Here is a 55,822-nt window from a genome sequence, read left to right on the forward strand (position 1 = left end):
CGCCGCCGGGTTCGCGCCGCCCTTCCACGTCCAGGCCAACGACCACATCACCGCCGCCGCGTTCGTCGCCGCGGGCATGGGCGTGACGGTCCTGCCGGAGCTCGCGGCCCACCGCCTGCCGGACGGCGTCCGCGCCGTGCCCGTCGTCCGTCCCCGGCCTGTCCGCTCCCTCGAGGCCGTCGTGCGGAACTCCGCCGCCTCCTCCGCACCGGTGGCCCTGGTGCTGGAGACACTGAAGGCCCTCGCCGCGCGCCGCTGAGCGCGCCTGCACGGGCGAGCTCGCAGCACACCGGAGCACGATGGGCGCGTGAGCTCCGTCGAACCCGTCACCCGTTCCGCGCCCGCGCTCGGCGGACCGCGCATCCTGAAGCAGCGCTGGACCGAGGCGACGTTCCTGCACTGGCGGGTCGACCCCGCCCTGGTGGCGACCCACCTCCCGGCCGGGACGAGGCCCGACGAGCACGACGGCTCCTCCTGGGTGGGCCTGATCCCGTTCCGGCTCTCGCGGACGGCCTTCCTCGGCGGCCCGCGGGTGCCCTGGCTCGGCACCTTCCCCGAGGTGAACGTCCGGCTCTACTCCGTCGACGAGCAGGGACGACGCGGAGTCGTGTTCGTCTCGCTCGACGCCTCCCACCTCCTTCCCGTGCTCACCGCGCAGGCGGTGTTCGGGCTCCCCTACCGCTGGGCCCGGATGAGCATCGAGCACCGCCACGGCGCGGTGATCTACGACACGATCCGGCACTCGGACTCGGCCGCCCGCTCCCGGATCGTCGTCCGCCCGGGCGAGCCGATCGACGAGGACCCGCTCGCCTCGTTCCTCACCGCACGTTGGGCCTACCACGAGCGCCACCTGGGCTCCACCTGGTACGGCCGCAACCTGCACCGGCCGTGGCCGCTGCGACGCGCGGAGCTGCTCGCGCTCGACGACGGGCTGCTCGACGCCGCGGGCTTCCCCGGGCTGGCGACGCGCGCGCCGGACTCGGTGCTGTACTCGGCCGGAGTGGAGACCGTGTTCACGGTGCCGCGGAAGGTGTGAGGGGGGCGGGAACGCTCCTCCACAGGCGGCTCTTCGCGATGCTGTCCGATGGAACGGCGGTCCCGAGGTCCACGACGAGACTTCGTCCGCTGAGATCAGGGCATGAAGGAATCGGCGACAGCAGACGACGCGCTCACGGAGGCGCTCGCGCTCGCCGGCTCACGGCACGCTGAGCGGTCCGCCGTCGAGGCATCCCGGTACCGGGCAGTCGAGGAGGCACGCCGCCTCGCGATGGCGGCACCGGCGGCGCTCGTCGGCGAGCACGTCCAGGTGCAGGTGGATCGGGCGGAGGCGGCGCACCGGGCGCTGATCGCGGAGCTCGCGACGGGACTCCGGGTCTCGGAGGCGCACGCCTCTGCACTGGTCGACGAGGCACGCCTGCTGGTGAACGACCTCCCGGCGACGTTGCGCGCACTCGCGGACGGAGCGCTCTCCCCCGAGCACGCGCGACTCGTGGTGCGAGGAGCGCTCGACGTCCCCGCCGAGGTCCGTGGGCGCTTCGACGAGGAGGCCGCCACGATCGCGGTAGCCTGCACGCCGCCCCAGCTGCGACGCGCCCTCCGGTCGCTCCGGGAACGGCTGCACCCGCAGACGCTCAGCGAACGTCATCGGGACTGCGCCCGTCGTCGCGCGCTCTGGGTGGAGGGCCTCGACGACGGGATGGCGATCCTGCACCTCTACACCGCAGCTCCCGATGTGCTCGGCGCGATGGACAGGATCGACCGGGCCGCCCGCTCCCTCGCGGATCTGCCGGACGAGGAGCGGACGCTGGGCCAGCTCCGCGCGGACATCGCCGCTGCGCTGCTGGTCGACGGGGAGACATCGGCCGAGGGAGACGGCACGTCGATGCCTGCGGGAGTGCGCGCCGAAGTCGCGGTGACCGTGCCTGCACTGACCCTCCTCGGGCGCTCCGACCAGCCCGCCGTCCTCGACGGATACGGACCCGTCGATCCGGAGACCGCGCGGCGTCTCGCAGCAGGTGCTCCCTCGTTCACGCGGCTGCTCACCCATCCGGAGAGCGGAGCGGTCCTCTCCGTCGGACGCGACTCCTACCGAGTGCCGGCGGACCTGCGTCGCCACCTCCAGCACCGCGACGGGACCTGCCGGTTCCCGGGATGCACCCGCAGCACCCGCCACGCGGACGTCGACCACACGAACGACTGGCAGCACGGAGGCACCACGTCGGCCGACAACCTCGCGCACCTCTGCCGACACCACCACCGGCTCCGCCACACCACGGGGTGGACGCACCGGCAGGAGCCGGACGGCACGCTGCGCTGGACGAGCCCGACGGGACGGCAGCATGTCACCCGGCCCAGGGAGCCGGGGAACGGGACGGAGGGCGGACACGATCCGACCGGGACCGGCGGGGCGTGACAAGGGGCAGGTCGGGTGGCGTGGACGGGCAGGTCAAGGGGCGGGCCCGCTTCGGCGCGCCCGCGTAGCGTGGACGCACGGGCCGATCGGCGTGGAAGCGACAAGAGGGGCAGCGACATGGCAGGAACGAAGGACAGGAAAGACGCGACGACGGGGACCTCGGCGGTGCTCTTCGACATCGACGGGACCCTCGCCGACACGAACTTCCTCCACGTCGAGGCGTGGTCGCGCGCCTTCTGGCAAGCCGACCTCGTCGTCCCCGCCTGGCGCATCCAACGAGCGATCGGCGCAGACTCGTCGGAGCTGCTCGACATGCTCCTCGAGGACGACGTGAAGGAGGAGCAGCGCGCACTGGTGAAGTCGCTGCACACCAAGAACTACGCCGAGACGACAGCACGCATCGTTCCACTCCCGGGAGCTCGCGAGCTCGTCGCGACGCTCGTCGGTCGAGGCGTCCACGTCGTCCTCGCCACCTCGGCACCGCAGAACGAGCTGGACGTGCTTCTCGACGTCCTCGACTTCGGCGGCTCCGTTCACGCTGTCACCAGCGGCGCAGACGTCTCGACTGCCAAGCCAGCACCCGACCTGATCTCGATCGCGCTCGACCGCGCGGGCGTCTCCGCCGACCGCGCCATCATGGTCGGCGACGCGACCTGGGACGTCCTGGCCGCCGAGCGCGCGGGCCTGGCAACAGTCGGAGTCCTCTCCGGCGGAACCTCGGAGCACGAACTCCGCGAGGCCGGAGCCGTCGCCGTCTACGAGGACGCGGCGGCCGTCCTCACCGGTCTCGGTGAAGGGCCCCTCGCGAGCCTCCTGAACTGACCGACCGCCACCCCAGGAGGCTCACGAGCCTCAGTCGCGGGGTCGCCGTCGCAGCACGAGGAGCGTCACTCCGATGGCGGCGGCGACCGCGGCGAGAGCGCCGCCGATCCACAGGACGTCCCCGAGGAGTGCCGGGTCCGATCCGGACGTCGCCTGCGCTTCGTCGGCGGACTCGGCCTGTCCTCCTGAGACCGCGACGGTGCCGTTGCAGTCCGGGACCGAGTCCGACCCCTCGGCGAGCGCGGTCCCGTCGGCCGGCGCCCAGTCGAACGCGTACTGGCCCGACACGGGGTGCCCGTCGGTCGACACGACCTGCCAGGTCACCTCGTACTCCCCCGCCGCGCCGAGCTCGAGCGGCATCGACGCTTCCGGCCCGACGACGCTGACGCAGCCGTCGCCGTAGTAGAGCCCGTCCGGCCCGACGACGCGCAGAGCCGCCGCCGTTCCGTCCGTTCCGAGGACGAGCAGGTCGTCGTTCGTCGTCAGCACCAGCGTTCCCGGCTGCTCCGTCACGGTCGAGTCCGCAGCGGGAGTCGTCGAGACGAGGTAGTTGTGCGCGCTGGCGGGCGCCGCCACCGCGATCGAGCCGAGCAGCCCGATCGCGGTCGCGGCGACGAGGACCTTCCGACGGGTCACGCCGACGCCCGGGGTCCGCGGCGGCGGGAGGCGAGCCCGACGGCCACGCCGACCGCGCCGACGACGAGCCCGCCGACTCCGAGGATGCGGGCGAGCACGTCGTCGCCGCTCGTGGCCGTCGTCGCCGAGGCGGTGGTCGCGACCGCGTCGACACCGTCGCCGTCGTCGTCGTGTCCGCCCCCGTGGCCGGACCCCGCTTCCGCCGCGGTCACCGCGACGGTGGGAGCGGGCAGCTCGGGCTCGTCCTGGCCGTCGACGGTCGGCTGGTCCCAGGCGGTGCTGCCGGTCTCGCACGTCTGCAGCACGGGGAACTCCAGCGTGGAGCCGGCTGCGTCCTCGGGGAGCTGCAGCTGGAGGGCGACGGTGTCGCGGTAGCCGTCGGCGAGGGGCGTCTTCGCCGTGTAGACCACGTCCGAGACCCGCTTGGTCGCGGTGTTCCCGTGGGAGTCGGTGACCGGGTCGGCGATCGCGACCTCGTTCTTCACGACGTCCCAGTTCGGGTTGATCGTCGGGCTGACCGAGTTGATGCCGTCGGGCATCGTGATCGTGAGTCCCGTCGTCGGCGAGCCCTCGCAGCCGTGGGCCAGCGAGAACGTCACCACTGTGTACGAGCCGGCGGCGGTGCTGCTCGCCGCCGCGGTCACGTGGGCGCTGGCCGCAGTGGGCGCGGCGACAGCGAGCGCGATCGATCCGGCGGCGACGAGTGCGCCGCTGCCGACGAGGCGGAGCCGCGAGAAGGAAGAAGAAGAAGAAGAAGAAGAAGAAGAACGGGTCATGACGGTCGTGTCCTCGGGGGAGATCCGGCGCGGGGCCGGGAGTTCTGGACGCAGCGCGGGTTCGCGGTGCATGCGGAGGCGCCGACCGGAGCCGCTCCCGCACGGGAGGGGCGTCAGGCGGCGCGGAGGACCCGCAGCGGCGGCCCGCGGTGCCGGAGGATCGAGAGGACCGCGTCGAGGGATCGGGGCGCCCGCGGCTCGGGGGTGCCCGTCATCGAGACGCCGGGTGCCGACGGGAGCGCGACCGCGGACGCGCGGGCGACGATCCGCACGACGACGCGCTGGAGGCCTTCTCCCAGCGTCCAGAAGAGGCGCTCGCCGTACCGGAACGACGCGATCGTGAAGGCAGCCGCAGCGAGGTGGGCGACGAGCATCACCGGCGCGTGAGCCGCGTGTCCGCCTCCGCCGGCGATCAGCTCGATGGTCGACCCGTCGTGGAAGTGCGCGCCGGTGCCCGTCGTCCCGACCACGCTCACCTCCCCACCACTGCCCGTGATGAGGAAGAGGCCGTGGTACGCGATCTGGCTGAGGAGCACGGAGAGCTTCAGCCGGGGAAGGGACAGACGGCGCCCCGAGAGGAGGACGCAGACGACGACGGCGAACGCCGCGGCGAGGGCGAGCACGGCAGGAGCGGGGGTCTCGGCGCCCGCGAGCGTGTGGGAGGCGGCGGCCGTGGCGGTCGCTGCGAGAGCGGCGGCGACGCCGCGAGCCACTCGTGCACCTCGGGTCTGCACTCGCCCGTCCTCTCGTCGCGTCGACGCGTGCGCGCGACGTCTCCAGGGTAATCGACGCGGCGGAGCAGCCCCCCGCGTTCCGGATCCTTGCCGTTACGAAGCCGTTACCTAGATCACCGAAAGAAATCCAAACCCCCGCAGGGAGGGCTCCGAACACATGTCAACGGCCGCGAAACGGTCCACACAGAACAGGTCCTCCGCATCACGTGGGGGCCGTCTCACGAAGGAGTAATCCCATGCGATCCACCAAGCGTTCCGCCCTCGCCGCATTCGCCCTGCTGGGCACCGCCGCCCTCGGCCTCACCGCCTGCTCGAGCGGAAGCGGCTCGACCACCGCCGCCAGCGACGCGGCGACCGAGATGTCGACCCCGATGGCCACCTCGTCGGCTTCCGCCTCCTCGACCCCCATGGCGACCATGGACCCGGCCGCGAACCTCGTCGGTCCCGGCTGTGCCGCCTACGCCGAGCAGGTCCCGGACGGCGCCGGCTCGGTCGAGGGCATGTCGCTCGACCCCGTCGCGACCGCCGCGTCGAACAACCCGCTGCTCACCACCCTGACCGCTGCGGTCTCCGGTGGCCTCAACCCCGACGTCAACCTCGTCGACACGCTGAACAGCGGCGAGTTCACCGTCTTCGCCCCGGTCGACGACGCGTTCGCCAAGCTCGACGCCGCGACCGTCGACTCCCTCAAGACCCCCGAGGGCGCCGCCACGCTGTCCTCGATCCTGACCTACCACGTCGTCCCCGGCCAGATCGCCCCTGACGCGATCGCCGGCGACCACGCCACCGTCCAGGGTGGCAACCTCACCGTCACCGGTTCCGGCGACGACCTGAAGGTCAACGACGCGTCCGTCATCTGCGGTGGCGTCCAGACCGCCAACGCGACCGTCTACCTCATCGACACCGTGCTGACCCCCCCGGCCAGCTGATTCCCCTCACCGGCTCCGGCCGGTGAACACGCCGAAGGGCGGGCACCTCGCGGTGTCCGCCCTTCGGCGTTCGTGCGTGCAGAAGCCCTCCGCGAAGCCGGGCACTGCAGAGTCGTCCAGCACAGAGCCGTCCAGCAGAGTCGTCCAGCACAGAGTCGCGCAATGCAGCGCCGCCCCACGGGAAGCCGCACAGCGCGGAGCCCTGCGCAGTGCGGAGTCGGAGGGTCACCACGACCCGGCACTCGCCGTCACGCCGCACCACAGCACCCACCACGAAAGACGACGAGGCGCGGACCCCGATGCAGGGGTCCGCGCCTCGTCGTCGTGCGGTCGGCGGCTACTCGGCCGGGGCGCTGATCTCGCGCAGGACGCGGTCGCCGGGGCGGGCCTCGATCATCTCGGCCTCGATCTCGGCCCGGTCGAGCAGCTCCTCCATGCGGCGGCGGCGGTTGCGCGTGATGAGCGTCACGACCGTGCCCGTCTTGCCCGCGCGGCCGGTGCGGCCGGAGCGGTGGAGGTACGTCTTGTACTCGTCGGGAGCGTCGGCCTGGATCACCAGGTCGATGTCGTCGACGTGGATGCCGCGCGCGGCCACGTCGGTCGCGACCAGCACGTCCACGCGCCCGCTGGTGAGCAGTGCGAGGTTGCGGGTGCGGCGCGACTGGTTGAGGTCGCCGTGGAGGCTCGTCGCGGGGATGTCCGCGTGGTCGAGCTGCTCCGCGAGCTGCTCCGCGAACGCGCGGGTACGGGCGAAGATCAGCGTCTTGCCCTGGCGGGCGGCGAGCTGCTCGATGATCTCGGCCTTGTCGCGGTGCTCGATCAGGAGCACGCGGTGGTCGATGGTCGAGGACGCCTGGTCCTCGCCTGCGACCTCGTGGACGCTCGGCTCGACCAGGAACTCGTCGACGAGCGTCGCGACGCCCTTGTCGAGCGTGGCCGAGAACAGCAGCCGCTGGCCGCCGTCGGCGGTCTGGCGGAGGATGCGCTGCACCGGCTCGAGGAAGCCGAGGTCGCACATGTGGTCGGCCTCGTCGAGCACCGTGATGGTGATGTTCGAGAGATCGAGGCGCCCCTGCTCGACGAGGTCCTCGAGGCGGCCCGGCGTCGCGATGACGATGTCGACTCCGCGCTGGAGGGCTCCGACCTGCTTGTACTGGGGGACGCCGCCGTAGATGGTCGTCGTGAACAGGCCGACGGAGCGGGCGATCGGCTGGATCGTCCGGTCGATCTGCATGGCGAGCTCGCGGGTCGGCGCGAGGATGAGCGCGCGCGGAGCGCGGCCCGGCTTGCGGCCCTTCGCTCCGTTGTTCTCCATCAGGCGCTCGACGACGGGGGCGCCGAAGGCGATGGTCTTGCCGGAGCCGGTCTTGCCGCGTCCGAGGACGTCCTTGCCGGCGAGCACCTCGGGGATGGTCGCGGCCTGGATCGGGAACGGCGCGGCCGCTCCGAGCTCGGTCAGCATCCGGACGATGTTCCCGCCCAGGCCGAGGTCGCCGAAGGTGACGCCCTCGACGTCGACGGCGAGAGTGGCCGTCGCCTCGAGGCGCTCGAGCACGACGTCGTCGGCCTGGTGCGGCGCACGGGCGTCGCGGCTGGGGTAGAAGTCCGAGCCGGAGTCGCGGCGCGAGGGCCGGGAGTCGCGGTCGAACGAGCGGGTCGGGCGGTCGCCGCGGTCGTGGCCGCGCGAGGGACGCGCATCCCGGTCGAAGGAGCGGGCCGGGCGGTCGCTGCGGTCGAACGAGCGGGCGGGACGCTCTGTGCGGTCGTAGCCGCGCGAGGGGCGCTCGTCGCGGTCGCCGGTGCGGACCGGTCGGTCGTCGCGTCCGTAGGAGCGGGCCGGACGGTCGTCGCGGTCGTTCGAGCGGGCCGGACGCGCATCGCGGTCGAAGGAACGGGCCGGGCGATCGCTCCGGTCGAAGGAACGCGCCGGACGCTCGTCGCGTCCGTAGGAGCGGGCCGGACGGTCGTCGCGGTCGTTCGAGCGCGCCGGACGCGCGTCACGGTCGAAGGAACGGGCCGGGCGATCGCTCCGGTCGAAGGAACGCGCCGGACGCTCATCGCGCCCGTAGGAACGGGCCGGACGGTCGTCGCGGTCGTTCGAGCGCGCCGGACGCGCATCGCGGTCGAAGGAACGGGCCGGGCGATCGCTCCGGTCGAAGGAACGCGCCGGACGCTCATCGCGCCCGTAGGAACGGGCCGGACGGTCGTCGCGGTCGTTCGAGCGCGCCGGACGCGCGTCGCGGTCGTAGCCGCGCGAGGGCCGCTCGTCGCGGTCGTTCCCGCGGGCGGGCCGATCGGCGCGCTCGGTGGCCCGCTCGGCGCGCTCGTCGGCGTTCCAGCGCGCCTTCTTGGGGGCGTTCTCGTCGACGGCGCGGAAGCCGCGGTGGCCCTCGCTGCGCGAGCCCGGCTTGGCGCCGGGGAAGCGCGAGCGGCCGCCGAGCTGGGACTTGCCGCTCGAGGCGCCGAAGCGGTTGGGCTCGAAGTTCTTGGCCGGACGTCCGCCGGCGGGCTTCTTGTTCTTGGGCATGGCAGTTCTTCCTGGGTTCAGGTCGTGCGCGAGGAGGCGACGCCGGAGGAGCCCCGTCGTGAGGGGCGTCCGTGCGCTGGACTGCTGCGGGGCAGCAGGGGGAGAACCCGGGCGAGTCATTGACCGGGGCCGATTCACACATGTGATTCGTCTCACGACGACTGTCGGAGACTCGGCCCACTTGACTAACAAACCCATCCGCACGAGAACGCACGGTGTCAAGAGCCGACCGAGTGAGTCTACACGCGGCCCCGGAGCCTGGCTAGGGCGGGGAGACGTGCGGCCAGGAGCCGCTCAGTTCGGTAGCCGCTCAGGCCAGGACCCGCTCAGGTCCGGAGCCGCGAAGCCCGGGAGCCGCGCATCTCCGCACCCGGTCCCCCGAGGAGTCGCCCCGCATACAGCCCCCCGGCCCCGAGCCGCAGCACGATCGACGCGCGAGCCCGTGCGCAACTACCGCCCGTCCGCTACTGCGACGCCCGCCGAGCCCGGTACGCGGCCACGTTCGCGCGATTGCCGCAGTTGCCCGTGTCGCAGTAGCGCTTCGAGCGGTTGCGGGAGAAGTCCACGAGCACCGCCTCGCAGTCCTCCGCCGCGCAGACGCGGATCCGCTCGCGCTCGTCGCCGCGGATCACGTCGACGAACGCCATGGCGGCCTCGACCAGGATGCGGGTGGCGAGCGGGCTCTCGTCGCGCGTCGCGTGGAGGTGCCAGCCGTAGGGTCCGTGCCGGACCAGCTGCGGGAGCGCGCGGCCGGAGTCGAGCATCCCGTTGACGACGGGGACGAGGTCCTCCTCGGCCCGCGTGAGCCAGAGGGTGCGGAGGGAGGAGCGGATCGACTGCACGGCCTCCAGCTCCTCGGCCGATCCGTCGCGGCTGCCCGTGTACCGGTTCTCGAGGAGGAAGTCGTCCAGCTGCTCGATCGTCGCCATCTCGTCCTCGCCGGACGGCGACAGCTCGGGGAGCGTGTTGACGAGGGTGGCGGTGGAGGTCAGTGACGCCTCGACGTCATAGGCGAACACCATGTTGACTCCTGACAGTGCGGCTCAGTAGTGTGCGATCAGCTCGCTGTCACGAGTGTAATCCTTTTGACTCCTGAAGGAGCCGACCATGACCGCCGAGAGCACCGCCGCCGTCACCCTCCCCGCCGCGAGCGCGCCCGCGCCTGCACGGCGCCTCGGCTCGGGCCTCGTCGCGGCGCTGGCCGCGTCGGCGGCGTTCGGTCTGGGCGGGCCGTTCGTGAAGCCGCTCCTCGAGGCGGGCTGGACGCCGGCGTCCGCGGTCCTCTGGCGCGCGGGCGGCGCCGCCCTGATCCTCGCGATCCCGGCGGTCCTGTCCCTCCGCGGCCGCTGGCCCGTGCTCCGCCGCAACCTCGGCACGATCGCCCTCTACGGAGTCTTCGCCGTGATCGCCGCGCAGCTCTGCTTCTACAGCGCGATCGAGCACATGTCGGTCGGCGTCGCCCTGCTGATCGAGTACCTCGCGCCGGTGTTCCTCGTCCTCTTCGCCTGGGCGCGCACGCGCCGGCACCCCGGCCGCTTCACCCTCGCCGGCTCCGCGCTCGCGCTCGGCGGCCTGGTGCTCGTGCTCGACCTGTCCGGCGAGTCGACCCCCGAGCTGGTCGGCATCGCCTGGGCGCTGACCGCCTCGCTCGGCCTGTGCGTCTACTACGTCATCGCCGGCCGGGTGGATCCGGAGCTGCCGCCGATCGCGCTCACGGCGGGGGCGATGACGGTCGGCGCCGCGATCCTGCTGGCACTCGGGGCGCTCGGCGTCACACCGCTGCGCGCGACGTTCGGAGAGGTGGTGTTCGTCGGAGCGGAGGTCAGCTGGCTCCTCCCCGCGGGCGTGATCCTCGGCATGTCGACCGTGCTGGCGTATCTGCTCGGGATCGAGGGCGGCCGCCGCCTCGGCACGCGGATCGCCTCCTTCGTCGGGCTGACGGAGGTGCTGTTCTCGATCGCGGCCGCATGGCTGATCCTCGGCGAGCTGCCCGCGCCGATCCAGTTCGGCGGCGGCGCGCTGATCCTCGCGGGGGTCGTCCTGGTCCGGCTGCAGCGCGAGCCCGGCACCCCCTGATCGCCGGGGTGCCGCATCCGGGGCGCCGGGCACCCCGTACGCTGATCGCACTCATGCGCGAGCCCACCCGATCCCCGCGACGCGTCGCCGCGGTCCTGGCCGCCCTCGCACTGCTCCTCTCGGGCTGCGCGAGCACCACTCCCGTCTCGGAGCCGGTGGCGCAGGCGCTCGGAGCGGCACCCGCACCCGACTGGTCCGGCGTGAGCGTGACGGCCGACGTCGTCTACGACGCGAGCACTGGGCAGAGCGCCGACGTCTGCTCCTCCCCTGCCCCGTCGGCGGAGCCGCGGCCCGCCGTCCTCGTCGTGCACGGCGGCAGCTGGGCCCGTGGAGGCAAGGCCGACGCGAACTGGCGTCCGATCTGCCAGTGGCTCGGATCGGAGGGGTTCGTCGCCGTCTCGGTCGACTACCGCCTCGCGCCCGCCGCCGTGTTCCCCGCGCAGCTCGACGATGTGACGGCCGCCCTCGACTGGCTGCTCGAGCCGGAGCAGACCGCGCGCTTCGGCATCGATCCGGAGCGGGTGGCGGCCTTCGGCGGCTCGGCCGGCGGCAACCTCGCCTCTCTGCTCGGCACGCTGCCGGCAACCTCGTCGCACCTGGCCGCCGTGGTCGACCTGAGCGGCCCCTCCGATCTCAGCGCCGCCGGCCTCGCCGACGACGACCCGGTGGTCGGAGTCGCGGCCGCCGTGCGCAGCTACCTCGACTGCGCGGACCTGGCCTCCTGCCCCTCCGCGACCGCCGCCTCGCCCCTCGCGCAGGTGGACGGCTCCGAGCCGCCGTTCCTCATCGCGCACGCGGCGCACGAACGGGTCGCGCTCAGCCAGTCGACCCGCTTCGCCGAGGCGCTGCGCGGAGCGGGGTCGAGCGTCGACCTCCTCGTCCTCCCCGGCTCGCTGCACTCGATCGCGCTGCTCGACGACGCTCTGCGTGCTCGGGTCGTCGAGTTCCTCCGCGCCCACCTGGGCTCGTGAGCGGAGTCGTCGTCCGCCTCGAGGACGCAGCCGCAGCGGAGGGCCTCCTCGCCGCGGTCCCACCCCCGCACGCCCGCGTCCTGATCGCCCGGATCGACGGGGCGGCGGCCGGCGTGCTGGTGCTCGCTCCCGGCCCGGACGACTTCGCCGAGGTGCTGGAGCTCGTGGTCGCGTCCGTCCACCGGCGCACGGGAGTCGCCCGACGGCTCGTCGCGGCGGTGGAGTCGTGGGCGCGGGTGCAGCGGATCCGCACGCTGCGCCTGGCCGCCGCTCCGGAGCTCGCCCCGGCGGCCGGGGCGCTCGGCTTCACGGCGATCGACGCCTTCGGAGCCCACGTCGGCGACGACGCGGTGCTCTGCTTCGCGCGTCCGGTCTGAGCAGCGCCCGCTCCGAGGCCTGTGCCGCTCCCGAGAGGCGGGCCCGCCTCGTCCGGCGCGCACCCCCGCCGTCAGTCGATCGAGCAGCCCGGCTCGTCCGACAGTGCCCGCTGGATCCGGGCGCGGTGCTCGTCCGACATCGGCGGCAGCGCGTCGGGCGCGAACCAGCCGACCTCGGTCGACTCGTCGTCCGCGACGTAGGCCTCCCCCGAGATCCAGCGGCAGCGCACCACGTGGTCGAGGTACTGCGAGCGGTCCCCGTTGGGGTACTGCATCGGCGGGAGGGTGTGCACCTGCACGAGGCGCTCGACCTCGATCTCGATGCCCGCCTCCTCCTGTGCCTCGCGGCGGGCGGTGCCGGCGACGGTCTCGCCCGGGTCGATGATCCCGGTCACGGCCGTCCAGGCGCCGGTGTCGGCGCGCCGGACGAGCAGGACCTCGAGCGCCGGCTCCTCGCGGAGGATCACCGCGGTCACGCCGGTGAGCCAGAGCAGCTCGGTCCCGATCCGCTCGCGCAGCCGCAGCACGAAGTCGGGAGTCGCCATCAGTGCTCTTCGGGTCGGAAGTCGAACGCGACGATGCCGGCCGTGTCGACGAATGGCCCGACGAACTCCTTGAACGCGTCGTGCGCCGGATCCCAGTGCGCGGGGTCCTCGACGGCCGGCCGGCCCAGGTAGTAGTGCAGGTCGCCCTCGGAGGAGAAGGTCAGCAGGAACGCGCGGTCGAAGCCCTCGCCCGCCCCCTCGATGCTCAGCTGCGGCCCGGTCTCGATGGACTCGATGTAGGGCCGTCCGTCGCGGACGCACTCGTCGGCCAGGGCGAGGAAGCGGCGGGTGACCTCGTCCGCCTCGGCGACCAGCGCTGTCGGGCGGAAGCGGATCAGCACGAGGTGCCGGAGCGTGCCCGGGCGGAAGTCGCGGGCGACGAAGCGCTCCGGACCGATCTCGTCGAGGACCGCGGTGGCGCGCTCCGGGCCGCTGCGCCAGCGCGAGCCGACCGTCTCGGCCGCATCCCTGATGTCCGTCATGCCGGCGCCTTCCCGGCGCGGGCGGCACGCCGCCGCTCACGATACCCCTCGACCAGGTTGTAGACGACGGGCAGGACCACGAGGGTCAGCACCGTCGAGGACACCAGGCCGCCGATCACGACGATCGCCAGCGGCTGCGAGATGAAGCCGCCGTGGCCCGTGATCCCCAGCGCCATCGGCAGCAGAGCGAAGATCGTCGCGAGCGCGGTCATCAGGATGGGCCGGAGCCGCCGCTCGGTGCCGTGCAGCAACGCCTCCCGCACCGGCATCCCGCGGTCGCGGTACTGGTTCACCAGGTCCACGAGCACGATCGCGTTCGTGACGACGATGCCGATCAGCATCAGCACGCCGATCAGGGACGGCACGCCCAGCGGCACGCCGGTGATCACCTGCAGGAGGATCGCGCCGGTCGCCGCGAACGGCACCGACACGAGCAGGAGCAGCGGCTGCAGGAGCGAGCGGAACGTCGCCACCATCACGACGTAGACGATCAGGATCGCGACCAGCAGCGCGATGCCCAGCTGCGAGAACGCGTCGGCCTGGTCGGCGGTCACTCCGCCGAGGGAGGCGTCGACACCGGCCGGAAGCGCCGTCGCGTCGATCGCGTTCTGCACGGCGACGTTGGCCGAGGCGAGGTCGTCGCCCTCGGGGGTGACGGTGATGGTCGCGGTGCGCTGCCCGCGCTCGGTGGTGATGCTCGCCGGACCGTCCGTCTGCTCGACCGCCGCAAGGGTGGAGAGCGCGACGGCGCCGGTGAGGGTCGGCACCTCGAGGTTCCGCAGTTCGTCCACGGTGGCCGGCGGCTGCCCGTCGGCCAGGTAGATCGAGAGGGTGCGATCGTCGATCACGACGCTGCCGACCTGGCTGGGCTGGAGCGCCTGGCTGACGATCGTGCCCACGGCGACCTCGCTGAGACCCGCCCGAGCCGCGGCGTCGCGGTCGACCCGCACCGCGATGTAGGGCAGCGAGGAGGAGAGGTTGCTCTCGGCCTGGCTGATCCCGTCGGTCCCGCGCAGGGCCTCGAGGAGCTGGTCGCTCGCGCTCTGGAGGTCGCTCTGCGAGGCGGTCGAGAGGTCGACCTCGATGTCCGAGGAGGCGCCGAAGCCGGAGGAGGCGGCGACGCTGATGTCCTCGGCCGAGGCGACGCCCGACAGCGCGTCGCGGACGTCCGCCTGCACGGCCTCCTGGTCGGCCGACTCGTCGGTGGTGACGGAGTAGCGGATCGAGGTGCCGCCGCCGCCTCCCCCGCCGAACGCGCTCTGCAGGCCGCCGGAGGAGCCGACGGTGAGCTGGACGGTCTCGACGCCGTCGACGCCGAGGATCGCCGTGCTCGCCTGCTGCGCCGTCGCGTCCTGCGCGTCGAGGCTCTGGCCGACGGGGACCGTCTGGGTGACGGTGAAGGTGTCCTGCCCGCTGGAGCCGAGGAAGTTCGTCTTCATCAGCGGGTACAGCGCACCGGTCCCGACGAGCACGAGCAGCGCGAGGAGGACGGTGACGACCGAGTGCTTCAGCGTCCAGTGGATGATCGGGCCGTACACCGACTGCAGCCCGCGCGCCCGCCGGGGAGCGGCGTGGGCGCCGTGGTGCGGGGCCTCCTCGACCGGCGCGGCGGTGTCGGCCGGGACCCCCGAGGCGGGTGCCCCTCCGGCCGCCGCGCGCTCCTCCGCGAGCGCCGCCTGCGCGGCCTGGCGCACCGCCGGCCGCTTCGAGGGGCGGAGGAACCAGTAGGCCAGCACCGGCACGATCGTCAGCGCCACCACGAGGGAGGCGAGCAGGGCGATCGACACGGTCAGCGCGAAGGGCCGGAACAGCTCGCCCGTGGTGCCGCCGACGAACGAGATCGGCAGGAACACCGCGACCGTGGTGATCGTGGAGGCGGTGATCGCGCCGGCGACCTCGCGGACGGCGACCGCGATGGTCCGGGCCCGGTCCTCGCCCGCGTCGAGGTGCCGCTTGATGTTCTCGATCACGACGATGGAGTCGTCGACCACACGGCCGATCGCGATGGTGAGCGCGCCGAGGGTCAGGATGTTGAGGGTGTAGCCGGCCGTCTGCAGGCCGATGAAGGTGATCAGCACCGAGGTCGGGATCGAGATGGCCGTGACCAGGGTCGAGCGCACCGACAGCAGGAACAGCAGGATCACCAGCACGGCGAAGACGAGGCCGAGCGCCCCCTCCTGCGCGAGCGACGCGATCGACTCCTGGATGTAGGGCGCCTGGTCGAAGACCGGGGTGAAGGCGGCGTTGTCGCCGATCGACTCCTCGAGGTCCGGGAGCAGCGCGGCCACGCCGGTCGACACGTCGACGGTGTTCGCCGCGGGGAGCTTGGTGATCGAGAGGGTCAGGGCGGGCTGGCCGTTGACGCGCGAGATCGAGGTGACGGGGGCGTCGGTGACGGCGACGGTCGCGACGGAGCCGAGGGTGGTGACCGTCGGCTCCGCGGTCACGGCCGCGCCTCCCGCCGCCGCTCCGACGTCGGAGCCGCCGACCGAAGCGCCGGAGCCCGCGGAGGCACCCGCGCCCGCTGACGCACCGGCGCCGCCCGCACCCGCGGAGGCACCTGCGGACGGCAGCAGCGGCAGCGCCGCGATCGCGTCGGTCGAGTCGAGCTTGACGCCCGACTGCACCGAGAAGGTCGAGCCGTCCTGGGTGATCTGTCCGCCCGCGACGAGCACGCCGTTCTGCTGCAGGGCGGAGCGGATGTCGCCGGTCGAGAGGCCGGCCGCGGCGAGCGCCGCGTCGTCCGGGGTGATCGTGACGCGCTGGGCGGTCTCGCCGACGAGCGCCGCCTCGCGCACGCCCTCGACCTTCTCCAGGTCCGGGATGACCGTGGTGCGCAGGCGCTCGGCCAGCGCGTCCGCGTCGCCGTCGCTCGACACGGCGAGCTGCAGCACCGGCAGGTCGTCGAGGGAGCCGGTGACCACCTGCGGGTCGACGCCGTCCGGGAGCGTGCTCTTGATCCGGTTGATCGCCTGCAGGATCTTCTGCTCGGCGGTGGCGAGGTCGGTGCCGTAGGTGAAGGACGCCGAGATGAGGGAGGAGTCCGTGGAGGACGTCGCGCTGGTCGTCTCGAGCCCCGGCACCCCCTGGATGGCGGTCTCGATCGGCGTCGAGACGTCGTCGTTGACCACCTCCGGAGCGGCGCCCGGGTAGGACGTGACGACGGCGAGCTGCGGGAAGGAGATCGACGGCGCGAGCTCCTGCTTGAGCCCGGTCAAGGCGACTCCGCCGAAGACGGCGATGACGACGGTGACGAGCGCGATGAGCGCCCGGTTCTTCATGCTGAGGACCGCGAGGAGATGCACCCTCCGAGTCTTCCATCAGCCGACTGAGTGTTGGGAGGGACGCGGCGTTCCGGGGCGCGCGACGGGGCGACCCGCGCCACCGGCCGGCCCGGACGCCCTCAGCCCAGGCGGACCTCCGCCGTCGACGACCCGACAGTGAGGCTCACTGCAGCGCCCGCCCCCGCGCTCGAGAGCGCGAAGTCCCCGGCGAAGGCCCGGACTCCGACGCGCCCCTCGGCGTCCGTCCGGAGCACCGTCGGCTCGAGCCACCAGTCCCCGCGGATCCGCGAGCGCAGCGCCTCGTAGGCCGGCTTCGGGCTCCCGTCGCGGCGGAGGAACCCGCCCGGCGCTCCGAGCCAGGCTCCGGCGTCGTCGAAGCCCCAGTAGGTGATCGCCTCGACCGCCGGATGCGCGACCAGCGTCTCGTAGTGCCGCACCATCTCGTCCGCCTGCCGTGCCTCCCCCTCCGGAGTGGTCGGCCAGTCCTCGACCACGTGGTCGTTGAGGTCCTCGATCTCGGCGGGCATCAGCTCGCCCGAGACGAGGGTGGTCTCGGTCCAGTGCAGCGGCAGACCGAAGCGCGCGAACCTGTCGCAGATCGCCGCGATCTGCTCCTTCCCGCGGAACCCCTGGTGCATGTGCGACTGCAGGCCGATCGCATCGGGCCGGATCCCGGCCTCGAGCACGTCCTCGATCAGCCGCTCGTACTCGGGCCCGAGGTCGAAGTCGTTCAGCACGAGCACCGGTCCGGTGCCGAGGCTGCGCGCCTCCGAGAAGGCCAGCTCGACCATGCCGACGCGTCCCTTCTCGCGGGCGAGGCGGGTGACGGCGTTCGTCACGCCGTCCGGCTCGTTCGCGAAGCGCGGCATGATGACGACCTCGTTGATCGCGTCCCAGGTGTCGATCAGCCCGGCGAAGGCGCCCACCTCCCGGCGGATGCGCGCGCGGAGGAGCTGCTCGGCCTCGTCCAGCGACAGCGCGTCGAGCCACTCCGGCTTCACGTAGTGCCAGACCAGCGGGTGCCCCTTCAGCCGGACGCCGTCCGCGGCGAGCGCGCGCGCCTCGGCGAGCACCTCCTCCGTCGCGGTGCGGCCGCGCTCCGGCTCGAAGCGGCCCCAGTAGACGGGGAGCGTCGCCGTGTCGAACAGGTCGAGCCAGAGCCGGCGCTCCTCGGCGCGCGCGGGGTCGGTGCTCGGAGGGGTGCAGCCGAAGCCGAAGGCGTGGCGGCGCTGCTCGACCGTCACGTCGGCGTGGGCGAGCGGAGCGCCGTCGGCACCGAGGACGGTGACGAGGGCGTCGGCGAGACGGGGGCTGAAGTCGGTCATGCGGGGCCTCTCAGGCGGGGTGGCGCTCGTCGAGCGCCGTGTACTCGGATCGGGTGAGCGGGAGGACCGCTCCGTGCTTGGTGTCCTCGGGCAGGTCGAACTCCTCCGCGAGCTCCCAGCGGCCCGAGGCCGGGACGGTGCTCGTGTAGGCGCGGTAGCCGTAGGGGCGGAGGGCGTACTGGTCGACCCAGAGCGACCAGCGCTCCTCGCGGTGGTGCCGGAAGACCAGCGGCCCCTCGATGCTCGGGCCGAGCTCCTGCCCGATCCCCCGGGCGACGGTGGTGAAGTCGTCCGCGAGGAGAGAGGAGCCGACCTGCTGGAACACCTGCATCGTGTCGGGGGCCTCGTCGTGCTGCTTGGCGAAGCGGTGGACGGCCGTGCCCTCGATCAGCAGCGTCATGTCGATCACTCCGCCGGGCAGCCGCAGGTAGGTCTCGGGCTCGGTGAACGTGCGGAAGTCGCGCGTGCGGGACATCAGGATGCGGCTGTCGCCCGTCTCGCCGGTGGCGGGGTCGCCGTCCTCGGCCAGGCCGGAGGACCAGTGCACGAGGAAGTCGCCCGAGACCGGGTCGTAGACCGACTCCGGCGCCCAGGCCATGCCCGCGCCCTCGGGAGCGACGGCGACCGCGCGCGGCTCGGACCACTCGAGGAGGTCCGGGGAGTCCCAGACCACGAGGTCGCGGCTCCCCCGGTGCCGGTAGAGGTCCCAGTCCGGGCCCTCGGGCCGCCAGACGCGGAGGTCGGTGGCGACGAGGTGGAAGCCCCGCGGCCCGCGGACGATGTGGGGGTCGCGGACGCCGCCCGTGCCGCCGGTCCACTCCAGCACCGGCCCGAGCGCTCGCCAGCGCAGCGGATCGTCGCCCCGGCTGAGCGAGAGGAAGATCTTCTCGCTGTGGCCGGTCCGGTCCTCCACGAAGTGGACCAGCAGGTAGCCGTACCCGTCGCTCATGAGAGAACGATCTCACACGCTCGGCGGGCGCTCCACCTCAGACCACGTCGGCGAGGTACCCCGGGTCGGCCGTCGGGTGCCGGGCGACCTGCGCCCACGCCGTCGCGAGCGCCTCCACGGCCCGGTCGGTCGCCTCGGGCGAGTAGCCGATCGGGATGCGGAGGAAGCGCTCGAAGGCGCCGTCGATCCCGAAGCGCGGGCCCGCGGTGATCAGCAGGCCCGCCGTCCGGGCGGCGAGCGCGAGCTGCGAGCTCGCCGGCCGGCCCAGGCCCACCCAGGTGGAGAGGCCGCCCGAGACCCGCGGCACGCTCCACTCCGGGATCGCGCGCGCCAGGGCCGCCTCGAGGTGGTCGCGGCCGGCGCGCAGCTGCGAGCGCCGCAGCTCCAGCACGCCGTCCATACGGCCGAGCATGTCCGCGACCAGGAGCTGCTCCAGGATCGGCGTGCCGAGGTCGCTCGCCGAGCGCGCCAGCGCCAGCTTGCGGATCACCGCCCGCTCGGCGCGGATCCAGCCGATCCGGATGCCGCCCCACAGCGTCTTGCCGACGGAGCCGATCGAGAGCACCGTCCCCTCGGGCCCGTAGGCGGCGAACGGCAGCGGCGTCATCCGCCGGTCGATGTCGAGCTCGGCCGTCGTCTCGTCGGCGATGATCAGGGTCCCCTGCCGGGCCGCGGCGGCGATCGCCCGCTCCCGCAGCTCGGGGGCCATGGAGCGGCCGGTCGGGTTGTGGAAGTCGGGCATCAGGTAGGCCAGGCTCGGGCTCGTGCCGCGCAGCGCGGCGATCAGGCCCTCTCCGTCCCAGCCGTCCGCCCCGTCGACGTTCACCGGCACGAGCCGCGCGCCGGCCAGCCGGAGGGCCTCGTAGGCGTGCGGGTAGGTCGGGGCCTCGATCAGCGCCCGGTCACCCCGCGCGAGCAGGGTGCGGGCGACGAGCGCGATCGCGTGCTGCGCGCCGATGGTCACCATGATCTGGCCGGGCTCGGTGCGCAGACCCCGCGCGGTGTAGCGCTCGGCGATCGCGCGGCGCAGCACCGGCAGGCCGACGGTGTCGTAGGAGCCGGAGTCGAAGTGCTCGGGGGCCGCCTGCGCCGCGCGGGTGTACGCCTCGGCCAGCTCGGGGACGGCGGGCAGGGCCGCCCTGGTGAAGTCGAGGAAGTCCGGCGCGAGCGAGGGCACCGCGTGCACGGCCGCTCCCGGCAGGCGGGTGACGCTGCCGGAGCCGCGCACGCTGACGAGGTAGCCGCTGTCGCGCAGCTCGCGGTACGCGGCGGCCACGGTCGTGCGGCTGACGCCGAGGCGGGCCGAGAGCTCGCGCTCGGCGGGCAGGCGGCTGCCCGCGGGGATGCGGCCGTCGATCCCGAGGAGGCGGATCCGGTCGGCCAGCGCGAGGTAGGCGGGCCGGGTGCCGCGCTGCTCGCGCCAGTCGCCGAGGAGGGTCTGCAGGGCGCGCGCGCCGAAGTGGACATCAGCCATGCGTCCAAGGTAGCCGGATTGGACCGCGCGAAGAAGGCCAATGTCGCGCTGTGATGAGTCCATGACGCTCACCGCTCCCGTTGCCGCCGCCGCTCCCCCGGCGGGCCAGTGGCGCCTCCGACCCGTGCCGCGCCTGCTGGTGGGCCTGATCCTCTACGGATTCGCCGACGCGATGATGATCCGCGCGGCGATCGGCGTGGACCCGTGGACCGTCTTCGCCCAGGGGGTCGCGCACCAGACCGGGCGCGGGATCGGACTGCTCACGAACGTGATCGGCCTGCTCGTCCTGCTGCTGTGGATCCCCCTCCGACAGCGGCCCGGTCTCGGCACCGTGCTGAACGTGCTCGTGGTCGGCACGATGATCGATGTCGGGCTGCGCGTGCTGGCGACGCCGGACGAGTGGTGGGCCCGCGGCCTGCTCTTCGCCGGAGGCCTCGTGCTTCTGGCGGTCGCGAGCGGGATCTACATCGGCGCCCACCTCGGTCCGGGGCCCCGCGACGGACTGATGCTGGGCCTGCACACCCGCACGGGCCTGCCGATCTGGGTGGCGCGCTCGGGCGTCGAGCTCACGGTGCTGCTCATCGGCTGGGCCCTCGGCGGCGACGCCGGCCTCGGCACCCTCCTCTTCGCGGTGCTGATCGGGCCGCTCTGCTCGGTGACCCTGCCTCTGCTCGGGGTGCGGAGGCACTGACCCGCGTACGACGGAGGCCCCGCCTCCCGGACCGGTTCCGGGAGGCGGGGCCGTCGCGATCGGATCGGCTAGCGCTTGGCCGCGATCTCCGCACGCATCCGCGACGCCTCGTCGGAGTCCTGGATCGAGGCGATCCCCTCGGTGATCGAGGTGCCCGACGCGGGGGCCTCGTGCTCGTCCGCTCCGAGCGTGGTCTCGTCGAACGGCGAGCGTCCGCCGAGGACCTCGCGGACCTGCACCATGTCGATCTGCTTGGTCCAGGTGCCCACGAGCAGGGTGGCGACCGCGTTGCCGGTGAAGTTGGTGACCGCGCGGGCCTCGGACATGAAGCGGTCGATGCCGACGATCACGCCGACGCCGTTGACCAGGTCGGGGCGGAAGGACTGGAGGCCGCCGGCCAGCGTGGCCAGGCCCGCTCCGGTGACGCCCGCGGCGCCCTTCGAGGCGATCATCATGAAGAGGAGGAGGCCGATCTGCTCCGGGATCGACATCGGCGCTCCGGTGGCCGAGGCGATGAACAGCGACGCCATCGTGAGGTAGATCGCCGTGCCGTCGAGGTTGAAGGAGTAGCCGGTGGGCACGGTGATGCCGACGACGGGCTTGGAGACGCCGAGGTGCTCCATCTTCGCGATCAGGCGGGGCAGCGCCGCCTCCGAGGAGGAGGTGCCGACGATCAGCAGGTACTCGCGGGCCAGGTACTTCATCAGCGAGAAGATGCTGACGCCGGTCACCAGGCGCAGCAGCAGGCCGAGGACGACGACCACGAAGATCGCGCAGGTGATGTAGAAGCCGATCATCAGGGTGGCGAGAGCGACGACCGCTCCCCAGCCGGTCTTGCCGACGACCGCGGCGATGGCGCCGAACGCGCCGATCGGGGCGACCCAGAGCACCATCGAGAGGATGCGGAAGACCAGGACCTGGAGCTGCTTGATCGCTCCGAGGATCGGCTGGCCCTTGGCGCCCATCTTCTGCAGCGCGAAGCCGACGAGCAGCGCGACGAAGAGGGTCTGCAGGATGCTGCCGTCCACGAGCGAGGAGAACAGCGAGACGGGGATGATCCCGAGGACGAAGTCGCTGGTGCTCTCGGCCTTGAGGTCGCTGGTGTCGTAGGTGGCGCTCGAGATGTCGAGGCCCTCGCCCGGGTGCAGGATGTTGCCGACGACGAGGCCGATCGCCAGGGCGAAGGTCGACATCACGATGAAGTAGCCCAGCGCGAGTCCGCCGACCTTGCCGACCGTGGCGGCCTTCGCGATGGAGCCGATGCCGATGACGATGGTGCAGAAGATGATCGGCGCGATCATCATCTTGATCAGTCCGACGAAGGCCTTGCCGACGGGCTCGAGCGTCGCCGCGAAGGCGGGAGCGACGAGTCCGACCACGACGCCGGCGACCACGGCGATGATGACGGCGATGTAGAGCCAGTGGTTCCGGTCGATGCGCCGCCGGATCTTCGGAGGGGTGACCGCGGGGATCAGCCGGTCGGACGGCGTCTGAGGCGTCTTCGCCATGGGGGTGTCCTTCTCTTCGTCGAGGTGAGGGGGTAGGACGATGGTGGCCCCGCCTCCGGAGCCCGGCACGGTTGCGTTCATACTGTTCACGGCGGGGCGCCCCGAGCGCTCGCTCACGAGGGAGTGGCATGGTCAGGACGCCGAGCGCACGCGGACCGCGCGGCAGCATCGCCGCGCGCCTGTTCGCCGTGCAGCTGCTGAGCATCCTGCTGATCGCCGCAGCGGCCGTCGCGGTGCTGGCCCTCGACGCGCGGAGCCGGGCGGGCGACGAGGCCGCCCAGCGGAGCCTCGTCGTGGCGCGGACGGTGGCCGACAATCCGTTCGTCCTCGAGTCGACGGCCGGCGCGGACCCCTCCGCGAGCCTGCAGCCGTACGCCGAGGAGGTCATGCGGGACACCGGCGTCGACTTCCTCACGATCATGGCCCCCGACCGCACCCGGTACACCCACCGCGACCGCGACCGGATCGGCCTGCCGTTCCAGGGCACGATCGAGCCCGCGCTGGAGGGGCGGACCTTCACCGAGACGTACGCCGGCACGCTCGGGCCCTCCGTCCGCGCCGTCGCACCGATCGAGGACGCCGACGGCGCGGTCGTCGCGCTCGTGTCGGCGGGCGTCACGCTCTCGGCCGTGGACGCCTCCTTCGCCGCCCGCGTGCAGGTCGTCGCGTGGGGCGCGCTCGGTGCGGTCGCGCTCGGCGCACTCGGCTCGTGGCTCCTCGCCCGCTACCTGCGGCGGGTCACGGGCGGGCGGGGCCCGGAGCAGATGAGCCAGGTCTTCGCCTACTACGAGTCCGTCCTGCACTCGGTGCGGGAGGGGCTGCTGCTGGTCGACGACCGCGGCCGACTGGTGCTCGCCAACGACCACGCGCTGGAGCTGCTCGGGCTCGAGGGCGTGCGGACGCCGGTGCCGGTCGCCGAGCTCGACCTCCCCGTCGCCCTGCGCGAGCTGCTGCAGGACGACGAGCCCGTCTCGGACCGCCTGGTCGTGGCCCGCGAGCGGATCCTCGTGGTGAACGAGCGGCCCGCCGCCTCCCCCGGCGCCCGCCCCTTGGGCACGGTCGTCACGCTCCGTGACCGCACCGAGCTGCAGCGGGTGAGCGGCGAGCTGGAGTCGCTGCGCACCCTCTCGGACGCGCTGCGCTCGCAGACCCACGAGTTCTCGAACCGCCTGCACACCATCGCGTCGCTGATCGAGCTCGGCCGCCCCGACGAGGCGCTCGCGTTCGCCGCCGGCGAGCTGAACCTCAGCCAGCGCCTGGCCGACCGGGTCCTCGGCTCCGTGCAGGAGCCGGTGATCGCCGCCCTGCTGCTGGGCAAGGCCGCGCAGGCCCGCGAGCGCGGCGTCGAGCTGCACTTCGAGACGCACCTCGAGCCCGGCACGCAGGGGCAGGAGCCCGGGGACCTCGTGACGGTGCTGGGCAATCTGATCGACAACGCCCTCGACGCGGCCGCCTCCTCCGCTCCGGACCGCGAGCCGTGGGTGGAGGTCTACCTCGGCCTCGCGGAGGGCGAGCTGGTGGTGCAGGTGTCGGACAGCGGCCCCGGAGTCGCGAGCGCCGCCGACGTCTTCGCGCGCGGCTACTCGACGAAGGAGTCGGACGGCTTCGGCCGCGGCATCGGCCTGGCGCTGGTGCAGCAGGTGGTGGAGCGGCTCGGCGGCTCGATCGAGGTCTCGCGCCACGTCGGCGCGGTGTTCACGGTGCAGCTGCCGCTGCCCGCGCGGGTGGCGTCGTGATCCGGGTGCTCGTCGTCGAGGACGAGCCTCTGACCGCGAGCGCCCACGCCGACTACGTCCGGCGGGTCGACGGCTTCGAGGTGGCCGCGGTCGCCGGCAGCGGCGCGGAGGCGATCCGGGCGCTGCGCGCGGACCCGGGCATCGCGCTGATCCTGCTCGACATGAACCTGCCGGACATGGGCGGCCTCGACCTCTGCCGGGCCGTCCGGGCGGCGGGCCTGGACGTCGACGTCATCGCGATCACCGCTGTCCGCGACGCCGCGAACGTGCGCGCCTCCGTCGCCGCCGGCATCGTGCAGTACCTGATCAAGCCGTTCGTCTTCAGCGCGTTCGCCGCCAAGCTCGCCAGCTACCGGTCGTACCGCGAGCGGATGCACGGCGCCGACGTCGCCAGCCAGCACGAGGTGGACGGGGCCTTCGCGGCGCTCCGCACCTCCAACGCCCCGGGTCTGGCCAAGGGGCTCTCGGCCCAGACCCTCGAGGCCGTCACCGCACTGCTGGGCCCCGTCGGCCTCTCGGCGGCCGAGCTCGCCACCCGCCTCGACATCTCGCGGGTGACGGCCCGCCGCTACCTCGAGCATCTCGCCGACTCCGGAGTGGCGGACCGCGCGCCCCGCTACGGCTCCCCCGGCCGCCCGGAGCTGGAGTACCGCCGCCGCTGAGCGCGCGTCAGGCGGCCCGCAGTGCGGCGGCGATCTCGTCCTCGATCAGGTCGTGGTTGATCGCCGCGCCCACGCGCAGCCCGTCGGCGGACGAGGCGACGACCTGCGCCATCGGCTCGACCAGCGAGCCCGCGGCGAAGACCCCGGCGACGCCGGCCCGGCCCATCGGATCGACGGCGAGGTGCCGCGCGACTCCCGACGGGTGGTCGGCGAGCTCGAGGCCGAGCCCCTCGGGGAGCCGCCCCTCGACCCGCGGGCCGACGACGAGCGCGTCGAGCTCGTGCCGCCGACCGTCGATCACCACGCCGACCAGGCGGTCGTCCTCGACGAGGACCTTCTCGACGCGGCCCGGCACGAGTGCGATCCCGCGGGCGGCAAGCGCCGCCGCCTCGTCGCCGGCGGGCACGGGTGCGCCGTGGAGCAGGATCGACGTCCGGTCGCTGAGCTGCCGGAACATCTGCGCCTGGTGCCCGGCGAACGAGCTGCCGAGCACGCCGATCCGCCGGCCGCGCACCTCGAAGCCGTGGCAGTAGGGGCAGTGCAGGACGTCCCGTCCCCAGCGGGCGCCGAGCCCGGGGATCTCCGGCAGCAGGTCGCGGACGCCGGTCGCGAGCAGGAGGCGGCGCGCGCGGAGGACCGTGCCGTCGGCGAGGGTCGCGGTCACGCCCTCGGCACCCGCGGAGGCGCGGACCGCCTCGCCCTCGACCACCCGGGCACCGTAGCCCTCGGCCTCGGCGCGCGCCAGGCGCACCAGCTCCGTGGGCGGGACGCCGTCGCGGGTCAGCACGTTGTGGGCACCGGGCGAGGGTGCGTTGCGCGGAGGTCCGCCGTCGACGACGAGGACGTCGCGGAGACTGCGGCCGAGGGCGGTGGCAGCGGCGAGGCCGGCGAAGGAGGCGCCGAGGATCAGGACGTCGGCGGGGGCGGGGACGGACGGGCCGGTGGGGGCGTCGGTGGAGGTCATGGGTCGATGGTCCGCCGCCCCGGGGCGGGCCGCGAGGATCCGTGCCGTTCCGGCATGCGGCGCGACCGCACGTGCCAGGATGGCGTCGTGCCCGAGACCCCGCCCGCCCCGTCCGACGACGAGATCGTCGCCGCCGTCGGGCCACGGCTCCGGCGCCTGCGCACCCGCCGCGACCGCACGCTCGCGTCCCTCGCGGCCGAGACCGGCATCTCGGCGAGCACCCTCTCGCGCCTCGAGAGCGGAGGCCGTCGCGCGACGCTGGAGCTGCTCCTCCCGATCGCCCGCGCCCTCGGGGTGCCGCTCGACGAGCTCGTCGGCGCCGCGCCGGAGGATCCCCGCGTGCACGGCCGGCCGGTGCGCCGGAACGGCATGCTCATCCAGCCGCTCAGCCGCGACGCGGGTGCGCTCCAGGCGTTCAAGCACACGCTCCCGGCCGGGCCGGTGACGGAGCCGGCGGAGCAACGCGCGCACGAGGGCTTCGAGTGGCTCTACGTGCTGAGCGGGCGGCTCCGCCTGCGGCTCGGCGAGCACGATCTGGTGCTGCCGGCCGGCGAGGCCGCCGAGTTCGACACCCGGGTGCCGCACTGGTTCGGCCGCGCCGACGAGCAGCAGGTCGAGTTCCTCAGCCTCTTCGGCCGCCAGGGCGAGCGGATGCACGTGCGCGCGTCCACGCGCCGCTGAGCGCGGTCACGCCTCGCCGAGCACCTCGCGCGCGAAGCCCTCGGTGCGCGCCCGCAGAGTCGCGATCCGCTGCGCTCGCGCCGCCTCGAGGTCGAACCCGATGTAGGCCACCGACGGGCGCCGCCGCACGTTCACCGAGCACTCGAAGCGGGAGCAGACGAGCGTGCCGAGCGAGTCCCCCGCCCGCCCGGCCGCTCCGGCCTTCCGCGCCCCGAAGAAGACGACGTCGTTCGGGAGCTGCACGTCGCGGCACCACGAGCACTGCGCCCGCGAGCGCGGCAGGGCGTCGGCCTGGGTGAGCAGGACCCCGACGAGGCGCTCCTCCAGCGGCACGACGACGTAGGCGCGGCGGCCCATCCTCCGGTCGCGCCACCCGAGATGGTCGATGACCGACCAGTCCAGCGCGTCGAAGTCCTTCGGCAGCGCGAGATCGGCGACCTCCTTGCGGGAGGCGTTGACGAAGGACTCGCGGATCTCGGTCTCGGTCAGTGGCTGCATAGCGCTTCCGAGCCTAGGCCGGGATCAGCCCAGGTGGGCGACGGCCTCCTTCGGAGCATGGGCGAGGAACTCCTCCTTCCTCACCCGGATCATCGCGACGGCGACGACGGAGGCGACGACCAGCCCGATCGCGGCCGCGACGAAGACCGCGGAGTAGCCGTCGACGAAGGCGACCGGCGACTGCTGCTCACCCGCGACTCCCGCGTAGAGGGTCGTGAAGATCGACAGCCCGATCGAGCCGCCGATCTGCATGGCGGCGTTGGCGGTCGCTCCGGCGGCACCGGCGTCGTGGGCCGCGACTCCTGTGAGCGCGAGGTTCTGCAGCGGCACGAAGACCATCGCCATGCCGACGCCCAGGAGGATCAGCGCGGGCAGCACCTCGAGGAGGTAGCCGCCGTCGGGGGTGATGCGGCTCAGGTAGAGGAGCCCGGCCGCCGCGATCAGCGGGCCGACGATCATCAGCACGCGCGGGCCGGTGCGCGGCAGCAGCTTGGCGGCGACTCCCGCGACGATCATGATCGTCACCGTCATCGGCAGATTGGCCAGGCCCGCCTCGAGCGGCGGCAGGCCCAGGACCAGCTGCAGGTGCAGGGTCAGGTAGAGGGTGGAGCCGATCATCACGCTGCCGACGATCGCCTGGACCAGGAAGGCTCCGCCGCGGACGCGGTCGGCGACGATGCGCAGCGGCAGCGACGGGTGGTCCGAGCGGGCCTGGATCCGCACGAAGAGGGCCAGCAGCAGCACGCCGACGAGGAGGAAGCCGAGGGTGTCGACGCGGAGCCAGCCCTGCTCGGCGAGGGTGAAGCCGTAGACGACGCTCGCGAGCCCGAGCGCGACGGTGATCGTCCCGGCGACGTCGAAGCGGTTGCGCCCCTCCGCGCGGCTCTCGGTGACGAGCAGCTGGCCGGCGATCGCGCCGACCACGACGACGGGGACGTTGACGAGGAGGCACCAGCGCCAGTCGGCGAACTCGGTGAGCAGCCCGCCCAGCACGAGGCCGACGGCGGCGCCCGCTCCGGCGACCGCTCCGAAGACGGCGAAGGCCGTGCCCCGCTCGCGGCCGGAGGGGAAGGAGACGGTGAGGAGGGCCAGAGCGGCCGGAGCGAGCAGCGCGGCGAAGGCGCCCTGCAGCCCGCGGGCGGCGATCAGCTCGGTGCCGGAGGTGGCGAGGCCGCCCCAGGCGGAGGCGGCGCCGAAGCCGATCATCCCGATCAGGTAGGTGCGCTTGCGGCCGGTGTAGTCGGCGATGCGGCCGCCCAGGAGCAGGAGCGCGCCGAACGCGAGGGCGTAGGCGGTGACGACCCACTGGCGCTCGACGTCGGTGAGGCCGAGATCGGCCTGCGCGGCGGGGAGGGCGATCGTGACGATGGTGCCGTCGAGCACGACGACGAGCTGCGTGAGCGCGAGGATCACGAGCACCCACCAGCGGCGGGCGGAGGAGGGAGCGGACGGGGAGGGCATGGCGGCCTTTCACACGGAGCGGAGCGGGACCGGCGGGTCCGGATCCGAGCCGCGTCATCGGGGCCGAACCACCCCAACCAGTTGGTTGGGCGAAGAAGAGTGTATCGTTCGAGCGCCCGGAGGTGAACCATGGAGCCGACATCCGATGCGGCGCTGCCCGCGCGCGAGCGGATCCTCCGCGCGGCCTCCGTCGAGTTCGCCGCCCACGGCTTCGCGGGCGCCCGGGTCGACCGTGTGGCCGCGGCGGCGGGTCTGAACAAGGAGCGGCTCTACGCCTACTACGGCGGCAAGCGCGGCCTGTTCGTCGCGACCGTCGTCGAGGCGCTCGGCGCTCTCGACGAGACGCTCCTCGCCGAGGCGGCGGATCTCCCCGACCTCGCGGGCCGCATGTTCGACCACGTGTGGGAGCACCCGGAGTTCCTGCGCCTGCTCACCTGGGCGCGCCTGGAGGGAGCCGGCGTCTGGGAGGAGGCCGGCGAGCAGCTCGGCGGGGTCCCCGCCCCCGAGGCCCGGGTCCTCGAGTGGCAGCGCACCGGCGTCGTCGACGCGAGCTGGTCCGCCGACGACCTCTTCATCGCCCTCCTCGGCCTCTGCGAGATCTGGCACCTCACCCCCTTCGCCTCCCGGGGCGGGGAGGAGACGCGCGACCGCCGCCGCGCCTTCGTCGTGCACGTCGCGCAGCTGGTGGGCGCACCGCGCTGAGGCCGACCCCTCCCCCGGCAACGGAAGCGACGTCGGCATCGTCCGATCCGGACGCGGTGGACGGGGCGGCTCATCCCTCCGAGCCGGAACCCGACGGATCGGAGGGGAGTGGGAGGTCCCACGGATCCGGCTTCGGGACGACCCCTTCATCACCCGGAAGGACCGCGCCCGCCGCGCGCTGAGCCTCGTCCTCGAGGAGGAGTGATTCGAAATCGCCGGGCGCACACGGCATCTCCGCCCCGATCATGTACATCTCCTCGACAGCGCCGGTGACGAAGCTCGCCCGCAGCACCGGTCCGCCCTGCCCGTAGACCGTCGGGCGCGGAGTCGAATCGGTCACTCTCACCGTCATCCCCAGCGACTCCCAGTAGTCCGCGACCTTCCGCGCATCCCCCTCGACATCGGTGCCCGCCGGAGCCCACCAGTCGTAGCTGTAGCTCGCACCGCTCACCCGGTCGCCGGGGCCGCACACATCGGGCCTGGCCGCGCCGCTCCGCGGCCACCACCCCTCCACATCGAGCCGCCCCGCGGAGTCCCGCACGAACTCCACCACCCGGTCCCGACCCTCCCGAGGACTCATCGTGCTCACCGGTCTCGTCTCCTTCCCAGTTGCACAAGCGGTCATCGACATCACGAGCAGAGCGGCGAGGGTCAGCGAGACGCCCGTCCGCTGAGGAGAGCCTCTACCCGCCATGGGAGGCTCCCACGACCGCCTTCTGGAAGGCGGTCGGTCCGAGCGGCCGGTTCTCGGTCAGCAGGTCGAGTCGCCGGGAGACGGCCCACGCCGCGTTCTGCAGGGACTCGGTGTTCGTGTCGAGGTACCCCGCGAGATCGCCGTCGTCGCTCTTCAGCGCAGCGTGATCCGTCACGATCCTCCCGGCGTCGCCTCCGGTCTCCACACCGAAGACGCGCGCGCCGAAGTCCTCGTCAGCGGGATCCGTGTGGTGGTTCCAGCTGAAGGCGCGGCCCATCCACGCGGCCTCGTCGCCGCTCTCGGTCTCGCCGAGGTACTTGTCCCGCGCCTGCCCCGCGAAGACGGATTCCGCGTGCAGGTCGCTCGCCTCGTCGACGCTGTCCGGGAGGCCGGCCGAGCCCAGCGTCACGACGACCCCGAGCTCGACGTCCGAGCGCGAGGCGGCGACGGCCATGACGGTGCTGCCGTAGGAGTGGGCGACGACGTTCGGCTTCGGCAGGTCGTCGCCCCGGACCGCGGAGAGCCCCTGGACAGCCGAGGCGAGTGCGGCGCCGCCGGCGACCGCCTGGTTCGAGGTGAGGACGTCCATGCCGTTCCCGCCGAGCCGCGCCATCGGCGGGGTCTCGTAGCCGATCCAGGAGACGACGGCGCTGCCGGGCGGGAGGAGCGACTGCAGATTCTGCGACGCCTTCGTCCATCGGGTCATGCTCTCCGTCGTCTGTCCCATCCCGGGGACGGCGTAGGTGACGTTCGTGGCGGTGTCGGGATCGCCGATCGAGACGGCGGCGAGCAGAGGCTCGTCGGCGGTCAGGGAGATGAGGAAGCGCGGGTCCTGACCGAGACCGCGCCGGAGCGATGCCCGCACGTCCCTCAGCGCCACCAGCTGCGACTCCACCGCCGCGAGTCGCTCCCCGTCGCCCGCCTTCCCGCGCAGGCCCGCCGCCTCGCTCCTCAGCGCCACGATCCGCGCCCTCAGCGCCCTCTCGTTCGCCCTCACCCGGGCGCGGTAGGGAACACCCTCCAGATTCCCGATCACCCCGGGCAGACCGGCGACCAGCGCCTCCTGCTGCGGCGAGAAGCGCGCGCCGTCCGTGGAGTCGAGGCTCCGCCACCAGTCGTTCACGAGGGTCGGAGCCAGTCGCCCGAGGCGCGCCGCGAGGTCGGGCGACGCCGCCAGGAGTGTCGCGAGATCGTCGGACGAGAGCGCCGCGAGGGAGTCGAGCAGGCTCCGGCCGCCCCGGGGCCGCGCCAGGGTGCCGACGGCGTCGAGGACGGGAACGGAGAGCGCCGCTCCCCCGGCGGCGGTGAAGGCCAGGGAGATCTGCTCGACCCAGGTCGCGTCGGCCGCACCGATCGACAGCAGCTCGCGGAAGCCCCGGAGCACCGAGAAGGACTCGACCGGCGCCCACGAGCAGCGGTTGCCGAAGGCTCCCCAGGCGGCCATCAGATCCTGGAGCCGGGAGCGCATCGCCTCGTCCGCCTGCCGGGTCTGCGAGACGAAGACGTCGAGGCGCTCGGGGTCGGCGGAGGTCGTGCCTCCCGCGGCGGGGCCGCCCGGGGACGTGCGGGGCACCGACCGGGGGGAGAACAGCGCACGGATCGGCGGAGGCACGACCGGCCGATCGGACGGCGGCCGGTCGACGACCTCCTCGACTCCCGCCGCGAGGGCCGCGACCGGATCGAGGCGGCGCTGCCGCTCGCGCTCGTCCGCCCGCCGCTCCCAGGCCGCGTACTCCTCCCGGCGCCGACGCTCCTCCTCGGCCTTCCTCGCCACGAGCCGCACCGTGTCGGCGAGCTCGTGCAGCTCGGCGCTCAGCCGACCGCGGTTCTCCCTGTCGCAGAGGCGGACCCGGCGGAACAGCTCGGCGTACGCGCCGCGGAACTCGCCCAGTGCGTACTCGGCAGCGACGGACCTCAGCAGCTCCTGGGAGGCGAGCGCCTCCGCCGCCTCGTCCGAGGTGCGGACCAGCTCCGCCGCTGCTGCATGATCGAAAGAGAACAGGGTCATCGCCTCCTGAGTGAGAACATCTCAGGAAATGTAGAACGACCACGACGGCGTCGGCCCCGGGTGGCGCGAGACGGCGCGCGGTCAGCGCGCCCGCGCCGCGTCCGGCGGCACGCAGAAGTGGCGCGGACCGCATCGGTCCGCGCCACTCGTTCAGATCACGCGGCTCACTCCGCCGCGGTCAGCCGCTCCAGGTACCCCGCGAACGCGCGCAGGTCCTCCTCGGGCCATGCGCTCAGCGCCTCCTGCATCCGCTGCCGCTGACGGCCGCCGAGGTCGCGCATCCGCTCGCATCCGGCCGCGCTGAGCGAGAGGAACCGCGCTCGGCCGTCGGCGGGATCGGAGGTCATCTCGACCAGGCCCAGCTCGGCGAGCTGGCGGGCCTGGCGGCTGATCGCGCTGCGGTCGACCCCGAGCCGCTCCGCCGCGGCACCGGAGTGGACCGGACCGCAGCGCTCGAGGATCCGCAGCAGCCGCAGTCCGAAGGGCGGCAGCGCCGGGTCGATCGACGCCGCCGCGTCCCGGACGGCGAGGCGCACCTGGACGGCGAGCACGGTGATCTGCTCCTCGACCTCGTGCAGCGCCTCGGCCGAGGGCGCGGCGGCGGGCATCAGGAGCGCTCGATCACGTCGACGGAGCCGGTGGGAGCAGCGTGCCGGGCGTGCCCGACCGGCTCCTCCTGCCGCTCCTCGTCGGCGTGGCGGCCGTGTCCGACGGGAGTGGCCTCGCGACCCTCCCGGGCGTGCGTCGCGTCGTCCGTCCGCCGGGCCTGGCCGACGGGGCGGAGCGCCGCCTGGCCGTCCGAGGCGGCGATGAGGGCGTCCTCCGCGGCCTGCAACGGAGTGGTCGGCTCCGCCTTGAGCTGCACCGCGTTCTTCGAGCCGAGGCTCACGTTGGGCAGGAGGACGACGGCGATCAGCGTGACCACGGCGAGCGGGATGCTGTAGAGGAACACGTCGCCGACGCCGATCCCGTAGGCGCTCTCGACCACGACGCGCACGGCGTCGGGCAGGGTCGCCGGCTGCGGGATCGTGCCGCTGCCCAGCGCCTGCGCGGCGAGAGCCTGGTCGGCGGGAGCGAGCCCCGCGATGCCGGTCTTGATGCGGTCGGCGATCACGGTGCCGAGCATCGAGCCCAGGACCGAGACTCCGACGGTGCCGCCGAGGCTGCGGAAGAACGTGACCGCGCTGGTCGCGACGCCGAGGTTCTTCACCTCGATCGAGTTCTGCACCACCAGGACGAGGTTCTGCATCAGCATGCCCAGGCCGGCGCCGAGGACGGCCATGTAGATCCCGACGAGGACCAGGTTCGTGTCGTAGCGGAGGGTGCTGAGGAGGGAGGTTCCGATCACGGCGAGCACGCCGCCGCTGATCATGATCGCCTTCCACTTGCCGGTGCGGGAGATGATCCCGCCGAAGATCGTCGAGGCGATCAGCAGGCCGGCCATCATCGGGATGGTGAGCAGGCCCGACTGGGTCGGCGTGGCTCCGCGGGCCAGCTGCATGTACTGCGCGAGGAAGACGGCGACGCCGAACATCGAGACGCCGACCGAGATGCTCGCCACGACGGCGAGGCTGAAGGTGCGGTTCTTGAACATCCCCATCGGGATGATCGGCTCGGCCACGGTGAGCTCGGTGATCACGGCGGCGATGAGCAGCACGACGGCGCCGCCGACCATGACCGCGGTCTCCCACGAGGCCCAGTCGAAGTTCTTGCCGGCGAGGGAGACCCAGATCAGCAGGAGCGAGACTCCGCCCGCGATGAGCACGGCGCCGAGGTAGTCGATCCGCACCTTGCGCTTCGGGTGCGCGGGGAGGCGGAGGGTCATCTGGAGGAGGACGATCGCGACGATCGCGACGGGCATCGCGATGAAGAAGTTCCAGCGCCAGCCGAACGCGTCGGTCACGACGCCGCCCAGGAGCGGGCCGCCGACGGTGCCGATCGCCATCACGCCGCCGAAGAGGCCGGCGTACTTGCCGCGCTCACGGGGGCTGATGATGTCGGCCATGATGATCTGGCTCAGCGCGGCGAGTCCGCCGGCGCCCAGGCCCTGGAACACGCGGAAGACGATCAGCATGTTCGTGTCCTGCGAGAAGCCGGCCAGAGCGGAGCCGACGACGAACAGCCCGAGGGCGAGCTGGATCAGCAGCTTGCGGTTGAACAGGTCGGCGAACTTGCCCCAGAGCGGGGTGGAGACCGTGGTCGCGAGCAGGGTCGCGGTGACGACCCAGGTGTAGGCGTTCTGGTCGCCCTTGAGGTCGGAGATGATCCGGGGCAGCGAGGTCGACACGACCGTGCCCGCGAGGATCGAGACGAACATGCCCAGCAGCAGGCCGCTGAGCGATTCGAGCACCTGGCGGTGCGACATGGCGCCGTCCGGCCCGGCGGGGGCGTGCGGCGCGGTGGTTCCGCGCGATGCGGCGCGGTGTTCGGGGTGTGACATGGGCTCCTCTTCAGCACGGCGGCGTTTCTAGTTGACCGCGATCAACTATTGACCGAGAGCAACTATATAGCCGGGCGTCACGAATCTCCAGTGGCACTCTGCTGCCGTCCAGGCGCCGCTCCGGCCGCGCCTATCCTCGGAGCATGGACAACATCGATCGGAAGATCCTCGATCTGCTGCGCCAGAACTCCCGCGCGGGCTACGGCGACATCGGCGGCGTGGTCGGGCTCTCCGCCTCCGCGGTGAAGCGCCGCGTCGACCGACTCGTGGCCGACGGCGTGATCCGCGGCTTCACGATCAAGGTCGACCCCGCGGTCGACGGCATGGCCACCGAGGCCTACGTCGAGCTCTTCTGCCGCGGCACCGTCGCTCCGGACGAGCTCCGCCGCATCCTCTCCGCGGTCCCCGAGGTCGTCGACGCGGGCACGGTCACCGGCTCCGCCGACGCGATCGTCCACATCCGCTCGCGCGACATCCCCAGCCTCGAGCTCGCCCTCGAGAAGGTCCGCATCGCGCCCAACGTCGACCACACGCGCTCCGCGATCGTCCTCTCCCGCCTCATCCAGCGCAGCGAGGCCTGACGGATCGCGCCACCTCCTCGACGCGCGTCGCGACCGCCTGGTACTCCATACCTGTATGGTGAATCCATGAGGGCGAGCATGAGCGACAGGGAACAGGCCGGTACGGCGGCACGACGGAGACGGCGCATCTGGCTGATGCTGCCGGCACTGTTCGTCGGCGTCCTGGCCGGGCACCTCGTCGCGACCGCGGTGGGCGCCGAGGATCCGTGGGACGTCGTGGTCACCGCCGCCGTCGCGGCAGCGGTGGCGTCCGTCGTCCTCGCCCTCGTCGACCGGCGGCGCTGAGCCCTCCCTCCTGGATCGGAATCCGAGGGAGGGAACGACGATGGAACGACAGAGGACGAGCACGGCACTGGTCGCGGCGGCGGCCGCTCTGCTGGCGGTGCCGCTGTTCACAGCGCAGGCCGCGCACGCCGAGCCGGCGAGGCAGGAGACGAGCAGCCGGGTGCACCTCGAGGCACGGGGCGGATCGGCGTCGACGGTGACCTTCGACGTCACCGACGGCACGCGGATCGTCGAGCTGGCGGGCGGCGGGGTCGGCTTCACGGACGGCGCCGAGACGTCCGACGCACTCCCGGAGAGGATCGACGTCGGACGCGGCCGCACCGTGTCGGGCCACTGGTCGATCGACGACTCCGACACGCTCACCTTCCACTTCGCCCCGGACTCGGCGTCCCGCTCCGCGGTACGCGGCCTGCACCTGAACAGCGACTGGAGCTCGCCCGAGTGGGGCCACTGCGTCGCCGGGAGCGGCGTCAGCGGTGCCGCGACCGGCGGGGTGATCGGTGCGATCTCCGGTCCCGGCGCGATCGCCTCCGCGACCGGCGGGCTGCTCGCGGGGATCATCGGCGGAGCGATCACCTGCTGAGCGCCGCCTCCTGAACGACCCGGATCAGGCGGGCGCGTCCGCTGCGGTGTGGACGCGCTCCCCGCCGATCCAGGTGCCCAGCACCCGGGTGTCCCCGATCGCCCCGGGGTCGCCGGCGAAGGGGTCCCGGTCCAGCAGGGCGAAGTCCGCCGCGAGTCCCACGGCGATCGAGCCCGACTCGCCCTCCAGGCCGTTCACCCACGCCGAGCCGGCCGTGGAGGCGGAGAGGGCGGTGGCGAGGTCGAGGCGCTGCTCCGGGAGGAACACCTCCTCGCTCCACCCCGGCTCGCGCTCGGACGGCGCCGAGAGCCGGTTCACCGCGACGTGGATCGCGGCGAGCGGGTCGGGCGTCGACACCGGCCAGTCGCTCCCCGACGCGAGCACCGCGCCCGAGCGGAGCAGATCGCCGAACGGGTACTGCCACGAGCCGCGCCGCTCACCGAGGAACGGCAGCGTCAGCTCCACCATCTGCGGCTCCGCCGAGGCCCACAGCATCTGCAGGTTCGCCGCGACGTCGAGCGCACGGAAGCGCGGCAGGTCGTCCGGATGCACGACCTGCAGGTGCGCGAGGTGGTGGCGGTTGCCGCGGCGCCCGTTCGCCTCGATCGCCCGCTCGACGGCGTCCAGGCACTCGCGCACGGCGCGATCGCCGATCGCGTGGAAGTGCACCTGGAACCCGGCCGCGTCCAGGAGCGGCACGGCCTCGTTCAGGAGGCGCGGGTCGACCATCGAGAGGCCGTCGCCGTGACCGTGGCCGCCGTGCCCGTCGAGGTAGGGCTCGAGCATCGCCGCCGTGAAGTTCTCGGCGACCCCGTCCTGCATGATCTTGACGGTCGTCGGCGCGAAGCCGTCGGCGGCGAGCGCCGCGCGCCGCTCGACGAGCTCCGGGATCTGCTCGACGCCGCGGCCCCGGTCCCACCACAGCGCACCGCGGACGCGCCCGGTCAGCTCGCCGCTCAGCGCCGCGCGGCGGTACACCGGACCGGGGTCGCCCACATCGCCGTAGGAGCCGATGATCGCGTCCTGCCACGCCGTCACTCCGAACGAGTGCAGGGTCTCCTGCCCGAGGAGCAGCGCGCGGTGGAGCTCGTCCGCGCTCGCGGGCGGGAGGTGGCGGCGGACCGCGTCCATCGCCCCCTCGTGCAGGGTGCCGGAGGGGGTGCCGTCGGCCAGGCGCTCGATGCGGCCGTCGGCGGGGTCCGGCGTCGTGCGGTCGATCCCCGCGAGGCGCAGTGCGGCGGAGTTGACCCAGGCACCGTGCCCGTCGGCGTTGGTGAGGAAGGCGGGCCGGTCAGGGACGACCGTGTCGAGCTCGCGGGCGGTCGGGGTGCCTCCGGGGAAGTCGGGCAGGTTCCACCCGCCGCCGAGGATCCACTCCGCTCCGCTCTCCCGAGCCGCGTACTCGGCGACCGTCGCCAGGTGCTCGGCGGGCGACCCTCCCGCTCCGAGCCAGCAGCGCAGCAGCGCGGCGCCGCCCCAGACCGGGTGCACGTGGGCGTCCTGGAAGCCGGGGACGAGCATCCGGCCCTCGAGGTCGACCACCTCGGTGCGCGGCCCGATCAGGTCGGAGGCGTCGGCGCCGACCGCGACGATCCGCCCTCCGACGACAGCGACGCCGTGCGCTCGGGAGCGCACGGCGTCGGCGGTGAAGACGGCGCCGCCGGTCAGGACGAGATCGGCGGCGCGCACGGGTTCAGAAGCCCGCGGGAGCGAAGGCCTGCGTCATCTGGGAGAAGAGGGACACCGTCCAGCCGATCGCGATGAGGAACGACACGACCACGACGCCGAGGAAGACCCAGAGCGGGAGGAGTCCGCCGCCGGTCACGCGCTTCACGACCACGCTTCGGCCGATCACGTAGACGTAGGGAGCGGCGAGGAAGGCCCACGCCCAGTGGAACGGACGCTGCAGGCCGGCTCGCTTCAGCTGGCGCCAGTCGAGGAAGGCGAAGACGACCTCCGCCGCGTAGATCAGGAAGCCGACGACCTGGAGCACGCCGAGGCCGACGAGGTAGGCGGTCGACATCCCCATCGAGGAGCTCGGCCCGTAGGTCGAGGCCATCGACGAGTCGACGATCGCGCTCGGCGGGAGGAGGAAGATCGACAGCGCCGAGAGCAGCGGCAGGAGGACCACCACCCAGATCCACGGGGTGGACGTGACGATGCTCGTGTCGCGCTGCTGCACGGGTGCTCCGGGAGCCGCGGCGTAGGCCGGGTACTGCGGCTGCTGCTGGCCGTAGGGCTGTTGCTGCTGCTGGCCGTAGGGCTGCTGGCCGTACCCCTGCTGGCCGTACTGCTGGGGAGCCTGCTGGCCGTAGCCCTGCTGCGGCTGCTGCTGGCCGGAGGGCTGCTGCGGCTGCGGCTGCTGACCGGCGCCCTGCTGGCCGTAGCCCTGCTGCCCGTAGCTCTGCTGCGGGTCGGCGGACGACGGCTGCTGCGGATACCGACCCGAGGCCGACTGCCCATAGCTCGTCGCCGCTCCGCTCGACGTCTCCCCGTAGGCGGGACGCTCGGCGGGCGGCGCGGGCGGAGTCGGTGCGGTCGGCGGAACGGGAGTCGCGGCGGCCTGCGCCGACCCGCTCTCGGCCGGGGCGGTGGGAGTGGCCGCCGGCGCGTCGCGGAGCGACTCCGTCCAGCCGGTCCCGTCCCACCAGCGCTGACGGGACGAGCCCGCCGGGTCCGGGTACCACCCGGCGCGGGGTCCGGAGGCCTCGCCGCCCGTGCTCGCGCCCTGGTCCGTGCCGGTTCCGTTGTCGTCCGTCATGGCGTCCTCCACTCCCCTCCGGGCGTCTGCCCGCGATCTCGGACCACCGTAGCGCCGCGACACGATGCATGGCCTGAGGGCGGGCTGATCGCGCGCTGTCCGAGCGCTGTCCGCTCCGGCAGACGCCGGAGGCCGCCGACCGCCAGGATGGACGCATGCCCCACCTCCTCCGAGCCCGCGCCGCCCTCTTCGACATGGACGGGACGCTCGTCGACTCGACGGCCGTCGTCGAGACCATCTGGGGCGCCTTCGCCGAGCGCTTCGCTCTCGACCACGACGCGGTGCTCGGCGCCGTTCACGGTGTCCGCGCCGCCGACAGCGTCCGCCGCTTCGCTCCGGCCGGCAGCGACGTCGGCGCGATCGTCGCGGAGCTCGACGCGTACGAGCTCGAGCACACCGAGGGCACCGTCGAGATCCCCGGCGCGACGGCGTTCCTCGCCTCACTCCCCCGCGAGCGCGTCGCCCTGGTCACGTCCGCGAGCCCGGCACTGGCGGCCGCCCGTCTGGCCGCGGCGGGCGTGCCCTCCCCCGACACCGTCGTCACCGCGCACGACGTCGCGAACGGCAAGCCTGCTCCCGACGGCTACCTCGCCGCCGCGGCCCTGCTCGGCGTCTCCCCCGAGGACGCGCTGGTGTTCGAAGACGCCGAGGCCGGCATCCGGGCGGGTCTGGACGCCGGCATGCGCGTCATCGTCGTCGGGAGCCACGAGAGTGCGAGCACCCGGGGGCTGCCCCGGATCGCGCACTACTCCGACGCGCACGCCGCGCTCGAGGGCGACGAGCTCGTCGTCACCCTCGGCGGGCCTCAGTAGCGGATCGCGTCGATCACCTTCACCCGCACGGCGACGATCGCCGGCACCAGGCCCGCGAGCGCGCCGACGAGGGTCGCCGCCCCGAGCCCGAGCAGCGCCGCCTCGGCCGGGAAAGGCGGGATGTCGGCGATCCCGTTGTCCTGCACGAAGGCCACCGTCCACGGGTTGGTGACGAGGATGACCGCGATCGTCACGCCGACCACTCCGGCGACCACGGTCGCCACGACGCTCTCCATCATGATCGAGAAGAAGATGCGGCCGGAGGAGGCGCCGAAGCTGCGCCGGATGCCGATCTCGCGGATCCGCTGCCGGACGGTGACCAGGGCGATGTTGAGCAGTCCGAGCGCGCCGAGCGCCAGCACCAGGCCCGCCACGCCGCCGATCACCCAGGTCAGCACGCCGAAGGGGTCGGAGTCGTAGACCAGGTAGTCCTGCCGGTCGACCGACACCTCGAAGTCGGATCCCAGGGCGCCGGCCACGTCGCGCTCCACCGCCGCGGCGAGGGGCTCGGCCAGGTCGAGCGGCACCCACATCTCGTAGTTCGGCACGCCCTGCCCGCCGTACTGCGGGTCGGCGTCGCGGGCGACCGCCGGGTAGGCGTCCGCGAGCATCATCATCGACGGATCCGTCTCGAACTGCGAGGAGGGAGTCACGCCGACCACCACGCCCGTGACGTCGCGCTCGGAGCCGAGCAGGGTGACCACCGGGTGGGTGCGCAGATCCGGGCTCCCGATCCGCTCCCAGAAGCGCTCGTTGACGACGAGTGCGGGAGCGAGGCGCTGGGAGTCGCGGGCGGTGAACCAGGAGCCGTCCACGATCTTCAGCCGGTGCATCTCGGCGAAGGGCTGGTCGACCGCCTGCACCGCGACGTCGACGGCGCCGTCGGCGAACTGGACGCGCGCGCTGCCGTAGGTCGAGCGGCTCGCGTAGGTGATGGAGTACCGCTCCAGCGCACCGGTCCACGCGGCCTGGAGTGCGTCGGCATCCACCTCGGCGGTGCCGGTGCCGGAGGTGTAGGCGGAGAGGAAGAGGCTCGCCGGGCGCCCGCTGGAACGCTCGGCCTGCTCGATGCTGGCCTGGCGGGCGATGCCGCCGGCGGCGACGACCGCGGTCAGGGCGGCGACGGCCACCGCGACTCCGACCAGCGAGAGCAGCACGCGGCCGCGGTGGATCCGCAGCTCGGTCCACGCCTCGACGATCGCGCCGGCGATCCCGACGAGCACGCGCATCAGACGACCACCGCCTCGGCGACGGGGCCCGCATCCGCGGTCGAGCCCAGTCGGCCGTGGTCGAGCCGGTAGTGGCGCTCGGCCCGCGCCGCGATGGCCGGGTCGTGGGTGATGGTGACCAGCGCGGAGCCGGACTCGCGGGCGATCTCGTCGAGCAGGCCCATCACGCTCTCGCCGGTGTCGGTGTCGAGGGCGCCCGTCGGCTCGTCGGCGAGGATCAGCCGCGGTCGGCGCACCAGGGCGCGGGCGATCGCGATCCGCTGCTGCTCGCCGCCGGACATGCGCCCGGGCATCGAGTCCACGCGGTGCCCGAGGCCGACGCGCTCCAGCATCTCGGCCGCGAGGTCGCGGCGGCGCCAGAACTCCGATCCGGTCGCGTAGAGCAGCGGCGTCATCACGTTCTCGCGGGCGGTCCGCCCCTCCAGCAGGTTGAACTGCTGGAAGATGAAGCCGATGCTGCCGCCGCGGATGCGCGCGCGGGCCCGCGAGGACAGGGTCTCGGTGGGAGCACCCTCGAGCAGCATCCGACCCTCGGTCGGCTCGTCGATCAGTCCGAGGATGTTGAGCAGCGTCGACTTGCCGGAGCCGCTGCGCCCCACGACCGAGACGTGGTCGCCCTCGCCCACCTCGAGATCGACGCCGTCGAGGATCGTCAGCGGCGGCGCATCGGGCAGCGGGACGACCTTGCGGATCCCCTCGAGCCGGAGGATCGTCACGAGCAGAAGACCGAGCCGTCGGGCTGCGCGATGCAGTCGCCGCCCAGCTGGACGTCGGGAGCAGCCTCCTCCGCGCCCGGCACGAACTGCAGGAGCTCGGCGCCCTCCTCCACTCCGCCGGTGATCTCGACGGAGCTGCCGTCGGTGAGTCCCAGCGTCACCGGGACCTCCTCGGTGCTGCCGTCGTCCGCCCGGCGGAACACGACGCCGGACTGGGCGGTGCCCTCGACCGCGGTGGTCGGCACGACGAGGACGTCCTCCGCCTTGCCTCCCGCGAGCGTCACCGAGGCGGCGAGCCCGGGGAACACGGTGACCTCCGTCGGCACCTGGCAGGTGAAGCTCGTGCCGGAGCCGCCGGTGGAGGTTCCACCGCCGCCGCCGTCCGTCGCTCCGCCGGTCGTGCCGCCCTCGCCGGCTCCGGCGAGAGGGGTGCTGATGGTGAGGTCGGTGCAGGTGAAGCCGGCGGGCCCGCCGGTGATCGCGACCTGTGCCTCCGTCGGCCGGTTCTGGATGCGGTAGAGCTGCTGCGCGTCGATCGTGCCGGTGACGGCGTAGCTCGGCGGCGCGACCTGTCCGGTCACCTCGCCGACCGTGACGGCCTGGTCGTGGATGACGCCGAGCGCGCTGAGGGTGCCGCCGGTCGCGGCGTAGACCCGCTCGAAGCGCACGGAGGGCTCCTGCTGGGTGAGGGTGACGGCGCCGTCCGGGCCGGTCGTCTCGACCGGGTCGCGCTGAGTCTCGACGCGGATGTCGTAGATGAGATCGCCCGACGCGACGGCCGCGCCCTGCTGCACGTAGACGTCGTCGACCGTTCCGGCCGCCGTCGCCTTCAGCGGCACGGCGGGGTCGGCGGCGACGGTGCCCTGGAGGGTGAGGTCGTTGGTGACCGTGCCGCGGGCGACCGTGACGGTCGGCTCGGTGATCTCACCGGTCGGCTGCGTCGGATCGGCCTCGGCCGCGCCGTCCGGGAAGAACGCGATCTTCACCAGGGCGATGCTCGCCGCTCCGATGATGACCATCCACACGATCGGGAACACCCAACGCCGAACCGCACCCATCAAGTCCCCCGACTCCGCTTCCAGAGCGCTCCGCCGTGGGGCGCCGGAGGCAGCCTATCCGGCGGGGAGGTCGCGGTCCGGACCGTGGCGCGCCCGTCAGCCGGCGAGCGCCGCGACGATCGAGGCGACGCGGCGCGCCCTCGTCTCGGCGGCCTTCGCGCCCTCGACCGACGTGACGTGGGCCTTCCGCGCGCTGGGCGAGAGCGCGGCGAAGCGCTCCACAGCGCCCGCTGAGGCCAGCGCGGACGCCAGGTCCTCCGGCACGACGACCTCGCGCCGCGCGGTGTCGAGCTCGATCACGACGTCGATCGCGTCACCGCCGGCGAGCTGCGTCTCGCGGCGCTTCTCGGCCGAGAACGGGATGAGCGCGCGTCCGCCCATCGCTCCGACCGTGCTGGTGAAGCGGTAGCCGTTCACCGTCACCGCGACGGCGGGACGCTTGCCGCCGCCGAGTGCCTCGAGGACCTCGGGCGGCACCTCGATGCCGGTGTTGTTGCCGATCCGGAAGAGCGTCGTGGTGAACTGCACGAGGCGATGATGGCACGGACTCCGCGTGTCGCGCGGCCGATCGCCGTACGGATGCGGAGGGCCGTCGACTCGATCCTCGTCGACCTCCCGTTCACGGATCCGGAGCGCTCGAGGGCGTTCTCCCCGGCGCTCGGCCGGACCCTGGATCCTCTGTTCAGCGATGACGCCGCCTGCTCCGTCGCCTCCGAGCACGTGTCCGCGATGGTCGTCCCGCACCTCTCCTTCTCGACCTCCAGGTCGAAGGAGATCATCGACGCGCGCTCCCGGGTGCAGGGCCTCTTCGCGGTGAGCGTCGGCAGCCGGGAGGAGGTCGGCGAGGTGCTCGGGAACGGGCCGGCCTCCGGCGGCGCCGAGCCGGTCGCGGTGCAGGACCTCGGCTCCATGCGGGCGCGCGGCCTCGAGGACCCTGACAGCCACGTCCGGGAGTCCCTGTACACGGATCCGGCCGCGGCCGAGGCCGGTCCGCCCCGGGAGTGAGGGGTCGGCGCGCTCAGCAGGAGCGGGTGTCGGGGTCTCCGAGCGAGGAGCGCACGGCGTCGACCGTCATCCTGCCCTCGGGGTCGAGCCGGGCGAGCATGCGCGACATGATGTCGGCCAGCTGCGGGATCTGCTCGGCGTCGAGCGGATCGATGACGTCGGCCAGCACGGTCGCGACGTGACCGGGCGCCGTGTCGACGATCTTCTGGAGGCCGGCGTCGGTGAGCACCGCGTTCGTGGCGCGGCCGTCGGAGGCGCAGGGGCGGCGCTCGAGGTAGCCGCGGGCGACGAGGCGGGTCACCACGTGCGAGAGCCGGGGCAGGGTCGCGTTGGTGCGGGCGGCGAGCGTGGTCATCCGGAGGGCGCGGTCGGGCGCCTCGGACAGCATCGCCAGCGTCAGGTACTCGAAGTGCGTGAGTCCCGCGTCGCGCTGCAGCTGAGTGTCGAGGGCGCCCGGCAGCAGTTCCACGACCGCGATGAAGCGCAGCCAGGCGTCGAGCTGATCGGGCGTCAGCCAGCGTGTCTCGGGCGCACTCATCCCCCCACCCTACCCACTACTTGCCGCGACAAGTAAGTCCCCCGCGCCTCGTCGAGCCGCGTCCCGGGGCTCCGTCGGGAGGCCGACCCGCGCCAGCCTGATCCCACCATCGTCGCGAGCACCGCCCCCGAGGCCAACCAGCGATCCGCGTACCAGCGGATCGCTGCAGCCGTAGGCACCCCGCCCTGCAGAACGCACCCCGTCAAGAAGCCGACCGCACTACACACGATCCCCACGACCCCCGCGAGCACCGCCCCCCGAGGCGAACCAGCGATCCGCGTACCAGCGGATCGCTGCAGCCGAACGCACCCCGCCCTGCAGAAACCACCCCGTCGAGAAGCCGACCGCGCCACACTCGATCCACACCATCCCCGCGAGCACCGCCCCCGAGGCGACCCAGCGATCCGCGTACCAGCGGATCGCTGTAGCCGAACGCCCCCCGCTCCTCAGAACGCACCCCGTCGCCAAGCCGACCGCGCCACGCCCGTCAGGGACGGGCGTGGAATCGACTACAGCACGTCGTCGCTCAGATCGATCGGGTTGCCGAAGCGGTGGTTCGTGATCGAGATCGCCTGCTCGCGGAGGAAGGGCAGCAGTTCGACGCGGCCGGCGGGGGTGACCGGGTCGGCGTAGACGGCGGTGTCGAGGGCGCCGCCGAGGGCTTCGGCGAGGGCGGTCGCGAGGGGGACGCGGGATCCGTCGGCGCGGGTGAGCGGGACCGGCGTGCCCGTGCTGCCGCGGGTCATGCCGGCGACGACGTCGGTGAAGGAGCCGGTCGAGTCGTACGATCGGCGGACGACGGCCTGCTGTCCGTGCGTCGGGCTGCCGGGGGCCTGCGGGCCCGCGTAACCGTCGACGCGGTCGGAGACGATGTCGCCGATGATGCGGATGCGCGGCGCCGTGATGCGGCCGGCCGCGGCGCGCTCGAGCCACTGGGCGTCGGTCTCGACGACGATGCGCGGGACGAGGCCCGCCATCTCGGCGAGCTCGTCGCCGCCGAGCATCTCCTGGACCCGCGGCGGGAGCGGGAGGGACGTGGAGATGTCCATCCGGGAGCGGGTCAGCAGGCCGGCGGCGATGACGCGGAGGAGCTCTCCGAGGTCGCCGCCGTCGGCCAGGCGCAGCGCGATCGGCACGCGGAGGTAGCGGAACAGGTTGCGCTCGACGCCGACCTTCGAGATGTCGGTGACGACTCCGAACTCGGTCGCCCAGGCGAGCTGGTCGGAGAGTGCGGAGCGGCGGAGCAGGTCGAACTGCTCGAACCGGAGCGAGGACTGGGCCGCCTCGATGAACTGGCGCGCGCGGTCGTCGAGGCCGCGCAGGTGCAGCGTCGAGGAGGAGCGCGCGGGTGAGGGCTTCCAGGAGCCGAGGCCGATGAGGTGGTTGGGTCCGCCCGCCTTCGCGCCGCCGCCGACGGACGAGCGCTTCCAGCCGCCGAAGGGCTGGCGCCGGACGATCGCTCCGGTGATGCCCCGGTTGACGTAGAGGTTGCCCGCCTCGACCGAGTCGATCCAGAGGGCGAGCTCGTCGGCGTGCAGGGAGTGGAGCCCGGCCGTGAGCCCGTACTCGGTGCCGTTCTGCATCCGGACGGCGTCCTCGAGGGTCGCCGCGTGCATGATCCCGAGCACCGGGCCGAAGAACTCGGTGAGGTGGACGTAGCTGTCCTCGGTGACGCCCTCGCGGATCCCCGGCGACCAGAGCGTGCCGCTCTCGTCGAGGCGCTGCGGCTCGACGAGCCACGACTCGCCTCCGCCCAGCGTGGTGAGCGCGTGCAGGAGCTTGCCGGTGGGCTCCTCGATGAGCGGCCCCATCACCGCCGACGGGTCGTCGGGCCGGCCGACGCGGAGCGACGTGACGGCGTCGACCAGCTGGGCGCGGAAGCGCTTGGAGCGGGCGACCGAGCCGACCAGGATCACCAGGGAGGCGGCGGAGCACTTCTGGCCGGCGTGCCCGAAGGCGCTGCGGACGATGTCGGCGACGGCGAGGTCGTAGTCGGCGTGGGGAGTGACGATGATCGCGTTCTTGCCGCTGGTCTCGGCCTGCAGCGCGAGGCCGGGCCGCCAGGAGCGGAAGAGGCGGGCGGTCTCGTAGGAGCCGGTGAGCAGCACGCGGTCCACGAGGGGGTCGGTGATCAGCGCCCGTCCCAGCTCCTCCTCGTCGAGGTCGACCAGGGCGAGGAGCTCCTGCGGGACGCCCGCGTCCCAGAGCGCCTCGACGAGCACAGCCGCCGAGCGGCGGGCCTGGGGCGCCGGCTTCACCACGACTCCGGAGCCGGCGGCGAGCGCCGCGAGGATCGATCCGGCCGGGATGGCGACCGGGAAGTTCCACGGCGGAGCGACGACGGTGACCCGCGCGGGGACGAAGGTGGCCCCGGTGACGGCGTCGAGCTCGCGGGCGCGGGTGGCGTAGTAGTGGGCGAAGTCGATGGCCTCGGAGACCTCGGGGTCGGCCTCGGCGATCGTCTTGCCGGTCTCGGAGGCCATCACCTCGATCAGGCGGTCGCGGTTCGCGGCGAGGACGAGGCCGGCGCGGTCGAGCACGGCCGCTCGGTCGTAGCCCAGGCGCTCGCCCCAGCGCTCCGCGCGGCGGGACACCGTGCGCAGCACCTCCTGGAGCTCCGCCTCGGTGCTCACGCGTGCGGCGTCGGCCGTGCCCGCTCCGATGGTCGACCCGGCGATGCGCTCGGTGATCAGGCGCGCCCAGCGTCGGTTGCCGGGGAGGGCGGGGTCGGTGTCGGGCTCGTTGTGGAAGCCCGCGGTCGCGGCGGCCGCACCGGAGCCGCGGCTGAGGCCGAGGACGGCCTGCGTCAGGCCCGCGGCGGCCGGGTCCTGCGCCCGCTCGCCGGCGCGGGCGTGCTCCTGCACGAGGCGGCGGCCGGAGCCGGAGGACCACTCCCGCAGGCGGTCCTGCGTGCGGTTCGGCGGCGGGACGGAGTCGTCGAGGGCCTCGAGCGAGGCGCGGAAGCGGCCGAGCTCCCGCTGCAGCACCTCCTCGTCGTCGAGGCGGAACGCGGCCGACAGGAAGTTCTCGGGGCTGCTGTTCTCCTCGAGCCGGCGGATGAGGTACGAGATGGCCACGTCGAACTCGTGCGGGTGCACGACGGGCGTGTAGAGGAGGAGGCGTCCCACGTCCTCGCGGACGGCGCGCGCCTGCCCGGTCGCCATCCCGAGCAGCATCTCGATCTCGACCGCGCCGGTCACCCCGCGCTCGGTCGCCGTGAGCCACGCCCAGGCGAGGTCGAAGAGGTTGTGCCCGGCGACGCCCACGCGCACCGCGTCGACGCGCTCCGGCCGCAGCGCCCGGTCGAGCAGGCGCTTGTAGTTCGTGTCGGCCTCCACCTTGCTGCCGACGGTCGCGAGCGGCCAGTCGTGCAGGGCCGCGTCGACCCGCTCCATCGCGAGGTTCGCGCCCTTCACGACGCGCACCTTGATCGGGGCTCCGCCGCGGGCCCGGCGCTCCTGCGCCCACTCGGTCAGCTCGTCGAGCACGCGGACGGAGTCGGGCAGGTAGGCCTGCAGGACGATGCCCGCCTCGAGGTCGAGCATGCCCGGCTGCTCGAGGAGGCGCCGGAACACGGCGACCGTCAGGTCGAGGTCGCGGTACTCCTCCATGTCGAGGTTGACGAAGGTGGGGTCGGCTCCGGACGCGGCGGCCTGGTAGAGCGGGGTGAGACGCTCCACGACGCGGTCGACCTCCTCCTCGAAGGCCCACATCGACAGCTGGCTGACGACGCTCGAGACCTTGACGCTGACGTAGTCGACGTCCGGCCGCTCGAGCAGGCGGAGGGTCCCCTCGAGGCGGCGGCGGGCCTCGCGCTCGCCGAGCACGGCCTCGCCGAGGAGGTTGAGGTTGAGCCGGTCGCCGCCCTCGCGCAGCGCGGCGACGGCCGCACCGAGACGCGCCTCCGAGGCGTCGACCACGAGGTGCCCGACGAGGCGGCGGAGGACCCGGCGGGCCGCGGGCACGACCACCCAGGGCAGCACGGGGCCGACGGCGCCGCCGGTGCTGATCGCCGCGCGCAGGTAGGAGGGGAGGAAGGCGGGCGTCTTCGCGGTGAGCGCCGCGAGGTTCTCGGCCGCGACCGAGAGGTCCTCGGGCCGGGCGACGCCGTCGACGAACCCGACGGTGAAGTCGAGTCCGTTCGGGTCCTGGAGCACGCCCGCGAGCCGCTGGGCGGCGGGCTCGACCGGGAACTCGCCGCTGCGCGCGATCCAGCGGCGGACCAGGGACTCGACGCGCTCGATCATCGGGCGGTCGTCGACCTCGGGCTCGGCGGCGGCGGGCGCGGCGTGCTCCGACTCCGACGCGGCGTCGGGCCCGCGCACGACCTCGTCCTCAGCATCGCGCACGACCTCGTCGTCGGCATCGGGCTCGCTCACGGCCGCGTCCTGAGCGTCGCGCACGACCTCGTCCTCCTCCTGAACACCGGGCTCGCGCAGGTCCTCGTCCTCAGCGTCGGACTCCTGCTCGTCCTGAGGCTCGGCCACGTCCTCGGACGCGGACTCCGGCGCCGGCACGACCTCGGCCCCGCTCACGGAGTCGCGCGCCTCACCGGCCTCGACCTCGTCGTCCGACCCCGTGCCGCCCTCCGGCGTCCGACCACCGATCGTCGCGTCGACCCCGCTCCGCACGGCCGCGTCGTCGGGCTCGCGCTCCGGGTCGCTGCCGGGCACACCTGGGGTCGTCGACTGCTGCATCCTCCGAGGCTAAGCCCGACCCGCCGCCCGGACGCGGCGTGACGCGGTGGTCGCGCCGACTCGCCCGCGAGCCGCCCCTGAGGAGGAGCGGATCAGTGCCGGCGGTGGTCCTGGATGGTCATCCGCGGGCCGTGCCGCGGCTTCCTCGCTCCGCTGCAGCCGATCAGCCGGATGACCCGCTGCCGGTGCCCGCGCCACGGCTCGAGGAGCTCGAGCATGCCGTCGTCGTCGACCCCGAGCCGGCCCGTGAGCGCGAAGCCGACGGCCGCGGCCAGGTGGTAGTCGCCCACGCTGACCGCGTCGGGATCTCCGTGGGCGCGCATCATCACCTCGGACGCCGTCCACGGCCCGATCCCCGGCACCGACTGCAGCCGGCGGGCGACCTCGTCGCCGCCCCGCCCGAGCGCGAGGGTCCGCTCGAGGCCGGAGGCGACGAGCGCGGCGGTGAGGACGGTCCGCGAGCGCCGCGGATCCACTCCCGCGCGGTGCCAGTCCCACGAGGGCACGCGCCGCCACTGCTGCGCGCTCGGAGCCACGTGCAGAGCGACCGGCCCCGGGGCGGGCTCCCCGTGGAGGCGCACCAGCACCCGGTAGGCGCGCCACGCCTCCGTGCTCGTGACCTTCTGCTCGAGGACCGACGGCGCGAGCATCTCGAACACCAGGTTCGCGCGCGTGAGGCGCAGGCCCGACGAGCGGCGGAGCACCTCGGCGAGCGGCGCGTGGGCCGACAGGTCGAGCCCGCTCCAGTCGTCGCCGTGGCCGAGGAGCTCGGGGACCGCGTCGATCAGCCACTCCGCTCCCCCGCCCCAGGCGCGCGCGTGGACCGCGCCGTCCGCCGCCTGCCGCAGATGCAGCGTGCCCGGGCCGAGCGGCGTGCGGAACGCCCGCCAGAAGCCGGACGCGTCGAGGAGCATGGTCGGGTCGCCCGAGCCCCGCAGCAGCGTGCGGAGGGTGAGCGCGAGGCTCACGGGCTCCGACGGCGCGTAGACCGTCGCCCAGAAGGGCTCGGGAGCGGGGGCGGGGATCGACACGCAGTGATGCTAACCGGCGGCTCCGACACCGGATCGGACACTCCTCCGCAGAACCCCCATCCACGACGTGTTCGGAGCGACACGCCCGGCGGATTGGTTCAGTCGGCGTGAACACATGCGCGGATCCGATCGCCCGTTTCCACTGGTCAGCAGGTCGGTCCCGGGCGTAGCTTCGCGCTGTCGCGGCGGCGCTCCAGCTGCCCGGCACCCGCCTAACACTGGAGATGCGCACATGTTCGACACGACCTTCATCCGCAACGCGATCGTCAAGAGCTCTGAGACCGCTCTCGACCGTCGCCGCTTCTTCGAGGCCACCGGCGTCGCCGGCCTCGGCATCGGAGCCGCGGCCCTCGCCGCGCCCACCGCCTCCGCCGAGGAGGTCGCTGCCAGCGGCCCCAGCGACGCCTCGATCCTCAACTTCGCCCTCAACCTCGAGTACCTCGAGGCCGAGTTCTACCTCCGCGCCGTCTACGGCACCGGCCTCGGCGGCTCGGACGTGACCGGCAAGGGCACGCCCGGCGGCGTCATCGGCGGCCGCCCCGTCGACTTCAAGACCCCGTGGCTGAAGAGCTTCGCCACCGAGGTCGCGAACGACGAGAAGGCCCACGTGCAGTTCCTGCGGGCCGCGCTGGGCACCGCGAAGGTGGCCCGCCCGGCGATCAACCTGAAGGACAGCTTCAACTCCGCCGCCGTTGCGGCGGGGCTGATCAAGGCCGGTCAGTCGTTCGACCCGTTCGCGAGCGAGTCGAACTTCCTGCTCGGCGCCTTCGTCTTCGAGGACGTGGGAGTGACCGCCTACAAGGGCGCCGCCCCGCTCATCCAGTCGAAGACCTACCTCGACGCGGCCGCCGGCATCCTCGCGGTGGAGGCGTACCACGCGGGCGCGATCCGCTCGGCGATCTACGCCGCCGACCTGTCCGACTCGGCGAACAAGCTCTCCGACGCGCGCGACAGCCTCGACGGCAAGACCGACCTCGACCAGGGCGTCAAGGTCAACGGCCAGGCGAACATCGTCCCGACCGACGGCAGCTCCATCGCGTTCAGCCGCACCCCGGGCCAGGTCCTCAACATCGTGTACCTGAACCCCGCGGCCGGCACGCGCACCGGCGGATTCTTCCCCCGCGGCGTCAACGGCGAGCTCGTCACGACCTAGTCCCACCAGCACAGAGCACGACGACGGGCCCTTCCTCGAGGCGGCGAGGAGGGGCCCGTCGTCGTCCGCGTGCACATCCGTTCACCGGGTCCTCTAACCTGAGCGGGTGAAGATCGGGATCCTGACCTCCGGTGGCGACTGCCCCGGCCTCAACGCCGTCATCCGCGGTGCCGTCTACAAGGGCATCAAGGTCTACGACCAGGAGTTCGTGGGCTTCCGGAACGGCTGGCGCGGAGTGGTCGACGGCGACCTCCTGCCCCTGGGCCGCCCCGAGATCCAGGGCATCGCCAAGCAGGGCGGCACGATCATCGGCACCAGCCGGACGAACCCCTTCGAGGGCGAGAACGGCGGCCCCGAGAAGATCGCCGAGATGATGGACCGCAACGGCATCGACTCGATCATCGCGATCGGCGGCGAGGGCACCCTGGCCGCGGCCAAGCGCCTCACGGACGCGGGCCTCAAGATCGTCGGCGTCCCGAAGACCATCGACAACGACCTCGGCGCCACCGACTACACCTTCGGCTTCGACACCGCCGTCGGCATCGCGACCGACGCGATGGACCGCCTCCGCACCACCGGCGACTCGCACGGCCGCTGCATGGTCGCCGAGGTCATGGGCCGCCACGTCGGCTGGATCGCCCTGCACTCCGGCATGGCCGCGGGCGCCCACGTCATCCTCATCCCGGAGAAGCGCACCTCCCTCGACCGGATCGTCGAGTGGGTGCAGAGCGCGCAGGACCGCGGGCGCGCACCGCTCGTCGTGGTCGCCGAGGGCTTCTCGCTCGACACGATGGACGACGCCCACTCCGAGCGCGGCCTCGACGCCTTCGGTCGGCCCCGCCTCGGCGGCATCGGCGAGCTGCTGGCTCCGCTCATCGAGGAGCGCACCGGCATCGAGACCCGCGCCACCACGCTCGGCCACATCCAGCGCGGAGGCACGCCCACCGCGTTCGACCGCGTCCTCGCGACCCGCCTGGGCATGGCCGCCATCGACTCCGTCGTCGCCGAGCACTGGGGCCGCATGGTCGCCCTGCGCGGCACCGACATCTACCACGTGGACTTCGCCGAGGCGCTCGGCACCCTCAAGACGGTGCCGGACGCCCGCTACGAGGAGGCGCGCACCCTCTTCGGGTAGCGCGCGCTCCCCGCGGAGCGGTCAGTCCTTCGCGCCGTCCGGCGTCGCCGTGGCGACGATCTGCGCCCGCGCGAGGGTGTGGAAGTGCGCGTTGAAGCCGAGGATCGCCGGCGTCGACTCCGGGTCGAGGTCGAGCGACTCGACATCGAGGGCGTGCACCACGAAGAAGTAGCGGTGCTCGCGGTCCGGCGGCGCCGCTCCGACGAACTGGCGCAGCCGCATCTCGTTGGGCAGCGTCTGCGCGCCCGCCGGGAGCAGCTCGAAGCCGGCGGCTCCGGCTCCCGTGGGGAGCTCCGTGGTGTCGGCCGGGAGGTTGTAGACGGCCCAGTGCCAGAAGCCGGAGCCGGTGGGCGCGTCGGGGTCGAACACCGTCACGGCGAAGCTCTTCGTCTCGGCGGGGGCTCCCGACCAGCGCAGGTGCGGCGAGACGTCCTCCCCGCCGGAGCCCTCGCCGTAGTGGCGGGCGGACAGGGGCGCACCGTCGGCGATGTCGTCGCTCTCGAGCGCGAAGGTCGGCACCTCGCCGAGGCGGGCGTAGGGGTCGTAGGTCCAGTCGGACATCCGGTTTCTCCGTTCGGGAAGGGCGGGCGGGGGCCCGCGCCCTCAGCCTAGGAACCCGGCGGTGCGCGCCGAAGGGCTTGCGGAGGGGGTCAGGACCCGAGATAGCGCCCGGGCCGGTGGTTGAACGCCAGAACCAGGTTGAGCACCACCACTCCCGCCGCCGAGATCAGCACGTTCAGCGGAGGCACCACCAGCAGCGCGGCCGCGACCACGCACGCGTCGAGCGCCATCATCACGTAGCCCGCCCGCCAGCCGAGCCGCTCCTGCGCGATCAGGGCGACGATGCTGAATCCGCCCAGGCTCGACCCGTGCCGGAAGAGGATCAGGAGGCCGATCCCCGCGAGCACGTCGCCCGTGAGGACGCCGTAGACGGGCTCGATCCGCAGCTCGCCGAACGCCAGCGGGTGCAGCCCCGCCAGGACCGAGACCAGCACGATCGAGAACATGGTCCGCAGCGTGAACCGCCAGCCCTTCTTCCACAGCGAGAGGGCGAGGAACGGCACGTTGACCGTGACGAGGATCACGCCGAACGGGATGTCGAGCGGGTACCCCAGCAGCAGCGCGAGACCCGCGGTGCCGCCCGTGACCGCCTGGCTCGCGCGCAGCAGGTAGAGGCCGAGCGACACGACGAACGCACCGGTGACGAGACCGAAGACGTCCTCGAGGCGGGAGTGCGGCACGGGGGCGGAGGCGTCGGGCACCCGACGATGCTGCCACACGCCGCGCCCCGGTCCGGACGTCCTCGTAAGATGTGCCGGTGCTGCCGAAGATCCTGCTGTTCTACCGCTTCGTGCCGCTGGCCGACCCCGAGTCCGTGCGGCTCTGGCAGCGCGAGCTGTGCGAGTCGCTGGGCCTGCGCGGGCGCCTGCTGATCTCGGAGCACGGGGTGAACGGCACGCTGGGCGGCGGAATGGACGCCCTGAAGCGCTACGTCCGCCGCACCCGCGAGTACTCGGCCTTCCGCGGGCTCGAGGTGAAGTGGAGCGACGGCTCCGGCCTCGACGACGCTGGCCGCAGCCTCGACTTCCCCGGTCTCTCGGTGAAGGTGCGCGACGAGATCGTCTCGTTCGGCGCGCCCGACGAGCTGCGGGTGGACGCCGACGGGGTCGTCGGGACGGCTCCGCGGCTCGACCCGGACCAGCTGGACGCCCTGGTCGCCGAGCGCGACGACGTGGTGCTCTTCGACGGCCGCAACGCCTTCGAAGCCGAGATCGGCAGGTTCGAGGGGGCGATCGTGCCGGGGGTCTCCAGCACCCGCGAGTTCGTCGAGCAGCTCGACGCCGGCGTCTACGACCACCTCAAGGGCCGGCCCGTGGTCACGTACTGCACCGGCGGCATCCGCTGCGAGGTGCTGTCGAGCCTGATGACGGCGCGCGGCTTCGGCGAGGTGTACCAGCTCGACGGAGGCGTCGTCCGCTACGCCGAGGCGCGGCGCGACCGCGGTCTGTGGAAGGGGGCCCTGTACGTCTTCGACGGCCGCGGCTCCGTCTCCTTCTCCCCCGACGCCGAGGTGCTGGGCCGCTGCACCTCGTGCGCCGCGCCGACCAGCCGGATGCGCAACTGCACCGACCTCTCCTGCCGCGCCCAGCTCGTCGTGTGCGCGGACTGCGATGCGGCGGCCTGCGCCGCGCACGCGGGCCCTACGCTCGTGCCATGAGCATCGAAGCGCGCGGACGCACCCTCGTCGACCTCCACACCGCCCCCGAGCTGCTGCAGGTGGTGAACGTCTGGGACGTGATCAGCGCGACCACGATCGCCGCGCTCCCGGAGACCCGGGCGCTCGCGACCGCCAGCCACTCCATCGCGGCGGCGTTCGGCTACGAGGACGGCGAGCGGATCCCGCTGGAGCTGCACCTGGGCATGATCGAGCGCATCGTCGCCGCCGTCGAGGTCCCGGTCTCGGCCGACCTCGAGGCGGGCTACGGCGACGCGGGCGAGACGGTCCGGCGCGCGATCGGGATCGGAGTCGTGGGCGCGAACCTCGAGGACCAGGCGAAGCCGCTCCCGGAGGCGCTACGGGCGGTCGAGAAGGCCGTCGCCGCGGCCGAGGAGGAGGCGGTGCCCTTCGCGCTCAACGCCCGCACGGACGTGTTCCTCCGCGCCGGCGACCGCGACCGCGGCGAGGTCCTGGCCGACGCCGTCGAGCGCGGCCGCGCCTACCTCGACGCCGGCGCCACCTGCTTCTTCGTCCCCGGGCTGCTCCAGGACGCCGAGCTGGAGTCCCTGGTCGCCACCCTCGGGCGGCAGCGCGTCAGCGTCATCGGCGTCCCCGGATCCCAGTCCCCCGCCCGCTTCGAGGAGCTCGGGCTGGCCCGCGTCTCCTACGGTCCGTGGACGCAGCGCGTCGCCCTGACAGCGCTCCAGGACGCGGCCGCCGCCCTCTACTCCGGCGGATCGCTCCCCGAGGGCACCCGACCCCTGAACTGACCGCCCGGCCGCGGGCCCGCGGGCGTAGCGTGGGCCCATGTACCGAGCCATCGTCGTCGAGCGGCACTCCGACTCCGACACCGACACCCCCAACCGAGCCCGCCTCCTCGAGCGCGACGACCCCGACCGCTCGCACGGCGACGTGTCGATCGCCGTCGAGTACTCGAGCGTCAACTACAAGGACGCCCTGGCGCTGGCGGGGCGGCCCGGGATCGTGCGCCGCACCCCGCTCGTCGCCGGCATCGACCTGGTCGGCACCGTGGAGTACGCGGACGGCGAGGCGGGCGAGCGCTTCGACTCCGGCGACCGGGTGGTGCTCAACGGCGCCGGCCTCGGCGAGCGCCACGACGGCGGGCTCGCCGAGCGGGCGCGTGTCGACTCCGCGTCGCTGCTCCGGCTTCCCGGCGCCATCTCGGCGGCACGGGCCGGAGCGATCGGCACCGCGGGCTTCACGGCGATGCTGGCCGTGCTGGCGCTCGAGCGGCACGGCGTGCGGCCGGGCAGCGGTCCCGTCCTGGTGACGGGGGCCTCGGGAGGCGTGGGGTCGCTCGCCGTCGCGCTCCTAGCGCGCCTGGGCCACGAGGTCGTCGCCTCGACCGGCCGGCTCGGCGAGCACGGCGCTCTGCTCCAGCGCTTGGGCGCCTCCGACGTCATCGACCGCGCCGAGCTGCAGGAGGGCGGGAAGCCGCTGCAGTCCGAGCGCTGGGCGGGAGCGGTGGACTCCGCCGGCTCGCACACGCTCGCGAACGCCCTCGCGCAGACGCGGTGGGGCGGGACCGTGGCGGCATGCGGTCTCGCGCAGGGGCCGGACCTGCCGGTGAGCGTGATGCCGTTCATCCTGCGCGGAGTGACGCTGGCCGGCATCAACTCGGTGGAGGCGCCGCG

General features: G+C 73.3%; 53 protein-coding genes (2 of these 53 cut by a window edge). 23 read left to right on the forward strand and 30 right to left on the reverse strand.

Annotated elements, in window-relative coordinates:
- From C5C25_RS04495 to C5C25_RS04510, 4 genes are all read left to right on the forward strand, one after another.
- On the forward strand, window positions 1-259 hold the final stretch of the coding sequence (locus C5C25_RS04495) for a LysR family transcriptional regulator (protein ID WP_104249862.1). Its footprint begins 629 nt before the window's first position; only the last 259 of its 888 coding nucleotides appear in the window; its start codon lies off the left edge, out of view; the stop codon is at window positions 257-259.
- A gap of 48 nt (window positions 260-307) precedes the next feature.
- Window positions 308-1,036 (forward strand): YqjF family protein, encoded by a 729-nt coding sequence (locus C5C25_RS04500; protein WP_104249863.1) that lies wholly within the window; start codon window positions 308-310, stop codon window positions 1,034-1,036.
- Between the two features lie 102 nt (window positions 1,037-1,138).
- Complete coding sequence (locus tag C5C25_RS04505) at window positions 1,139-2,413, forward strand: HNH endonuclease signature motif containing protein (RefSeq protein WP_104249864.1); 1,275 nt, start codon at window positions 1,139-1,141, stop codon at window positions 2,411-2,413.
- Window positions 2,414-2,530: 117 nt separating this feature from the next.
- Window positions 2,531-3,235 (forward strand): HAD family hydrolase, encoded by a 705-nt coding sequence (locus tag C5C25_RS04510; RefSeq protein WP_104249865.1) that lies wholly within the window; start codon window positions 2,531-2,533, stop codon window positions 3,233-3,235.
- A 30-nt stretch (window positions 3,236-3,265) separates the two neighbouring features.
- Here the strand turns inward: C5C25_RS04510 and C5C25_RS04515 are convergent, their stop codons facing one another.
- The 3 genes from C5C25_RS04515 to C5C25_RS04525 are packed head-to-tail and all read right to left on the reverse strand — an operon-like array spanning window position 3,266 to window position 5,360.
- On the reverse strand, window positions 3,266-3,871 hold the full coding sequence (locus C5C25_RS04515) for a copper resistance CopC family protein (protein ID WP_104249866.1): 606 nt from the start codon (window positions 3,869-3,871) through the stop codon (window positions 3,266-3,268).
- A complete protein-coding gene (locus C5C25_RS04520; RefSeq protein ID WP_104249867.1) occupies window positions 3,868-4,719 on the reverse strand; it encodes a YcnI family protein in 852 nt (283 codons plus the stop codon). Before C5C25_RS04520 ends, C5C25_RS04515 begins: the two co-directional genes overlap by 4 nt.
- A 41-nt stretch (window positions 4,720-4,760) precedes the next feature.
- Window positions 4,761-5,360 carry a hypothetical protein gene (locus C5C25_RS04525; protein ID WP_104249868.1) on the reverse strand — a complete coding sequence of 200 codons (600 nt, stop codon included), beginning with the start codon at window positions 5,358-5,360 and terminating at the stop codon, window positions 4,761-4,763.
- Between the two features lie 257 nt (window positions 5,361-5,617).
- Between C5C25_RS04525 and C5C25_RS04530 the strand changes: the two genes are divergently transcribed.
- Entirely contained in the window at window positions 5,618-6,310 is a 693-nt protein-coding gene (locus tag C5C25_RS04530) for a fasciclin domain-containing protein (protein WP_104223824.1), read from the forward strand.
- A gap of 337 nt (window positions 6,311-6,647) precedes the next feature.
- On the opposite strand, the gene C5C25_RS04535 is transcribed toward C5C25_RS04530, so the two are convergent.
- Complete coding sequence (locus tag C5C25_RS04535) at window positions 6,648-8,837, reverse strand: DEAD/DEAH box helicase (protein WP_104249869.1); 2,190 nt, start codon at window positions 8,835-8,837, stop codon at window positions 6,648-6,650.
- Between the two features lie 464 nt (window positions 8,838-9,301).
- The gene (locus tag C5C25_RS04540; RefSeq protein ID WP_104249870.1) at window positions 9,302-9,859 is read right to left on the reverse strand and encodes a CGNR zinc finger domain-containing protein; all 558 of its coding nucleotides are present in this window, start codon (window positions 9,857-9,859) and stop codon (window positions 9,302-9,304) included.
- An 85-nt stretch (window positions 9,860-9,944) separates the two neighbouring features.
- On the opposite strand from C5C25_RS04540, the gene C5C25_RS04545 reads away from it, so the two are divergent.
- Genes C5C25_RS04545 through C5C25_RS04555 form a run of 3 tightly spaced genes read left to right on the forward strand, consistent with a single transcriptional unit; the run spans window position 9,945 to window position 12,261 of the window.
- Entirely contained in the window at window positions 9,945-10,913 is a 969-nt protein-coding gene (locus tag C5C25_RS04545; protein WP_104249871.1) for a DMT family transporter, read from the forward strand.
- 53 nt (window positions 10,914-10,966) lie between these two features.
- Window positions 10,967-11,884: an alpha/beta hydrolase gene (locus C5C25_RS04550; RefSeq protein WP_146079423.1), complete on the forward strand. Its 918-nt coding sequence runs from the start codon at window positions 10,967-10,969 to the stop codon at window positions 11,882-11,884.
- Window positions 11,881-12,261, forward strand: a complete 381-nt coding sequence (locus C5C25_RS04555; protein WP_104249873.1) for a GNAT family N-acetyltransferase — start codon at window positions 11,881-11,883, stop codon at window positions 12,259-12,261. Before C5C25_RS04550 ends, C5C25_RS04555 begins: the two co-directional genes overlap by 4 nt.
- Window positions 12,262-12,332: 71 nt before the next feature.
- Here the strand turns inward: C5C25_RS04555 and C5C25_RS04560 are convergent, their stop codons facing one another.
- The 6 genes from C5C25_RS04560 to C5C25_RS04585 all read right to left on the reverse strand — a co-directional run bounded on the left by C5C25_RS04560 (window position 12,333) and on the right by C5C25_RS04585 (window position 20,320).
- Window positions 12,333-12,806: an NUDIX domain-containing protein gene (locus tag C5C25_RS04560; protein WP_104249874.1), complete on the reverse strand. Its 474-nt coding sequence runs from the start codon at window positions 12,804-12,806 to the stop codon at window positions 12,333-12,335.
- Complete coding sequence (locus tag C5C25_RS04565; RefSeq protein ID WP_104249875.1) at window positions 12,806-13,288, reverse strand: Dabb family protein; 483 nt, start codon at window positions 13,286-13,288, stop codon at window positions 12,806-12,808. Before C5C25_RS04565 ends, C5C25_RS04560 begins: the two co-directional genes overlap by 1 nt.
- Window positions 13,285-16,593: an efflux RND transporter permease subunit gene (locus tag C5C25_RS04570; RefSeq protein ID WP_104249876.1), complete on the reverse strand. Its 3,309-nt coding sequence runs from the start codon at window positions 16,591-16,593 to the stop codon at window positions 13,285-13,287. Before C5C25_RS04570 ends, C5C25_RS04565 begins: the two co-directional genes overlap by 4 nt.
- Window positions 16,594-16,691: 98 nt before the next feature.
- Window positions 16,692-17,897 carry an endo-1,4-beta-xylanase gene (locus C5C25_RS04575; protein WP_104249877.1) on the reverse strand — a complete coding sequence of 402 codons (1,206 nt, stop codon included), beginning with the start codon at window positions 17,895-17,897 and terminating at the stop codon, window positions 16,692-16,694.
- Window positions 17,898-17,907: 10 nt separating this feature from the next.
- Window positions 17,908-18,846 carry a glycoside hydrolase family 43 protein gene (locus C5C25_RS04580; RefSeq protein WP_104249878.1) on the reverse strand — a complete coding sequence of 313 codons (939 nt, stop codon included), beginning with the start codon at window positions 18,844-18,846 and terminating at the stop codon, window positions 17,908-17,910.
- Window positions 18,847-18,883: 37 nt separating this feature from the next.
- Window positions 18,884-20,320: a PLP-dependent aminotransferase family protein gene (locus C5C25_RS04585; protein ID WP_104249879.1), complete on the reverse strand. Its 1,437-nt coding sequence runs from the start codon at window positions 20,318-20,320 to the stop codon at window positions 18,884-18,886.
- Window positions 20,321-20,381: 61 nt separating this feature from the next.
- Between C5C25_RS04585 and C5C25_RS04590 the strand changes: the two genes are divergently transcribed.
- Window positions 20,382-21,011, forward strand: coding sequence for a hypothetical protein (locus C5C25_RS04590; RefSeq protein ID WP_308470785.1), 630 nt, complete (start codon window positions 20,382-20,384; stop codon window positions 21,009-21,011).
- A 68-nt stretch (window positions 21,012-21,079) separates the two neighbouring features.
- Here the strand turns inward: C5C25_RS04590 and C5C25_RS04595 are convergent, their stop codons facing one another.
- A complete protein-coding gene (locus C5C25_RS04595) occupies window positions 21,080-22,519 on the reverse strand; it encodes a cation:dicarboxylate symporter family transporter (RefSeq protein WP_104249880.1) in 1,440 nt (479 codons plus the stop codon).
- A 128-nt stretch (window positions 22,520-22,647) separates the two neighbouring features.
- Between C5C25_RS04595 and C5C25_RS04600 the strand changes: the two genes are divergently transcribed.
- Entirely contained in the window at window positions 22,648-24,255 is a 1,608-nt protein-coding gene (locus C5C25_RS04600) for a sensor histidine kinase (RefSeq protein ID WP_104249881.1), read from the forward strand.
- Window positions 24,252-24,917: a response regulator gene (locus C5C25_RS04605; protein WP_104223809.1), complete on the forward strand. Its 666-nt coding sequence runs from the start codon at window positions 24,252-24,254 to the stop codon at window positions 24,915-24,917. Before C5C25_RS04600 ends, C5C25_RS04605 begins: the two co-directional genes overlap by 4 nt.
- 7 nt (window positions 24,918-24,924) lie before the next feature.
- Here C5C25_RS04605 and C5C25_RS04610 read toward each other — a convergent pair whose 3' ends face one another.
- A complete protein-coding gene (locus C5C25_RS04610) occupies window positions 24,925-25,881 on the reverse strand; it encodes an NAD(P)/FAD-dependent oxidoreductase (RefSeq protein ID WP_104249882.1) in 957 nt (318 codons plus the stop codon).
- 87 nt (window positions 25,882-25,968) lie between these two features.
- On the opposite strand from C5C25_RS04610, the gene C5C25_RS04615 reads away from it, so the two are divergent.
- Entirely contained in the window at window positions 25,969-26,562 is a 594-nt protein-coding gene (locus C5C25_RS04615) for a helix-turn-helix domain-containing protein (RefSeq protein ID WP_258069338.1), read from the forward strand.
- A 6-nt stretch (window positions 26,563-26,568) separates the two neighbouring features.
- Here C5C25_RS04615 and C5C25_RS04620 read toward each other — a convergent pair whose 3' ends face one another.
- Together C5C25_RS04620 and C5C25_RS04625 are read right to left on the reverse strand one after the other, a co-directional pair.
- Entirely contained in the window at window positions 26,569-27,060 is a 492-nt protein-coding gene (locus C5C25_RS04620; RefSeq protein WP_104222848.1) for an FBP domain-containing protein, read from the reverse strand.
- 24 nt (window positions 27,061-27,084) lie between these two features.
- Window positions 27,085-28,521 (reverse strand): MFS transporter, encoded by a 1,437-nt coding sequence (locus tag C5C25_RS04625; protein WP_104249884.1) that lies wholly within the window; start codon window positions 28,519-28,521, stop codon window positions 27,085-27,087.
- A gap of 129 nt (window positions 28,522-28,650) precedes the next feature.
- On the opposite strand from C5C25_RS04625, the gene C5C25_RS04630 reads away from it, so the two are divergent.
- A complete protein-coding gene (locus tag C5C25_RS04630) occupies window positions 28,651-29,223 on the forward strand; it encodes a TetR family transcriptional regulator (RefSeq protein ID WP_104222850.1) in 573 nt (190 codons plus the stop codon).
- A gap of 70 nt (window positions 29,224-29,293) precedes the next feature.
- Here C5C25_RS04630 and C5C25_RS04635 read toward each other — a convergent pair whose 3' ends face one another.
- From C5C25_RS04635 to C5C25_RS04650, 4 genes are all read right to left on the reverse strand, one after another.
- A complete protein-coding gene (locus C5C25_RS04635; protein ID WP_146079424.1) occupies window positions 29,294-29,857 on the reverse strand; it encodes a hypothetical protein in 564 nt (187 codons plus the stop codon).
- A gap of 49 nt (window positions 29,858-29,906) precedes the next feature.
- Window positions 29,907-31,925, reverse strand: a complete 2,019-nt coding sequence (locus C5C25_RS04640) for an alpha/beta hydrolase (RefSeq protein ID WP_104249886.1) — start codon at window positions 31,923-31,925, stop codon at window positions 29,907-29,909.
- 164 nt (window positions 31,926-32,089) lie between these two features.
- Window positions 32,090-32,533: a MarR family winged helix-turn-helix transcriptional regulator gene (locus tag C5C25_RS04645; RefSeq protein WP_104222853.1), complete on the reverse strand. Its 444-nt coding sequence runs from the start codon at window positions 32,531-32,533 to the stop codon at window positions 32,090-32,092.
- Entirely contained in the window at window positions 32,533-34,290 is a 1,758-nt protein-coding gene (locus C5C25_RS04650) for an MDR family MFS transporter (protein WP_104249887.1), read from the reverse strand. Before C5C25_RS04650 ends, C5C25_RS04645 begins: the two co-directional genes overlap by 1 nt.
- A gap of 218 nt (window positions 34,291-34,508) precedes the next feature.
- Between C5C25_RS04650 and C5C25_RS04655 the strand changes: the two genes are divergently transcribed.
- From C5C25_RS04655 to C5C25_RS04660, 3 genes are all read left to right on the forward strand, one after another.
- Entirely contained in the window at window positions 34,509-34,946 is a 438-nt protein-coding gene (locus C5C25_RS04655; RefSeq protein WP_104222855.1) for an Lrp/AsnC family transcriptional regulator, read from the forward strand.
- A gap of 78 nt (window positions 34,947-35,024) precedes the next feature.
- Complete coding sequence (locus C5C25_RS16250; protein WP_146076614.1) at window positions 35,025-35,231, forward strand: hypothetical protein; 207 nt, start codon at window positions 35,025-35,027, stop codon at window positions 35,229-35,231.
- A gap of 40 nt (window positions 35,232-35,271) precedes the next feature.
- Window positions 35,272-35,814 (forward strand): hypothetical protein, encoded by a 543-nt coding sequence (locus tag C5C25_RS04660; RefSeq protein WP_104249888.1) that lies wholly within the window; start codon window positions 35,272-35,274, stop codon window positions 35,812-35,814.
- 24 nt (window positions 35,815-35,838) lie between these two features.
- Here the strand turns inward: C5C25_RS04660 and C5C25_RS04665 are convergent, their stop codons facing one another.
- Both C5C25_RS04665 and C5C25_RS04670 read right to left on the reverse strand, forming a co-directional pair.
- Window positions 35,839-37,503, reverse strand: a complete 1,665-nt coding sequence (locus tag C5C25_RS04665) for an amidohydrolase (RefSeq protein ID WP_104249889.1) — start codon at window positions 37,501-37,503, stop codon at window positions 35,839-35,841.
- Between the two features lie 4 nt (window positions 37,504-37,507).
- Entirely contained in the window at window positions 37,508-38,575 is a 1,068-nt protein-coding gene (locus C5C25_RS04670) for a DUF2510 domain-containing protein (protein WP_146079425.1), read from the reverse strand.
- A gap of 155 nt (window positions 38,576-38,730) precedes the next feature.
- On the opposite strand from C5C25_RS04670, the gene C5C25_RS04675 reads away from it, so the two are divergent.
- Window positions 38,731-39,387 (forward strand): HAD-IA family hydrolase, encoded by a 657-nt coding sequence (locus C5C25_RS04675; protein ID WP_104249891.1) that lies wholly within the window; start codon window positions 38,731-38,733, stop codon window positions 39,385-39,387.
- Here C5C25_RS04675 and C5C25_RS04680 read toward each other — a convergent pair.
- The 4 genes from C5C25_RS04680 to C5C25_RS04695 form a co-directional block, all read right to left on the reverse strand.
- Complete coding sequence (locus C5C25_RS04680) at window positions 39,381-40,616, reverse strand: ABC transporter permease (protein ID WP_104249892.1); 1,236 nt, start codon at window positions 40,614-40,616, stop codon at window positions 39,381-39,383. The genes C5C25_RS04675 and C5C25_RS04680 overlap by 7 nt on opposite strands.
- Entirely contained in the window at window positions 40,616-41,332 is a 717-nt protein-coding gene (locus tag C5C25_RS04685; RefSeq protein WP_104249893.1) for an ABC transporter ATP-binding protein, read from the reverse strand. The genes C5C25_RS04680 and C5C25_RS04685 overlap by 1 nt, the downstream gene beginning before the upstream one ends.
- Entirely contained in the window at window positions 41,329-42,351 is a 1,023-nt protein-coding gene (locus C5C25_RS04690) for an efflux RND transporter periplasmic adaptor subunit (RefSeq protein WP_146079426.1), read from the reverse strand. Before C5C25_RS04690 ends, C5C25_RS04685 begins: the two co-directional genes overlap by 4 nt.
- Window positions 42,352-42,486: 135 nt before the next feature.
- The gene (locus C5C25_RS04695; protein WP_104249895.1) at window positions 42,487-42,918 is read right to left on the reverse strand and encodes a YdeI/OmpD-associated family protein; all 432 of its coding nucleotides are present in this window, start codon (window positions 42,916-42,918) and stop codon (window positions 42,487-42,489) included.
- Window positions 42,919-42,927: 9 nt separating this feature from the next.
- Here C5C25_RS04695 and C5C25_RS04700 point away from each other — a divergent pair, with 9 nt between their 5' ends.
- On the forward strand, window positions 42,928-43,395 hold the full coding sequence (locus tag C5C25_RS04700) for a VOC family protein (RefSeq protein ID WP_258069339.1): 468 nt from the start codon (window positions 42,928-42,930) through the stop codon (window positions 43,393-43,395).
- A gap of 13 nt (window positions 43,396-43,408) precedes the next feature.
- Here the strand turns inward: C5C25_RS04700 and C5C25_RS04705 are convergent, their stop codons facing one another.
- From C5C25_RS04705 to C5C25_RS04715, 3 genes are all read right to left on the reverse strand, one after another.
- Window positions 43,409-43,933 carry a MarR family winged helix-turn-helix transcriptional regulator gene (locus C5C25_RS04705; protein ID WP_104233099.1) on the reverse strand — a complete coding sequence of 175 codons (525 nt, stop codon included), beginning with the start codon at window positions 43,931-43,933 and terminating at the stop codon, window positions 43,409-43,411.
- A gap of 509 nt (window positions 43,934-44,442) precedes the next feature.
- On the reverse strand, window positions 44,443-48,180 hold the full coding sequence (locus tag C5C25_RS04710; protein WP_104249958.1) for a proline dehydrogenase family protein: 3,738 nt from the start codon (window positions 48,178-48,180) through the stop codon (window positions 44,443-44,445).
- A gap of 542 nt (window positions 48,181-48,722) precedes the next feature.
- Window positions 48,723-49,661: a DNA-3-methyladenine glycosylase gene (locus C5C25_RS04715; RefSeq protein ID WP_258068819.1), complete on the reverse strand. Its 939-nt coding sequence runs from the start codon at window positions 49,659-49,661 to the stop codon at window positions 48,723-48,725.
- Between the two features lie 232 nt (window positions 49,662-49,893).
- Between C5C25_RS04715 and C5C25_RS04720 the strand changes: the two genes are divergently transcribed.
- Both C5C25_RS04720 and C5C25_RS04725 read left to right on the forward strand, forming a co-directional pair.
- Window positions 49,894-50,814, forward strand: a complete 921-nt coding sequence (locus tag C5C25_RS04720; RefSeq protein ID WP_104222865.1) for a ferritin-like domain-containing protein — start codon at window positions 49,894-49,896, stop codon at window positions 50,812-50,814.
- A gap of 106 nt (window positions 50,815-50,920) precedes the next feature.
- Window positions 50,921-51,949, forward strand: a complete 1,029-nt coding sequence (locus tag C5C25_RS04725) for a 6-phosphofructokinase (RefSeq protein WP_104233097.1) — start codon at window positions 50,921-50,923, stop codon at window positions 51,947-51,949.
- Window positions 51,950-51,970: 21 nt separating this feature from the next.
- Here C5C25_RS04725 and C5C25_RS04730 read toward each other — a convergent pair whose 3' ends face one another.
- Complete coding sequence (locus C5C25_RS04730) at window positions 51,971-52,510, reverse strand: YbhB/YbcL family Raf kinase inhibitor-like protein (RefSeq protein ID WP_104249897.1); 540 nt, start codon at window positions 52,508-52,510, stop codon at window positions 51,971-51,973.
- An 89-nt stretch (window positions 52,511-52,599) separates the two neighbouring features.
- On the reverse strand, window positions 52,600-53,211 hold the full coding sequence (locus tag C5C25_RS04735) for a YitT family protein (protein WP_244230588.1): 612 nt from the start codon (window positions 53,209-53,211) through the stop codon (window positions 52,600-52,602).
- A gap of 56 nt (window positions 53,212-53,267) precedes the next feature.
- Here C5C25_RS04735 and C5C25_RS04740 point away from each other — a divergent pair, with 56 nt between their 5' ends.
- The 3 genes in view from C5C25_RS04740 to C5C25_RS04750 are tightly spaced (at most 37 nt apart) and all read left to right on the forward strand, a layout consistent with a single transcriptional unit that may run on beyond the window.
- Window positions 53,268-54,167: a rhodanese-related sulfurtransferase gene (locus C5C25_RS04740; RefSeq protein ID WP_104249960.1), complete on the forward strand. Its 900-nt coding sequence runs from the start codon at window positions 53,268-53,270 to the stop codon at window positions 54,165-54,167.
- Window positions 54,164-54,937 carry an isocitrate lyase/phosphoenolpyruvate mutase family protein gene (locus C5C25_RS04745; protein WP_104249898.1) on the forward strand — a complete coding sequence of 258 codons (774 nt, stop codon included), beginning with the start codon at window positions 54,164-54,166 and terminating at the stop codon, window positions 54,935-54,937. Before C5C25_RS04740 ends, C5C25_RS04745 begins: the two co-directional genes overlap by 4 nt.
- A 37-nt stretch (window positions 54,938-54,974) precedes the next feature.
- Window positions 54,975-55,822 carry the 5' portion of an MDR family oxidoreductase gene (locus C5C25_RS04750; protein WP_104249899.1) on the forward strand. Its footprint extends 163 nt past the window's final position, so only the first 848 of its 1,011 coding nucleotides appear in the window; it begins with the start codon at window positions 54,975-54,977; its stop codon lies beyond the right edge, outside the window.

The organism is Rathayibacter sp. AY2B9, from assembly GCF_002931595.1.
GTDB lineage: Bacteria > Actinomycetota > Actinomycetes > Actinomycetales > Microbacteriaceae > Rathayibacter.

Excerpts from the sequence above, each read along its gene's own strand:
- C5C25_RS04505 (WP_104249864.1), top strand. The coding sequence starts at position 1,139 with ATGAAGGAATCGGCGACAGCAGACGACGCGCTCACGGAGGCGCTCGCG.
- C5C25_RS04510 (WP_104249865.1), top strand. The coding sequence starts at position 2,531 with ATGGCAGGAACGAAGGACAGGAAAGACGCGACGACGGGGACCTCGGCG.
- C5C25_RS04520 (WP_104249867.1), bottom strand. The coding sequence starts at position 4,719 with ATGCACCGCGAACCCGCGCTGCGTCCAGAACTCCCGGCCCCGCGCCGG.
- C5C25_RS04530 (WP_104223824.1), top strand. The coding sequence starts at position 5,618 with ATGCGATCCACCAAGCGTTCCGCCCTCGCCGCATTCGCCCTGCTGGGC.
- C5C25_RS04535 (WP_104249869.1), bottom strand. The coding sequence starts at position 8,837 with ATGCCCAAGAACAAGAAGCCCGCCGGCGGACGTCCGGCCAAGAACTTC.
- C5C25_RS04540 (WP_104249870.1), bottom strand. The coding sequence starts at position 9,859 with ATGGTGTTCGCCTATGACGTCGAGGCGTCACTGACCTCCACCGCCACC.
- C5C25_RS04545 (WP_104249871.1), top strand. The coding sequence starts at position 9,945 with ATGACCGCCGAGAGCACCGCCGCCGTCACCCTCCCCGCCGCGAGCGCG.
- C5C25_RS04550 (WP_146079423.1), top strand. The coding sequence starts at position 10,967 with ATGCGCGAGCCCACCCGATCCCCGCGACGCGTCGCCGCGGTCCTGGCC.
- C5C25_RS04560 (WP_104249874.1), bottom strand. The coding sequence starts at position 12,806 with ATGGCGACTCCCGACTTCGTGCTGCGGCTGCGCGAGCGGATCGGGACC.
- C5C25_RS04565 (WP_104249875.1), bottom strand. The coding sequence starts at position 13,288 with ATGACGGACATCAGGGATGCGGCCGAGACGGTCGGCTCGCGCTGGCGC.
- C5C25_RS04575 (WP_104249877.1), bottom strand. The coding sequence starts at position 17,897 with ATGACCGACTTCAGCCCCCGTCTCGCCGACGCCCTCGTCACCGTCCTC.
- C5C25_RS04580 (WP_104249878.1), bottom strand. The coding sequence starts at position 18,846 with ATGAGCGACGGGTACGGCTACCTGCTGGTCCACTTCGTGGAGGACCGG.
- C5C25_RS04585 (WP_104249879.1), bottom strand. The coding sequence starts at position 20,320 with ATGGCTGATGTCCACTTCGGCGCGCGCGCCCTGCAGACCCTCCTCGGC.
- C5C25_RS04590 (WP_308470785.1), top strand. The coding sequence starts at position 20,382 with ATGACGCTCACCGCTCCCGTTGCCGCCGCCGCTCCCCCGGCGGGCCAG.
- C5C25_RS04595 (WP_104249880.1), bottom strand. The coding sequence starts at position 22,519 with ATGGCGAAGACGCCTCAGACGCCGTCCGACCGGCTGATCCCCGCGGTC.
- C5C25_RS04600 (WP_104249881.1), top strand. The coding sequence starts at position 22,648 with ATGGTCAGGACGCCGAGCGCACGCGGACCGCGCGGCAGCATCGCCGCG.
- C5C25_RS04610 (WP_104249882.1), bottom strand. The coding sequence starts at position 25,881 with ATGACCTCCACCGACGCCCCCACCGGCCCGTCCGTCCCCGCCCCCGCC.
- C5C25_RS04620 (WP_104222848.1), bottom strand. The coding sequence starts at position 27,060 with ATGCAGCCACTGACCGAGACCGAGATCCGCGAGTCCTTCGTCAACGCC.
- C5C25_RS04625 (WP_104249884.1), bottom strand. The coding sequence starts at position 28,521 with ATGCCCTCCCCGTCCGCTCCCTCCTCCGCCCGCCGCTGGTGGGTGCTC.
- C5C25_RS04630 (WP_104222850.1), top strand. The coding sequence starts at position 28,651 with ATGGAGCCGACATCCGATGCGGCGCTGCCCGCGCGCGAGCGGATCCTC.
- C5C25_RS04640 (WP_104249886.1), bottom strand. The coding sequence starts at position 31,925 with ATGACCCTGTTCTCTTTCGATCATGCAGCAGCGGCGGAGCTGGTCCGC.
- C5C25_RS04645 (WP_104222853.1), bottom strand. The coding sequence starts at position 32,533 with ATGCCCGCCGCCGCGCCCTCGGCCGAGGCGCTGCACGAGGTCGAGGAG.
- C5C25_RS04650 (WP_104249887.1), bottom strand. The coding sequence starts at position 34,290 with ATGTCGCACCGCCAGGTGCTCGAATCGCTCAGCGGCCTGCTGCTGGGC.
- C5C25_RS04655 (WP_104222855.1), top strand. The coding sequence starts at position 34,509 with ATGGACAACATCGATCGGAAGATCCTCGATCTGCTGCGCCAGAACTCC.
- C5C25_RS16250 (WP_146076614.1), top strand. The coding sequence starts at position 35,025 with ATGAGCGACAGGGAACAGGCCGGTACGGCGGCACGACGGAGACGGCGC.
- C5C25_RS04660 (WP_104249888.1), top strand. The coding sequence starts at position 35,272 with ATGGAACGACAGAGGACGAGCACGGCACTGGTCGCGGCGGCGGCCGCT.
- C5C25_RS04670 (WP_146079425.1), bottom strand. The coding sequence starts at position 38,575 with ATGACGGACGACAACGGAACCGGCACGGACCAGGGCGCGAGCACGGGC.
- C5C25_RS04675 (WP_104249891.1), top strand. The coding sequence starts at position 38,731 with ATGCCCCACCTCCTCCGAGCCCGCGCCGCCCTCTTCGACATGGACGGG.
- C5C25_RS04680 (WP_104249892.1), bottom strand. The coding sequence starts at position 40,616 with ATGCGCGTGCTCGTCGGGATCGCCGGCGCGATCGTCGAGGCGTGGACC.
- C5C25_RS04690 (WP_146079426.1), bottom strand. The coding sequence starts at position 42,351 with ATGGTCATCATCGGAGCGGCGAGCATCGCCCTGGTGAAGATCGCGTTC.
- C5C25_RS04700 (WP_258069339.1), top strand. The coding sequence starts at position 42,928 with ATGGCACGGACTCCGCGTGTCGCGCGGCCGATCGCCGTACGGATGCGG.
- C5C25_RS04705 (WP_104233099.1), bottom strand. The coding sequence starts at position 43,933 with ATGAGTGCGCCCGAGACACGCTGGCTGACGCCCGATCAGCTCGACGCC.
- C5C25_RS04710 (WP_104249958.1), bottom strand. The coding sequence starts at position 48,180 with ATGATCGAGCGCGTCGAGTCCCTGGTCCGCCGCTGGATCGCGCGCAGC.
- C5C25_RS04720 (WP_104222865.1), top strand. The coding sequence starts at position 49,894 with ATGTTCGACACGACCTTCATCCGCAACGCGATCGTCAAGAGCTCTGAG.
- C5C25_RS04730 (WP_104249897.1), bottom strand. The coding sequence starts at position 52,510 with ATGTCCGACTGGACCTACGACCCCTACGCCCGCCTCGGCGAGGTGCCG.
- C5C25_RS04745 (WP_104249898.1), top strand. The coding sequence starts at position 54,164 with ATGAGCATCGAAGCGCGCGGACGCACCCTCGTCGACCTCCACACCGCC.